At 46.6% G+C, this 57,671-nt stretch carries 55 protein-coding genes and 1 riboswitch (1 of these 56 only partly in view); of the genes, 31 read left to right on the top strand and 24 right to left on the bottom strand.

Going from position 1 to position 57,671, the window contains the following annotated elements; translation table 11 throughout:
* Positions 1-132 precede the first annotated feature (132 nt).
* The gene (gene pepF, locus ACESLK_RS00845) at positions 133-1,932 is read left to right on the top strand and encodes an oligoendopeptidase F (protein WP_372660751.1); all 1,800 of its coding nucleotides are present in this window, start codon (positions 133-135) and stop codon (positions 1,930-1,932) included.
* On the opposite strand, the gene ACESLK_RS00840 is transcribed toward pepF, so the two are convergent.
* From ACESLK_RS00840 to ACESLK_RS00825, 4 genes are all read right to left on the bottom strand, one after another.
* The gene (locus ACESLK_RS00840; RefSeq protein WP_372660748.1) at positions 1,929-3,725 is read right to left on the bottom strand and encodes an ABC transporter ATP-binding protein; all 1,797 of its coding nucleotides are present in this window, start codon (positions 3,723-3,725) and stop codon (positions 1,929-1,931) included. The genes pepF and ACESLK_RS00840 overlap by 4 nt on opposite strands.
* The gene (locus tag ACESLK_RS00835) at positions 3,722-4,999 is read right to left on the bottom strand and encodes an ABC transporter ATP-binding protein (RefSeq protein WP_372660745.1); all 1,278 of its coding nucleotides are present in this window, start codon (positions 4,997-4,999) and stop codon (positions 3,722-3,724) included. Before ACESLK_RS00835 ends, ACESLK_RS00840 begins: the two co-directional genes overlap by 4 nt.
* Positions 4,989-5,468 carry an ABC transporter transmembrane domain-containing protein gene (locus tag ACESLK_RS00830; protein ID WP_372660742.1) on the bottom strand — a complete coding sequence of 160 codons (480 nt, stop codon included), beginning with the start codon at positions 5,466-5,468 and terminating at the stop codon, positions 4,989-4,991. Before ACESLK_RS00830 ends, ACESLK_RS00835 begins: the two co-directional genes overlap by 11 nt.
* 253 nt (positions 5,469-5,721) lie before the next feature.
* Positions 5,722-6,774: a ParB/RepB/Spo0J family partition protein gene (locus tag ACESLK_RS00825; RefSeq protein ID WP_372660740.1), complete on the bottom strand. Its 1,053-nt coding sequence runs from the start codon at positions 6,772-6,774 to the stop codon at positions 5,722-5,724.
* 205 nt (positions 6,775-6,979) lie between these two features.
* Between ACESLK_RS00825 and ACESLK_RS00820 the strand changes: the two genes are divergently transcribed.
* The 7 genes from ACESLK_RS00820 (at position 6,980) to ACESLK_RS00790 (ending at position 14,282) form a co-directional block, all read left to right on the top strand.
* Complete coding sequence (locus ACESLK_RS00820) at positions 6,980-7,864, top strand: NAD(P)/FAD-dependent oxidoreductase (protein WP_372660737.1); 885 nt, start codon at positions 6,980-6,982, stop codon at positions 7,862-7,864.
* 5 nt (positions 7,865-7,869) lie between these two features.
* Positions 7,870-8,097, top strand: a complete 228-nt coding sequence (locus tag ACESLK_RS00815) for an XRE family transcriptional regulator (protein ID WP_372660734.1) — start codon at positions 7,870-7,872, stop codon at positions 8,095-8,097.
* A gap of 344 nt (positions 8,098-8,441) precedes the next feature.
* The gene (locus ACESLK_RS00810; RefSeq protein ID WP_372660731.1) at positions 8,442-10,070 is read left to right on the top strand and encodes an ABC transporter substrate-binding protein; all 1,629 of its coding nucleotides are present in this window, start codon (positions 8,442-8,444) and stop codon (positions 10,068-10,070) included.
* A gap of 126 nt (positions 10,071-10,196) precedes the next feature.
* Complete coding sequence (locus ACESLK_RS00805; RefSeq protein ID WP_372660728.1) at positions 10,197-11,204, top strand: iron-siderophore ABC transporter substrate-binding protein; 1,008 nt, start codon at positions 10,197-10,199, stop codon at positions 11,202-11,204.
* A gap of 148 nt (positions 11,205-11,352) precedes the next feature.
* A complete protein-coding gene (locus tag ACESLK_RS00800) occupies positions 11,353-12,408 on the top strand; it encodes a FecCD family ABC transporter permease (protein ID WP_372660724.1) in 1,056 nt (351 codons plus the stop codon).
* Positions 12,408-13,442: a FecCD family ABC transporter permease gene (locus tag ACESLK_RS00795; RefSeq protein ID WP_372660721.1), complete on the top strand. Its 1,035-nt coding sequence runs from the start codon at positions 12,408-12,410 to the stop codon at positions 13,440-13,442. Before ACESLK_RS00800 ends, ACESLK_RS00795 begins: the two co-directional genes overlap by 1 nt.
* Positions 13,443-13,466: 24 nt before the next feature.
* Complete coding sequence (locus ACESLK_RS00790) at positions 13,467-14,282, top strand: IucA/IucC family C-terminal-domain containing protein (protein WP_372660718.1); 816 nt, start codon at positions 13,467-13,469, stop codon at positions 14,280-14,282.
* Here the strand turns inward: ACESLK_RS00790 and ACESLK_RS00785 are convergent.
* From ACESLK_RS00785 to ACESLK_RS00770, 4 genes are all read right to left on the bottom strand, one after another.
* The gene (locus ACESLK_RS00785; RefSeq protein WP_372660715.1) at positions 14,279-15,661 is read right to left on the bottom strand and encodes an MFS transporter; all 1,383 of its coding nucleotides are present in this window, start codon (positions 15,659-15,661) and stop codon (positions 14,279-14,281) included. The two genes, ACESLK_RS00790 and ACESLK_RS00785, sit on opposite strands and share 4 nt — an antisense overlap.
* A 53-nt stretch (positions 15,662-15,714) precedes the next feature.
* Entirely contained in the window at positions 15,715-16,185 is a 471-nt protein-coding gene (locus ACESLK_RS00780) for a MarR family winged helix-turn-helix transcriptional regulator (RefSeq protein WP_372660712.1), read from the bottom strand.
* A gap of 148 nt (positions 16,186-16,333) precedes the next feature.
* The gene (locus tag ACESLK_RS00775) at positions 16,334-16,819 is read right to left on the bottom strand and encodes a CBO0543 family protein (RefSeq protein WP_372660709.1); all 486 of its coding nucleotides are present in this window, start codon (positions 16,817-16,819) and stop codon (positions 16,334-16,336) included.
* Positions 16,816-17,307 carry a CBO0543 family protein gene (locus ACESLK_RS00770; RefSeq protein ID WP_372660707.1) on the bottom strand — a complete coding sequence of 164 codons (492 nt, stop codon included), beginning with the start codon at positions 17,305-17,307 and terminating at the stop codon, positions 16,816-16,818. The genes ACESLK_RS00775 and ACESLK_RS00770 overlap by 4 nt, the downstream gene beginning before the upstream one ends.
* Before the next feature lie 139 nt (positions 17,308-17,446).
* On the opposite strand from ACESLK_RS00770, the gene ACESLK_RS00765 reads away from it, so the two are divergent.
* Positions 17,447-18,682, top strand: a complete 1,236-nt coding sequence (locus ACESLK_RS00765; RefSeq protein WP_372660704.1) for a winged helix-turn-helix domain-containing protein — start codon at positions 17,447-17,449, stop codon at positions 18,680-18,682.
* A gap of 63 nt (positions 18,683-18,745) precedes the next feature.
* Positions 18,746-19,288 carry a hypothetical protein gene (locus ACESLK_RS00760; RefSeq protein WP_372660701.1) on the top strand — a complete coding sequence of 181 codons (543 nt, stop codon included), beginning with the start codon at positions 18,746-18,748 and terminating at the stop codon, positions 19,286-19,288.
* Between the two features lie 337 nt (positions 19,289-19,625).
* On the opposite strand, the gene ACESLK_RS00755 is transcribed toward ACESLK_RS00760, so the two are convergent.
* A complete protein-coding gene (locus ACESLK_RS00755; protein WP_372660698.1) occupies positions 19,626-21,002 on the bottom strand; it encodes an MFS transporter in 1,377 nt (458 codons plus the stop codon).
* 113 nt (positions 21,003-21,115) lie between these two features.
* Between ACESLK_RS00755 and ACESLK_RS00750 the strand changes: the two genes are divergently transcribed.
* The 3 genes from ACESLK_RS00750 to ACESLK_RS00740 all read left to right on the top strand — a co-directional run bounded on the left by ACESLK_RS00750 (position 21,116) and on the right by ACESLK_RS00740 (position 23,784).
* The gene (locus ACESLK_RS00750; protein WP_372660695.1) at positions 21,116-21,454 is read left to right on the top strand and encodes an ArsR/SmtB family transcription factor; all 339 of its coding nucleotides are present in this window, start codon (positions 21,116-21,118) and stop codon (positions 21,452-21,454) included.
* 197 nt (positions 21,455-21,651) lie between these two features.
* Complete coding sequence (locus ACESLK_RS00745; protein ID WP_372660692.1) at positions 21,652-22,770, top strand: stalk domain-containing protein; 1,119 nt, start codon at positions 21,652-21,654, stop codon at positions 22,768-22,770.
* A gap of 54 nt (positions 22,771-22,824) precedes the next feature.
* Positions 22,825-23,784: a copper amine oxidase N-terminal domain-containing protein gene (locus ACESLK_RS00740; RefSeq protein WP_372660689.1), complete on the top strand. Its 960-nt coding sequence runs from the start codon at positions 22,825-22,827 to the stop codon at positions 23,782-23,784.
* Between the two features lie 437 nt (positions 23,785-24,221).
* Here the strand turns inward: ACESLK_RS00740 and thiD are convergent, their stop codons facing one another.
* Genes thiD through tenA form a run of 10 tightly spaced genes read right to left on the bottom strand, consistent with a single transcriptional unit; the run spans position 24,222 to position 32,620 of the window.
* Positions 24,222-25,028, bottom strand: a complete 807-nt coding sequence (gene thiD, locus ACESLK_RS00735; protein ID WP_372660686.1) for a bifunctional hydroxymethylpyrimidine kinase/phosphomethylpyrimidine kinase — start codon at positions 25,026-25,028, stop codon at positions 24,222-24,224.
* Complete coding sequence (thiO, locus tag ACESLK_RS00730) at positions 25,025-26,149, bottom strand: glycine oxidase ThiO (RefSeq protein ID WP_372660682.1); 1,125 nt, start codon at positions 26,147-26,149, stop codon at positions 25,025-25,027. Before thiO ends, thiD begins: the two co-directional genes overlap by 4 nt.
* A gap of 28 nt (positions 26,150-26,177) precedes the next feature.
* On the bottom strand, positions 26,178-26,957 hold the full coding sequence (locus ACESLK_RS00725) for a thiazole synthase (RefSeq protein WP_372660678.1): 780 nt from the start codon (positions 26,955-26,957) through the stop codon (positions 26,178-26,180).
* A gap of 5 nt (positions 26,958-26,962) precedes the next feature.
* The gene (gene thiS, locus ACESLK_RS00720; protein ID WP_372660675.1) at positions 26,963-27,160 is read right to left on the bottom strand and encodes a sulfur carrier protein ThiS; all 198 of its coding nucleotides are present in this window, start codon (positions 27,158-27,160) and stop codon (positions 26,963-26,965) included.
* Positions 27,161-27,167: 7 nt separating this feature from the next.
* Positions 27,168-27,791 (bottom strand): thiamine phosphate synthase, encoded by a 624-nt coding sequence (gene thiE, locus ACESLK_RS00715; protein WP_372660672.1) that lies wholly within the window; start codon positions 27,789-27,791, stop codon positions 27,168-27,170.
* Positions 27,792-27,822: 31 nt separating this feature from the next.
* Positions 27,823-28,842, bottom strand: a complete 1,020-nt coding sequence (locus ACESLK_RS00710; protein ID WP_372660669.1) for a ThiF family adenylyltransferase — start codon at positions 28,840-28,842, stop codon at positions 27,823-27,825.
* Positions 28,843-28,858: 16 nt separating this feature from the next.
* Positions 28,859-29,635, bottom strand: a complete 777-nt coding sequence (locus ACESLK_RS00705; RefSeq protein WP_372660666.1) for an energy-coupling factor transporter transmembrane component T family protein — start codon at positions 29,633-29,635, stop codon at positions 28,859-28,861.
* Positions 29,610-31,349 carry an ABC transporter ATP-binding protein gene (locus ACESLK_RS00700; RefSeq protein WP_372660663.1) on the bottom strand — a complete coding sequence of 580 codons (1,740 nt, stop codon included), beginning with the start codon at positions 31,347-31,349 and terminating at the stop codon, positions 29,610-29,612. Before ACESLK_RS00700 ends, ACESLK_RS00705 begins: the two co-directional genes overlap by 26 nt.
* A complete protein-coding gene (locus ACESLK_RS00695) occupies positions 31,330-31,932 on the bottom strand; it encodes an ECF transporter S component (RefSeq protein WP_372660660.1) in 603 nt (200 codons plus the stop codon). The genes ACESLK_RS00700 and ACESLK_RS00695 overlap by 20 nt, the downstream gene beginning before the upstream one ends.
* Positions 31,922-32,620, bottom strand: coding sequence for a thiaminase II (tenA, locus tag ACESLK_RS00690; RefSeq protein ID WP_372660657.1), 699 nt, complete (start codon positions 32,618-32,620; stop codon positions 31,922-31,924). Before tenA ends, ACESLK_RS00695 begins: the two co-directional genes overlap by 11 nt.
* Before the next feature lie 100 nt (positions 32,621-32,720).
* Positions 32,721-32,826: riboswitch (TPP riboswitch) on the bottom strand.
* A 137-nt stretch (positions 32,827-32,963) separates the two neighbouring features.
* Between tenA and ACESLK_RS00685 the strand changes: the two genes are divergently transcribed.
* The 7 genes from ACESLK_RS00685 to ACESLK_RS00655 all read left to right on the top strand — a co-directional run bounded on the left by ACESLK_RS00685 (position 32,964) and on the right by ACESLK_RS00655 (position 41,908).
* Positions 32,964-34,763 carry a sensor histidine kinase gene (locus ACESLK_RS00685; RefSeq protein WP_372660655.1) on the top strand — a complete coding sequence of 600 codons (1,800 nt, stop codon included), beginning with the start codon at positions 32,964-32,966 and terminating at the stop codon, positions 34,761-34,763.
* A gap of 27 nt (positions 34,764-34,790) precedes the next feature.
* Positions 34,791-36,290, top strand: coding sequence for a response regulator (locus tag ACESLK_RS00680; protein ID WP_372660651.1), 1,500 nt, complete (start codon positions 34,791-34,793; stop codon positions 36,288-36,290).
* A gap of 123 nt (positions 36,291-36,413) precedes the next feature.
* The gene (locus ACESLK_RS00675) at positions 36,414-37,712 is read left to right on the top strand and encodes an ABC transporter substrate-binding protein (protein ID WP_372660648.1); all 1,299 of its coding nucleotides are present in this window, start codon (positions 36,414-36,416) and stop codon (positions 37,710-37,712) included.
* A 62-nt stretch (positions 37,713-37,774) separates the two neighbouring features.
* A complete protein-coding gene (locus tag ACESLK_RS00670; RefSeq protein ID WP_372660645.1) occupies positions 37,775-38,659 on the top strand; it encodes a carbohydrate ABC transporter permease in 885 nt (294 codons plus the stop codon).
* A complete protein-coding gene (locus ACESLK_RS00665; protein ID WP_372660642.1) occupies positions 38,656-39,480 on the top strand; it encodes a carbohydrate ABC transporter permease in 825 nt (274 codons plus the stop codon). The genes ACESLK_RS00670 and ACESLK_RS00665 overlap by 4 nt, the downstream gene beginning before the upstream one ends.
* Positions 39,481-39,595: 115 nt before the next feature.
* Positions 39,596-40,999 (top strand): threonine synthase, encoded by a 1,404-nt coding sequence (thrC, locus tag ACESLK_RS00660; protein WP_372660638.1) that lies wholly within the window; start codon positions 39,596-39,598, stop codon positions 40,997-40,999.
* Between the two features lie 30 nt (positions 41,000-41,029).
* The gene (locus ACESLK_RS00655; RefSeq protein ID WP_372660635.1) at positions 41,030-41,908 is read left to right on the top strand and encodes an ROK family protein; all 879 of its coding nucleotides are present in this window, start codon (positions 41,030-41,032) and stop codon (positions 41,906-41,908) included.
* A 448-nt stretch (positions 41,909-42,356) separates the two neighbouring features.
* Here ACESLK_RS00655 and ACESLK_RS00650 read toward each other — a convergent pair whose 3' ends face one another.
* Entirely contained in the window at positions 42,357-43,184 is an 828-nt protein-coding gene (locus ACESLK_RS00650) for a sugar phosphate isomerase/epimerase family protein (protein ID WP_372660631.1), read from the bottom strand.
* 277 nt (positions 43,185-43,461) lie between these two features.
* Between ACESLK_RS00650 and ACESLK_RS00645 the strand changes: the two genes are divergently transcribed.
* Positions 43,462-43,938 carry a C40 family peptidase gene (locus ACESLK_RS00645; protein ID WP_372660628.1) on the top strand — a complete coding sequence of 159 codons (477 nt, stop codon included), beginning with the start codon at positions 43,462-43,464 and terminating at the stop codon, positions 43,936-43,938.
* Between the two features lie 398 nt (positions 43,939-44,336).
* On the top strand, positions 44,337-45,689 hold the full coding sequence (locus ACESLK_RS00640) for a glycosyltransferase family 2 protein (RefSeq protein ID WP_372660625.1): 1,353 nt from the start codon (positions 44,337-44,339) through the stop codon (positions 45,687-45,689).
* Positions 45,690-45,712: 23 nt separating this feature from the next.
* Here ACESLK_RS00640 and ACESLK_RS00635 read toward each other — a convergent pair whose 3' ends face one another.
* Both ACESLK_RS00635 and ACESLK_RS00630 read right to left on the bottom strand, forming a co-directional pair.
* A complete protein-coding gene (locus ACESLK_RS00635; RefSeq protein ID WP_372660622.1) occupies positions 45,713-45,916 on the bottom strand; it encodes a hypothetical protein in 204 nt (67 codons plus the stop codon).
* A gap of 59 nt (positions 45,917-45,975) precedes the next feature.
* Complete coding sequence (locus ACESLK_RS00630; RefSeq protein WP_372660619.1) at positions 45,976-46,425, bottom strand: hypothetical protein; 450 nt, start codon at positions 46,423-46,425, stop codon at positions 45,976-45,978.
* 239 nt (positions 46,426-46,664) lie between these two features.
* Here ACESLK_RS00630 and ACESLK_RS00625 point away from each other — a divergent pair, with 239 nt between their 5' ends.
* From ACESLK_RS00625 to ACESLK_RS00595, 7 genes are all read left to right on the top strand, one after another.
* Positions 46,665-47,687 (top strand): glycosyltransferase family 4 protein, encoded by a 1,023-nt coding sequence (locus tag ACESLK_RS00625; protein WP_372660616.1) that lies wholly within the window; start codon positions 46,665-46,667, stop codon positions 47,685-47,687.
* A gap of 30 nt (positions 47,688-47,717) precedes the next feature.
* Positions 47,718-48,677, top strand: coding sequence for a GDP-mannose 4,6-dehydratase (locus ACESLK_RS00620; RefSeq protein WP_372660613.1), 960 nt, complete (start codon positions 47,718-47,720; stop codon positions 48,675-48,677).
* A 20-nt stretch (positions 48,678-48,697) separates the two neighbouring features.
* Positions 48,698-49,762, top strand: coding sequence for a mannose-1-phosphate guanylyltransferase (locus ACESLK_RS00615; protein ID WP_372660610.1), 1,065 nt, complete (start codon positions 48,698-48,700; stop codon positions 49,760-49,762).
* Positions 49,763-49,795: 33 nt separating this feature from the next.
* Positions 49,796-50,926, top strand: a complete 1,131-nt coding sequence (locus tag ACESLK_RS00610) for a glycosyltransferase (protein ID WP_372660607.1) — start codon at positions 49,796-49,798, stop codon at positions 50,924-50,926.
* A gap of 30 nt (positions 50,927-50,956) precedes the next feature.
* Positions 50,957-52,090: a glycosyltransferase gene (locus tag ACESLK_RS00605; RefSeq protein WP_372660604.1), complete on the top strand. Its 1,134-nt coding sequence runs from the start codon at positions 50,957-50,959 to the stop codon at positions 52,088-52,090.
* A 3-nt stretch (positions 52,091-52,093) separates the two neighbouring features.
* A complete protein-coding gene (locus tag ACESLK_RS00600; protein ID WP_372660601.1) occupies positions 52,094-53,425 on the top strand; it encodes a glycosyltransferase family 4 protein in 1,332 nt (443 codons plus the stop codon).
* 113 nt (positions 53,426-53,538) lie between these two features.
* Positions 53,539-54,231 (top strand): O-methyltransferase, encoded by a 693-nt coding sequence (locus ACESLK_RS00595; RefSeq protein ID WP_372660598.1) that lies wholly within the window; start codon positions 53,539-53,541, stop codon positions 54,229-54,231.
* Positions 54,232-54,241: 10 nt separating this feature from the next.
* On the opposite strand, the gene ACESLK_RS00590 is transcribed toward ACESLK_RS00595, so the two are convergent.
* Entirely contained in the window at positions 54,242-54,391 is a 150-nt protein-coding gene (locus tag ACESLK_RS00590; protein WP_372660595.1) for a hypothetical protein, read from the bottom strand.
* Positions 54,392-54,435: 44 nt separating this feature from the next.
* Between ACESLK_RS00590 and ACESLK_RS00585 the strand changes: the two genes are divergently transcribed.
* Entirely contained in the window at positions 54,436-55,482 is a 1,047-nt protein-coding gene (locus ACESLK_RS00585) for a hypothetical protein (RefSeq protein WP_372660592.1), read from the top strand.
* A 221-nt stretch (positions 55,483-55,703) separates the two neighbouring features.
* Here ACESLK_RS00585 and ACESLK_RS00580 read toward each other — a convergent pair whose 3' ends face one another.
* Complete coding sequence (locus ACESLK_RS00580; protein ID WP_372660589.1) at positions 55,704-56,468, bottom strand: sulfotransferase family 2 domain-containing protein; 765 nt, start codon at positions 56,466-56,468, stop codon at positions 55,704-55,706.
* Positions 56,469-56,761: 293 nt separating this feature from the next.
* On the opposite strand from ACESLK_RS00580, the gene ACESLK_RS00575 reads away from it, so the two are divergent.
* Positions 56,762-57,671, top strand: partial view of a hypothetical protein gene (locus ACESLK_RS00575; protein ID WP_372660585.1) — the 5' portion only. The gene runs 122 nt beyond the window's last position; 910 of the gene's 1,032 nt are visible here — the first part of the coding sequence; its start codon is at positions 56,762-56,764; the stop codon falls past the right edge of the window.

Below are 57,671 nucleotides of genomic sequence, written 5' to 3'. Positions count from 1 at the left end.
TGGGTGCAAGATGGTACTTACATTGAGATGGATAGCTTTCGATTGTCTAGGAAGCAGATGGTTATATTAGCGAAATCGATGATTTGAATAGGTGCTTGAACTAACAGACTCAATATCGGGAGATGAGGAATCATGAAACTAAGAGTACTTAGAAATGAAGTGTCGATCGAGCTCACATGGGATCTTTCCGAACTATTCGCTAGCATCGAGGCTTGGGAGGCGGAGCTGAAAGCTCTTCAAGAGCTTGCCATCCATATACAGCAATATAAGGGGAATTTACAGGATGGAGTGAGCCATTTGGCGGACTGCCTGGAGACACAAGAAGTATTGCTAGAGCGAACTATGCGAATGGCTACATACGCAAGGCTGCGTTTCACCGAAGACACAAGTAACCCACAAAACCAAGCGAACTCTACTCGCTCAGGGGACGCTACTGCTGGAATAGGGGCTGCGCTTTCGTTTATACGTTCAGAAATTCTAGCTTTGCCTGAAGGGATGATTGAGAGATACATAAAAGAGGAGCCTCGTCTTGAGCCATTCCGCAAAAGCCTGGACGATCTGCTCGAGACGAAGCCACACCAACTGAGTGCTGAGACGGAGGCCGTCTTGGCGTCCCTTAGTGAAGTACTGGGAGCACCGTACAATATTTATCAACGCAGCAAGTTGTCGGACATGTCCTTCTCCTCCGTTAAAGACGAACAAGGCGTGACTCATCCCGTCTCGTTCGCTCTTTTCGAGACGGACTTTGAATTCTCTGCGAATACCACGCTGCGCCGGGCTTCCTATGAATCGTTCACCTGGACGCTCGAGCAATATCAGAATACATTCGCAGCCATTTACTCAACCGAAGTGAAAAAACAAACCGTGACAGCTCAATTGCGTGGATATGCGTCTGTAACGGATATGCTTTTACAGCCTCAGCAGGTGACGAAGGAGATGTACCATACGATTCTCGATGTCATCCGCATGGAGCTTGCTCCTCACATGCAGCGCTTGATGAAGCTGAAAAAAAGGGTGCTCGGCTTGGATCGGTTACTGTTTTGCGACCTGAAGGCTCCTTTTGAACCGGAATTCAATCCTTCTGTTACCACCCAAGAAGCCGGTTCGACAATCTTGGAAGCTCTGAGTGTCATGGGACCAGAATATATGGAACTGATGGAAAAAGCCTTGTCTCAAAGATGGATTGACTACGCAGATAATGTCGGTAAATCGACCGGTGCATTCTGTGCTTCACCTTACGGGGCTCATCCGTACATTTTGATCACATGGACCGGAAATATGAGGAGCGCCTTCACCTTGGCGCACGAGCTTGGACACGCTGGTCACCTGATGCTCGCGGCACGAAATCAACGGTATACGAATTTCCGGCCGTCAACCTACTTCATCGAAGCACCATCCACGATGAACGAACTGCTGTTAGCGGAGCACCTCTTGAAGCAGTCCAGCGATCCAAGGATGAAGCGATGGGTTATTCTGCAACTGTTAAGTACTTATTATCATAATTTCGTGACACATTTGCTCGAAGGCGACATGCAACGAAGAGTATATGCGGCTGGAGAAGCGGGCGAGGCTCTGACAGCGAAGAAGCTGTCTTCTTTAAAAGGGAATGTGCTCTCCGAGTTCTGGGGTGATGCGGTAGAACTCGATCCGGGTGCTAATTTGACTTGGATGCGTCAGCCGCATTACTACATGGGGCTTTATCCATATACTTACGCAGCAGGCTTGACGGCTTCGACGGCAGTTGTACAATTAATGAAGGATGAAGGGCAGTCTGTTATCGATCGTTGGCTAGAAGTTCTTAAGGCTGGGGGTACATTACGGCCGCTCGACCTGATGGAGCATGCTGGGGTCAACATGACGGATGCAAAGCCGATCCGCAGCGCTGTTGCGTACGTCGGGTCATTGGTAGACGAATTGGAGCGTTTGTTCTAAAGAGGACGAATGGAATATCTATATGCTTCTTGCGAAACCTTGGACTCTTCTCCTTGCCACAGAAGCTGCATCTCTAAGCTAGTAGCCAGAAGTTCCGATAGGGTTCCTTCTGAATCAACTCGTCCGTCCTTCAAAACAATGATATGGTCAGCACGTAATAGGGCGGCCTTACGATGAGAGACAGCAATGCAGGTGACGTCGCGTTCCTTAAATAACCGTTCCCATAGTAGGTGTTCCGTTTCTACATCCAGTGCGCTGGACAAGTCATCAAAGATAACCAGGTCAGACTCGGTCATCATCATTCTTGCAGTTGCAGCGCGTTGAATTTGTCCGCCCGACAGCATTACACCTCGTGGACCAACTAATGTATCGAGCCCATGCTCGAGATCATGAATGTCTTTTTCCATCACTGCCAATCGTATGACGCGGTCAAGCGAATCCGGAGTAGCGTGGTGGCCTTGAGTAATATTTTCTCGGAGCGGATCACTAAATAGACGTGGTACTTGCGGTGTATAAGCTGATCTCGGCGGCAACAGGAATGTAGAAGGATTATCTACCTCATTCCCGTTCCAAGTAATTGTTCCATTTGTTTTGGGCAACAGCCCCAAAAGTGTACGTACCAGGGTAGATTTCCCAGACCCGATTCTCCCTGTGATGACCAGGAACTTCCCACGTTCCAACCGGAAACTGACGCTTTCTACACCATTCTCCGAATTCGGATAAGAATAGGTAAGGTCATTAACTTCCAAGCATTGCAGTTGTTCTATTTTGATCTTATGAGAATCCTCAACAGCTGGCGGGGATCCATCAAGGTGGATTTCACTGAATTCCACCAACCTCTCTTCTTCCGTGGGCCGAAACAAAATGCTCATCCGGTCGAGCGATACTTTCAGTCGCTTGTGTTGGAAGACCATATAACCGAACAGCGAGACACTAAAAGAGAATGTAGTTAAGTACGTCGTAAAGAGTGCAAAGTCGCCTACAGTAAATCGGCCTGCCTGCATCTCAGCGGCACACATCAGTAAAATGGCACCCGTACAGATGCTTAACACATGATGATTCAACGACTGCATCCACTGTTTGAACAGGTTATCTTTAAGGGCTGCATGTCTGCGATTTTCGTTGAGCTTTAGGAACCGACTTAAGACATTGTCCTCTGCTTTTCCGAGCTTTACGGCTTGAACGGCACCAAAGGTTTCCGCGATAAATCCAGTGATGCGTCCGGTGGCTTCGCGATTAAGTTGGCCATAGCGTCTTGCCCTATTTCCGGATAGATTGTTTAACGTGCTGACTACCACCAGTGGTAAAATAGCAACTAAAGTGATTTGCCAATTTATTCTTGCCATAATCACGATGGAAATGACGGCATACGCTAACCGTCCCCAGAAGTCTACCCATGATTCGATGTACTCATCGACTTCATGTACGTCATCCCGGAAGCGACTAATGGCTTCGCCTGGAGATGCAGGAAGGTTATGTCCCGGCCAACGCATAATGCCAGCAAGCAAGTTGGTACGTAATAACGCCTGTATGGTGTAGCTGAACGTCACCCATTTGTAAAAGGCGATGAAAAATAAACTTACTCGGGTAAACCTCACAAGGGCTACTGCCACCAGAGGTACCGCCAACCATTGGTAGTTGTGAGATTGGCTGGTTGCTCGATCGAAGAACCACTGCATACTGAGCCCAACGAGGACAGGCATAGAGTGAAAGAGGGTCCATAAAAATCCATTTAGTATATAAAGTGATAATCGGAATTGTAGTAGACGCTGCATAAAATGGCTTACCGTCATGCCAGTTCCTCCAATCTACTCTTTCGCAGGAGCTCCGCATAGTGTGAGGAGTGATCCTGTGCCAGAGTCTCTCGATCACCAAACTCTAGGATACTTCCAGATCCAAGAACCATTATTTTGTCTACTTTCTCAAGCGTGGACAATCGGTGAGCAATGACAACCTCCGTACAACGTTCCAGTAGTTGGTCGACGGCTGCTTGTAAAGTGGCTTCGGTAGCCGCATCGAGTTTTGAAGAGGGTTCATCCAAGATGACGAGACTAGGTTGTGTTAAAAAAACTCGAGTGAGCGCAAATAACTGTGCCTCGCCCGCAGACAAGGAGGCTCCCCCAGCAGACAAATGAGTATCTAGCCCCTGAGGAAGGGCATCGATCCATTGTCGCATTCCTAGTTTCTCGGTAATATCAAAAATCTTCTGATCTGACACACCAACGTTAAATAGCGTTAGGTTGTCTCGGAGCGTTCCGTCAAACAGCTGAACGTCCTGAGTGACCATACCAACTCGGCGATAAAGCGCTTCTAACTTCAAGCTTCGAATATCTAGACCACCTACCCGAATGACACCGCTGTCGATGTTATATAACCTCAGTAATAATCGGCTGATGCTGGACTTCCCGCTACCTGTACGCCCCACAATGCCAAGACGTTCTCCAGGTTTCAATGTAAAGTTGATGTCGCGAAGGACGGGCTTATCTTGGTTATAACTGAAGTTCACATGTTCAAATTGCACTCCGAGAGCACCTTTCGGAAGTATTTCATCCGCCCCATCCTGAATCTCGCTACGCAAGGATAGAAGTTCATGGGAGCGCTGCATACCGGACTTGGCTCTCTGAAACTCTTGGATTTGGTTGCCAAGCTGTTCGATCGGGTCGTTCAACATTTGCGTATATTGAAAGAAGAGAAAGAGTGTGCCTAAGGTGATCTGATCGATCAGATACAGGTGAACACTCATCAGTAAGACCACCGTTACGGCAATTGTGAATAAAATCACAGTAGCATTCCACGGGATCACTCGAAGCATCCATGCTCTTCTTCCGCTAAGGAATACGGTGCGCATAGCACGGTGAAATCGATTCATGACATACGGTACACTACCGTTGGCCTGTACATCTTCTATACCAGCAATTCGTTCTTCAATGAGACCGAACAACGAAGCGCTTGCTTGACGCTCTTCCTTTGAAGCGGTCACTCCTAGGTCACGAATGGAAATCATTAAGAAGATAGAGATCATGGTAAAAAGCGTCATTACGAGAGCTATCTGCCAATTATAAAACAAACATAACACTAAGAATTCCAGCAAGGAGAATAAAGCTGCCTACAATTTGCGCAATAAACATGGCGAAGAAGTTTGACATATTATTGACGTCACCATCAATGCGTTCTACCATTTCACCTGAAGTTTTCTGATTGTGAAATCGCATATCCAACCGCAGGCAATGCTTGAGTAAATCAGCCCGGAGCTGATTGGTAGCTTTCCAGGACACATCATTTCCAAGATAACTTATTACGACCGATATAAGCTGATTGCAAACCGCAATGACAAGGTACAGGCCGGCCAAACCGGTTAAACTCTTCAGTGCTCCTTTAGCGGATGCGGTGTCAATAAATTGCTGGATGATTTGTGGATGGATGAGTTGGATGGCTGTCGATGTCAAAAGAAGTACTAGGAGGAATAACATGCGCCCCTTGACGGGACGAAGATACCTAAGCAACCATGATATCGATATTGAGTTTTTTTGTGACATATAATAACTCCTTTAGAATAAGAAGCCGATAACCTCGGGTACCAAGAGACCTGGAGAAGAAAATAAAAACTCCAGGCCCTCCGCCTGGAGTAATGTGTGCAAATAAATATCGTATGCACTTACACAAAGGTCAGCCTATGGAATACAAGCCTATGAAATTGCGTGGAATAATCTGCTGTAGGCGTTGCATCGATGGGGACCTCCTTCGTTTGATGATGAATAGGACAAACATAGCATCCGATTGGAGAAATTGTCAATTATTTGCAAGACCCTTAACTGCTCTCCAATCCGCCAGATGCTTCTCGAGATCGTCGATGAGCGTGTCGATGCCATTTAGAAGCTGATCCTTGTCCGCTAAAGGAAGGCTCCCCACTGATTGCAAAGCTTCGGGTGACAGGGGTTGATGAGCAGGAAGAGCTTCAAGTATTCTCAGCAGCTTGCTTTGGATGGTTTCAATTGTTCCTAGGTTTTCGTTGCTTCCTGCACTAGGTTCCAATACCGGCTCACTTATACTATTCTCCTCGACATCACTGCTTTTCTCAGGCTTATCCTTCTTCACTGCTTGCTTCGGCTCAGCGGCAGCCTTCGCCCGCTCTTTCTTGTTATGCTCGAATACAGACCAAGTTTCAAGCAGCTCATGTCCGGATTTATAGAGAAGCTTGCTCTTCGTTCCGTCCGAAATTCCGCTATCCTTGAACAAACGGGCGATCCTCTTCACGTCACTGACGGGCATCTCGTCTCTAGCCATAATCAAAGCTAAGGAATCTCGATGCTCCATCGGCAAGTCCTTCAGGGGCAATAACTGATCTTCAGTCAGCTTGTCTTTCCGAATATCCGTGCCGCTTACGATCAGCTTCTTGACGGCATTGCTGAACTTAAGCAACTCGCATTTGTTTTTTATATAGGATTCCGGCTTACCCAGCTTACTGGATAAGTATTTGGTTGAGCTGCTGAATTTGGGATCGGTCAGCAGCTTATTGAAAGCTTCCGCTTCCTCGATCGGGGAGAAGCCTTCGCGTGTTAAATTCTCCGCAATTTGCTCGAGGTAAATCTCCATCTCGTCCGTAACCGTCGATACGATGCATGGAATCGTTGGACGACCAAGCGTTTTGCAGGCTTTGTATCGGCGGTTTCCGTAAATGATCTTGTATCTGCCGCCATTGGCCGTTCTTACTTTGATGGGGGACAACAAGCCAAGCTCGGAGATGCTTTCTATTAACTCTTGCAGCGATTCTTCACCGAATTGATATCGGGGTTGATCTGTATCTTCATCTATAAGATGTGTTTGAATTTCAATAATATCCATATGAGTTCTCCTATCTTTCAATTAGGCGATCGTATCAAGTGATAGCAGGATCATATGTATTATATATCAGGGGTCGACTCGTGGGAATGTTTGTTGAAATCCGAAAATCGGGGTTTAGGTTTGTTTAAGCATCGCACATCTAAGAAACAATGGTGAAAAATAGGTTGAACTATAGTAAGGAGGAGTTTCTATTTCATATGATTGTGTGATTGTCGGCGGGGGTATCGCTGGTCTGCAGGCCGCCATTCAGTTAGGACGGTATCGACATAAAATTATGGTTATCGACGCTGACGAAGGACGTTCTAACTTGTGCAGAAGTTATAACAACATAATCGGCTGGCCGGACGGTATTGGTGGACCTATCTTGCGGTCTGCAGGAAAAGAACACGCCCAGAGGCTGGGAGTCCAGTTTCTGCGGGGGACGGTAGTGAAGGCAGTAAGAGAATCGGACGGCTTCATATTGACGACGTCCGAGGAGGAAGAAATCAGAGGGAGAAGGCTGCTGCTGGCAACGGGAGTAAAGGATCGGCTTCCGGATTTCCCGGAGCTTATTCCTTGTATGGGTTTAAGCGTTTATGTTTGTCCGGATTGCGATGGTTACGAGGTGTCGGACAAGCGGACATTAGTCATAGGCAGCGGCAATGTCGGGGGTCAGATGGCGCTGACCCTCAGTCATTGGACAGCGGATCTTATCTATGTGAATCATGAACAAGCTGCCTTGGACAATAAGGTTCGACACCGTTTAGAAGAGAAAGGAATCGTTTATTTTGACCAGCCGATTAGCTCAGTTCTTACGGAAGGGTCGCAGTTCCGCGGTGTAGTCCTAAAGGACGGCGATACTCTCTTAGTGGAGAAGTGTTTCATCGCTTTCGGGGGTAACGAGGTCCACTCGAGCCTTGCCGAACAGCTGGACGTTAGACGAATGGATAACAATCACATTCCCGTCGATCCCCGCACCAAAATGACCAATGCCCAGCATGTATGGGCAGCCGGAGATGTGTCCACGTTCTCGGAGATGGTGACGATTGCGATGGGTGAAGGAAGCCAAGCGGCCGTCTGGATTCATAAAAGCTTAATAGGAGAGGATTAGATGCTATGAAATTTGAACTTGGCCGCTGTCTGCTCAATGAACGATTGCATGAATCAGGGATTACATTAGAAGAGCTCGCCGGAGCTTTGCTTTATAAACAGGAGAAGCTATTAGACTTTATGGATAATAAGAGAATCATGCCTCTTAAGACAGCGATCTCTATTGCCGAAACCATCGGATGCGACGTAAATAGTCTTTATGAGTTGATCCCGATAATCACCGACCCGCTGTGATCACTCATAATCGGAGCCTTAATGACGATATCCCTTCGATTCAGAGATCGACATTTTCGATTTATTCTTCAACTGCTGAGCGAAGGGGATATTGTCATAAAGGGGTTCGAGAAGATAGGATCTGCGGCGAAGAAATTTTACTTGCCATTACAAGAAAAGGGAAAGTCTGAATCTTGTTTACACGGGGAGCTTTACTTTTCTTCCTATCTGTTTAAGAAGCTTTCAACAGCTATGAATTGTTGAAGGCTTCTTTTTATGGTGTCCTTGCATTATAATAATAGAAAATCATTGATAATCATTATCAATCAAACTGAAAGTTACTGTGAAAGGACAGCAACATGGTCATGAATCAGGAGAAAACTAATCGGATTCCGTTCCGTGATTTACATTTTACAATGATTGGAATTTGTTATAGAACAATAGCTTGCGGGCAATTTAATGAACAACAGATGGACGCCCATACTTTGCTCTTGATTACAAAGGGACAAGGAATGTTGCAATTAAACGGCACGCCTATCCGGCTGCTCAGAGGAAAGAGTCTGGTGCTCCTTCCCGAAACTTCAATAGAGATTCGTCATGATGGTGAGGAACACCTTTGCTTCTACGTGCTGACCTTTGAGATATTCCAGACGGGAGAATGTGGAGGAATTATCAAAACTGCATTATGTGAGACGCTAGGACTCCTTAATTGTAAAGGAATAACAGGGACATCCTTGTATCGACTTGAGGACTCTATGAAAGAGATTCTCCAGCATGTCAACGAACTTGATGAACGGGAGCAATTTGTCAACCAATTTCGATTTCAGACACTGATGTACTATATGATGGAGCGGAATCTTTATCAAACCACAAATTCGGATACGAAATCTGCTGTGGAGCAGACGATTCAGCACATGCATCATCACTATCATGAAGTCATAAACGTCGATCAGTTGGCGCAAATGGCGAATATGAGTCGTCGATGGTATACCTTTTTATTTAAGGAAATGACGGGGAAAAGTCCGACTGATTATCTGACTGGACTCCGAATCGGTCGGGCAAAGGAGATGCTGCACATCGCCGGAAGCAGTCTTTACGACATTGCGCGTCATGTCGGCTTCCAGGATGAGCATTATTTGAGTCGGCGCTTTAAGCAGACCGTCGGTCAGTCTCCCCGACAGTATGTTCGGAATCGGCGTCATTTGGGTACTTCTATCACTTACCCGGAACTTCTGTATTCGCTTGGCGTTACACCGATTGCCGCCCCCAATAAGCATGATGATTTTCCTTCCTATCTAAAGGAACCGTTTAAGGACGTCCTAAGGTTGGACGATATGAGCACGCCAAATTTCGAGATGATCCGATCTGCCAGACCGGACTTTATTCTTGCTCCTGCATGGAAGGATAAACAGAATTACGAAGCGCTTTCCCGTATCGCTCCAACTGTCCTGTTGCCGGAAAGGGAGGATTGGCGAGATGAATTACGGGATATGGGGGAAGTGCTGGGGAAGAAGAGTCAGGCCGAACAGGTCATCCAAGCTTATGATTTAAAATTGGCCTTCGCCAAAGAAAGACTACGCGCAATTGTCGGAGGCGAGTCTGTTATATATATGAGAATTACAAGAGGAGAATCTGTTCTTTTCGGGGAACATTCAACCAGAGGGAAATTAATCCATCAGGAATTGGGGCTGAAGCCCGCCAAAGCCTTACAGAAATCAAAGTCGGGAATCGCTCTCACCACAGAAAACCTATCTCTATTAAACGCCGATCATATTTTTCTTCATCTTGATCAACAGGAGAACAGTGCGCGGGAACGCTACGAGGAATGGTTAAAGAGCGCACAATGGAACGAGTTGACTGTAGTTAAGAGAAAACAAGTGTACCTAGTAGGGAACAAAGAGTGGTATAACTTTTCTTTCTCGCCTGTAGCGACCAATTATGCCATAGACGATATTATCCGTAGATTGGAAAGGCGGAAGGGTATTTCTCGTTAAGCCTGTAACAGACTTCCCAATACTCCAAAGAATTGTTCCCATTCCTCCATATGGTGTACCCGTTTGTTCCGCTACAATGAGAATGAGAATTATTATTGATTAGAGGGATATGGGGGCAAAAAAAGAATGAAACCAACCAGCAAGATGATAGCAGTAATTGTTGCCGTTTTATTATTGTTGACGAGCACCGCTTGTGGAACGACCAACAATAAGCCGGATCCATCGGCAGGTGCAACGGTAAATCCTGAGAATACACCTTCAAGCGCGAAGGCTTCTACTGAGGAAGTACAGCGTATTGTAAAGAGTATCAAGGGGGATATCACGATACCGACTGAGCCCAAAAAAGTAATCGGCACTACGGTAACTTACCCGGAGTTCTTATACGCACTTGGTGTAACGCCGATTGCCGCTGAGAATTATCATGAACAATTTCCTTCTTATTTTAATGAGACATTTAAAGATGTTATCAGGATGGGAAACGTGGATACGGCTAATTTCGAAGCGATGCTGGCCACTGAGCCGGATTTGATCATCGCGCCTGCATGGCGGGATGAGAAAAGTTACGACCAGCTTGCGAAGATTGCTCCGACCGTCCTGCTGCCGGATCGGGACGATTGGCGCGATGAGCTCAGAGATATGGGTGAAGCGCTTGGCAGACTTGACCAGGCTGAGCAGGTTATTCAGGATTATGATCGTAAAACGATGGAGGCCAAGGAGAATCTTAACGCGCTTGTTGGAGACGAGACGGTTATCTATATGAGAATAACGCCAAAAGGATCCTATGTTCTCGGAAAACAGTCAAGCAGAGGGAAAATTATTCACCAGGAATTAGGCTTAAAGCCGGTTGACGCTTATCCGAAGGACGAGGGGAGCGTAATGCTCTCTCTGGAAATGCTCCCGGAATACAACCCGGATCATATCATTCTCCAGGTGGATAGCGGCGATGAGGCTGCACAGGCGAGAACAACCTATGAGGATATGCTCAAGAGTTCTATTTGGAAAAATCTAGATTCAGTCAAGAACAATCACGTTTATCTTGTCGGAGACAACGAATGGTTTAACTTTGGTTTTTCACCCGTGGCCAACACTTATGCCATTGATGAGATCGTTAACGTATTTGAAGAGAACAATTGACAGGTGCGAGGTTGATCAATCTCCTGCAATGAAGCTTCTTAGAGACAAAGCACTTCACCTGAATAAGGGGAGGTGCTTTTCTTGAGTACAACTATTCGATATAATGATAACGATTATCATTTACATACTTATCAAAAGGAGAGCAGACATGACGGCAATATCAGACACGACAAGTGCTGCGGTTCATTCGCGGGAACCGAAACTCCGGTCGCGGCCGCTCATTGCGTCTTTTATTCTATTCGGAGGACTATTCGCATTGATCCTCGGAATCGGACTATCCGTTTCCTTCGGCGCGGCGGATATAGCGTTTACCATGGTATGGGAGGCGGTATTCCGCTTCAATCCGGATTTGACCCATCACCAGATCATTCAGGAGCTGCGCCTGCCGCGTGTGCTTGGCGGCGCCATGGTCGGCGCGAGCTTTGCCGTTGCAGGAGCGCTGATGCAGGGAATGACCCGCAATCCTATGGCAGATTCCGGACTGCTCGGACTCAACGCCGGGGCAGGCTTCGTGCTGGCGCTGTGCTTTGCCTTTTTCCCCGGGCTCCCATTTAATTATCTGATCCTATACTCCTTCCTCGGTGCCGCTCTAGGTGCAGGACTTGTGTTCGGTATCAGTTCGTTGGCCAAAGGAGGTTTGACGCCTGTTCGTCTTGTCCTCGCCGGAGCTGCCGTGAGCGCACTTCTCGCGGCGCTCAGTGAAGGTGTTGCGCTCTATTTCCGAATCGGACAGGATCTGGCGTTCTGGTATGCGGGAGGTGTGGCGGGTACAAAATGGTTTCAGCTCAAAATTATTTTTCCGTGGGTTGGGGGCGCCATCGCTGCAGCGATGATACTATCCCGATCGATTACAATTCTCGGCCTCGGGGAGGAGATTGCGGCCGGACTCGGCCAACGTACGCGCCTGGTCAAGCTGGCGGGAACGGTTATTGTTCTTATTCTGGCCGGATCTGCCGTTTCAGTAGTTGGTGCGGTCGGCTTTGTCGGTCTGATTATTCCGCATCTGACGCGATTTCTGGTCGGGGTTGATTATCGCTGGATCATTCCTTGTTCGGCTGTGCTTGGAAGCCTGCTCGTCGTGTTCGCAGATCTCGCGGCGAGAATGATCAATCCGCCGTTTGAAACGCCGATCGGGGCGCTAATTGCCTTGCTTGGGGTTCCGTTCTTCCTCTATTTGGTGCGCAAAGATAGGAGGGAGCTGTAATGGAATCGGTACAAGTTATATCTGCCCACCGCAGTAGAAGGAATCGGGGCATTGTGGTGATGACCGTGATCGGCGTCTTGATTATCGTTGCTTTCATCTTCAGCATGAATATCGGTTACATTCGCATGTCGCCGCTCGAGGTGACGAAGACGCTGTTCGGAATGGGAACGGAGAAACAATCGCTCATTCTATTCGATTTCCGGCTGCCGCGTATTGTCATTTCCGTGCTTGTCGGCGCAGGATTGGCCGTGTCGGGTTGTATCTTGCAAGGGGTTTCCCGCAATGCGCTTGCCGATCCAGGCATTCTGGGCATTAACGCTGGAGCCGGGTTGATGGTTATGCTATTTATCTCCTTCTATCCGACAACAACGGCGGCACCGGTGTTTTTGCTTCCGGTACTCGCCTTGGTCGGTGCGGGACTTACTGCCCTACTGATTTACACGCTTGCTTATAAACGCCATGAAGGAATCTCCCCGACGAGGTTGGTGCTAACCGGGATCGCAGTGGCTGCAGGCATCAGTGCGGCGATGATTGTGTTGACGCTGCGGCTCGATCCGGACAAGTATCAGTTTGTGGCCACATGGCTGGCGGGAAGCATTTGGGGCACGAACTGGAAGTTTGTGCTCGCTCTTCTGCCTTGGATTTCCGTGCTTCTACCTTTTGTCTTCTACAAGGCGCGTGTGATGAACGTGCTCAACCTTGGCGATCAGACGGCTGCCGGACTTGGCGCGCCGGTAGAGAAGGAGCGTCTCATACTGCTGGCCGCGGCGGTTGGTCTCGCGGGATCTTCCGTAGCGGTTAGCGGCGGCATCGGCTTCGTCGGCCTGATCGGTCCGCATCTAGCGAGGCGGCTCGTCGGTCCGAAGCATCAACTGCTGATACCGACATCTGCTTTGGCTGGCGGTTTGCTGATGATCGTGGCCGACACGATCGGCCGCTGGATTTTGCAGCCGTCGGAGATTCCGACCGGCATTGTCGTCGCCGTAATCGGCGCACCGTATTTCCTCTATCTGTTGGCAAGATCGAAAACATAGGTCAAGTAGAATAGGCGGTGCTTTATGCAGGCATTGGATTTGTCGGAACTGGAAGAACGGTTTGATATCCGTTCGGAGGATCGGAATGGTGTAATCGTTTCGATCCCCGCCGAGCAATTAGTAGTTAGAGAACATGCGGATCGGCTGCTGCAAGCTTATGCTCCGCTCATCCGGGCAAGGGGAGTTGAAGTTGCGGCGACGTACTTTAGCGGATGGTATGGTTCCATATGCATCGCCATGCAGTATATGGTGTCCCACTATGATCATGTGCTGGATCTTTCGCTCGCCAATGTAACCGTTCAATTGTACCCTAATGATCGGTATTATCACTTCTCGTTCAAAATCGGGGAGCCTCATATAAAGAGGTTGGATGGATATGAACGGGAGGAATGGCGAAACTCGGTTCTCGAAACCTTGTACAGAGATAATGTTAGACCGGTTATTGAATCATTGGCTCGCTCCGCGAGCATTAATGCCGGTCAACTGTGGGGACAAATCGTAACCGAAATGTACCGCCAGGTTGATTCTTGGCTTATCGATGCTTCAGACAATTCTCTTAAACGGCGAATAAGCAACGATTTCCGCTTCCTGACCCATGGCTTGGATGCAGATGTGTTCGGTCGCAAGAAAAACCCTTTTAATATGAAGCTCCGCACCGTGGAAAATCTATTCAAACCGGGATGTCAAACCTATATCAAAGCGGCTTGCTGTCTCGCTTACCGAACGGATGATCCGGAGGACAACGGACATAAATATTGTTATACTTGTCCGCGGCTAAGCATACAAGAACGGGAAGAGTACAAAGCGCTGATATTGGAGCGACAAGCTTTCCTTTCTTAATTTGGCGAATTTCTCAGCTTTTTTAAAGCAGACCCAAACTGCATGTAATATAGTAACCCAGCAGCCACAGCCGTGAAGGCAAGAACGAAGAAAATATTGCTGTAAATAAAGGTTGCGCTGATGGAAGGAACAGGGTTAAAGTGAAATCCAGGTGAACTGAAGTCCAGTATCTTACCAATTAAGCTTGTCGCAGTTGCGGCTGAAATGAAATTGAACATGGAGAAAAATCCCATTCCCACTCCAGTCTGTTCCTTCGATAACGTGCGCGAGATTGTATTAATAACAGCAATTTGCATAAATATTTGGCCGACGTTGCCGAAAATTAATAACAGCATTATGATGAATGGCGATACACCCACAAATGTAGATAACAGCACATAGCAAATAAATATGAAGAGGGTTGCCGTATAGACAAGGAACGGATTCCCTTTTTCATCAGCTAACTTCCCGCCTTTACGTCCCATCAATGCAGCCGCTATAGCCGCGGGAAACATGACAAGGCCAATGGTTACAGGTGAAAGATGGTTCACATCAGCCAGAAGCAACGGTGTTAAAAATGGAATTCCAAAAGCTAGAGACGTCGCCAAAAATGCAATAACCAGCCCAAGAGAATAACTTTTGTTTTTAAATAGACCAGGCTGTATGAACGGTTCTACGGCGGAACGAATACGTAATATAAATGAAATCATCAGTACAACACCCGCGGAAAGCAATAACCCGTTTCCCTGTGTGATAGCCAAAAGCAGTAGAGTAACCGTTCCGGCCAGCAAGAAACCGCCAATAAAGTCAATTTTTCCGGTTTGTCCTCTTTCATCATCCAGATATTTTCGAAAGAACGGCAGGGTGAGCAAGGGAAGTAAGGACAGACAGAAAAGGAAGCGCCAGCCAGTTAAACCCGTGATCAGGCCTGATACAATCGGTCCGAGTGCAGTTCCGAGTGCCAAACCGGTCGCTACCATGCCAAGAGCCCTCCCTCTTCTCTCCTGGGAAAAATACCGAACTGGAATAATCATTGCGGTAGCAGGAATAACAGACGCTCCGGAAGCTTGTAAAACACGACCGAGAATAACCATCCAATATTCAGTAGCAGCCAATCCGACAATAGAACCCAATGCAAAAAAGATCAAGCCGAATGTCAATAAATCCTTTAACCGGTACTTATCCGCTAATTTTCCAAAGATCAACGAACCGATGGCGTAAACAATCATATAGCTCGAAAGAATCCAGCTTACTTGGGATGGAGAAAGGTCGAATTCTATACTGATGACAGGCATCACAACATTAAATATCGTAGCATTCATGACCGAAAAAATTAGCGTAAAAACTAATACAAGAAGCAGCTTTTCTCCATTATTCTTACTGGTTGTTGTTTTTTTCATGGTTTCTCATGTTCCTTTCTAATAAACTATTGTTGTCGTTGTATATATCTGGACTAATCTCGCGATTTACTTTCATCCGGAACGTCTTCGTTGATGTAATGAACAGCGTTAGCGGTTGATTTTTTCAACAATAAAATTAATATGGATTTTTCTTCTTGAGCCATATTTTGCGTCAATAGATCTGTCCATTTATGCAGTGTGTTTTTAATTTCATTTCTGATTTCGATGGCCTTCTCAGTTAAGTAAACAAGGTTTTTTCTGCGATCCTTTTCACAAGGTATACGCTTTACATAGCCAACATCCTCAAGTATCTGAATCGCTCGTGCAGCCGTTGCTTTATCCACAAATAACTTTTGGGAAAGCTCATTTTGTGAAACCCCGTCTTTCTGGTACAGCAGCATTAAAAAATGTAATTGCCCCGGGCCAATAGCGTGTTTACGCAAATTTCGAGAAATAAACATTTGAAAGTACCGATCAAGCGTACTTATCCATTTCCCGACAGACTCATCTCGCGACTCTAACATAATTTCATCATCCTTAAAGGTTTTAGGTAGCGACCACTTTGGTTGTTATAGCAACTAAAGTGATTATATGCCATAATGGTTGCTATCGCAACCATTAGTTCGAAACGAAGAAAATTGAAGTCTTCCTTATCTAGCCGTATGAGAAGTATTAGGCATCTGGGGATACATTTTTGACATTTATACTAAAAAACCACTTGCAGAATGTGCGCGACATAAAGAAAGTAATAAACAACGTTATCCATGTCCAGTACCATGACCAATGTATGTAATTGATCAGATCTGTATTTTTTTCGATAAGAACTTCTACAACGGTAATGACGGTACAATACGAGCTGTAGTAAAACAGTTTGAATAACAAGCTTCTGTTTTCCGGATATCGCGCATTAAAGAGCCCGCAAATGATGGGGTAAGCCAAATACTCGAAAGTGAAGCTGGACCTGTTCACCGTAGCAAAACAACGAACCGGATACTCGATCCATCCAAGCTCAACCACAATAAGACCGACCATCCATGTAAGCATTTGTTTAAACAAATAGGCTACGAGAGCCAATCGAATTTTTTGCCTCGGAACGAAGAAAAACAGGGAGAACGCTGTTATCCATACGGCAACTAGTATCGTCCATTCTACTTTCATCGCGCTGTTCTCCGATCTTGAGTAAATACTCCCGGCTTAAAAAACCACTTACAAAAAACGTTGACGACTAAGAAGATCAAGAAGAAGTTAATCCAGGTCCAATACCAGGAATATTTGGTGTAATGAATAAGATCCGTGTAATTTGCAATCACATTATCAACGAGGGTAAGAAAGGAAATGCAGCCGGCTAAATAGACAAAGCGCAGCAGTTTCCCCGATTTGGGTTCGTAAATATAATAAAAGGCGCACATCAAGGGATACATGATATACTCCGATGTGAATAGAACATCGCTTGCTTTCGGGAATTCCCGAACGGGAAACGTGAGTAAACCATATTTAACTTGGATCATGGTGTTCACCCATGTAATCGATTGACACGGGAAGAAGGACATAAACGCTTCCCTCCGCTTATGCCTTGGAATAAACAAAACGACGGCTATAAAGCCCAGGACCCAAATGATAATGAGTACCAGAAGCTCTAATGTCATACCGATGCTCTTCTCCTTTCCAATTGCTGCCTTATTCTCCCCAAAACATGAAAAATCCAAACAAAAGAGCGCGACGTTCCTATTTTGGAGATCCTGAAAAGTCTGGTTTGGAAGCACTTAAGTTATGGGAGGTGTCATGATGAAACCGTTACAAACGACGAAACGAGCGCTCCGGAGGTTTTTGTTGGAGACGCAGCTTTTACTTCATCCGCCGGAGAAATGCGCGAGCTCTGCGAAGGCGATGCGCCAGCGCGTGCTGGACGTGATCCGGCAGTTGGAATGCGTTCAAATCGACCCGGTGTCTGCCGTACGTCCGAATCAGCATCTGACGTTGGCGGCAAGAATTGCCAGTTACGAGCCGGGGATTCTGAATGAGCTGCTGCGCAAAAACGAAATTTTTGAATATATGGCGAACGCGGCATGTATCATTCCGATGGAGCATTATCCTATTTTCGAACCGACCCGCCAGCGACTGAAGCAGCAAGTGCAGTCCCATATCGACAAGATTTGGCCCATCACCGAACAAGTGCTGCAAAAGCTGGAAAGCGAAGGCCCGCTGCCTGCAAAGTCGTTCGAATCCAATGAACGGGTACACGGGTATTGGGATAATGTAAACGCTAAGACGAAGGCAACGTCTCATGCGCTGAATTTATTGACGGACGCCGCGCAAATTAGAATAGTCGGAAGAGAAGGTAACCAACGCCTTTTTGATGTCTCCAGTCGTAGCGTCCCCGTCGAGCTGCGGCAACAAGCGGAGCAAATCGACACAGTTGAAGCGCTTGAAGCGATGATGCAAAAATATTTTCGGGCGTACCGGGTATTTGAACCGAGCGACCCCCGTCTTGGCTGGCAGCGATTAAGCGCAAAAGAACGACGGGAAGCGATTGATCTGCACGTGAAATCTGGAGAAGTTGCGCCGGTCGAAGTCACAGGACTAGACAAGCATTATTACATATTAGCTTCGGATATGGATCGGCTTTCCGTACACGATGATGAGGACAGGGCTCGCGCAATCGAGAATGAAGCGGAGTTACCTATTCACTTTCTCCCGCCTTTGGACAACTTACTGTGGAGCCGTAAACGGTTGACGGACTTGTTCGATTTTGATTATCGATGGGAGATCTATACTCCTGCTGTGAAGCGTAAGTATGGTTATTATGCGATGCCAATTTTAGCCGGCGACCGTTTGATCGGCAGAATGGACCCGCGTCTGGATAGAAAACGGGGCCACTTGACGGTACAATTACTGCAAATCGATCCTGAAATCGACTTCACTGAACTTCTTCGCGAAAGGGTGCAGAGAAAGCTTGAATCATTTGCTCATCTACACGGGGCGCATACTGTATCGATCGAGCAAAGTTCGTTCGGATATTGAAGAAAGTAAAGTGTAATTTTATACAAATCCGTCTCGTCTGTTAATAAAAAGGGCGGTGGTGTAATGAAAGTAGTATTATTGGCGGCATTACTCTTTCTCCTCCTTATTCCTCAAGATGTAATGGCACTTAGTTGCGCGGAGCTGTCCTCGATCGAAGAGGCATACGAGAAGTATGATGCAGTCGTTATTGGTAAAGTAGAGGATGTAACTCGAAACAAAGAAAATAATCAAATCAAGCTGAAAGTGATTAAGAGTTTTAAGAGTATTGACGATACTAGCATACTGGTGGGGGAGAACATCACTTGGGGTTCGCTTTGGGGTCCAAGCGAAACGGGTCAAGAATACCTCTTTTTCCTGCGGCATAAGGACAACGGCTGGGAAAATCCATTATGTTCTCCCACAATGAAGATTGCTGACGCATCAGATCAACTAAAGTATCTCCGGGATAAAGAGATTCCGTTAAACAACGATACCATTGTTGAGCCATTATCAGGTGACAGTGGTTTGGGAGATATACCGTCCAATAATTGGATAGTCACCATCATTGTAGGTTTTGTTGGAATCATGGGGTATGGATTATTCCGTTTGGCTAAGCGTGGTAAATGATAACACAACAAATTTATGATAGATTTTAGAGAGACAATGAAACTTTCTTTTTTGAGATTCTACTAATTGGTTTTTTAAAAGTTTGGAAGATGCATTTCATACATTTGTTTTTGCCTAAAACCGAGATATTCGCCAATCAAACAGATGCACATTTTACAGGTTGACGGTTCTAAAAACAGTTTTTGGCGATTTATCATGTACAATTTATATTTGTCCTGCAAAACAAGGTCATGTTCTTATCATGGACAATCAAATGAAATAACCATAATTGTGTAAATTTTAAGGAGGGAGATTGCAACCATTCGGTTAGCGATCTCCCTCCTTAATTATTAATGCATTACGAGGTCCGGAGTTTACGCGGAGCAGACCGGAGGTAAACAAATGCGCAACCGATCGATAGGATGACGACTATTGCCATTCCCCAGTAAATGTTGCTGTAAGCATTCGCTAGAGGTAGTTCCTTCTGCCAGACGAGAGCGCTCGCCGTCGTTGCGACCCCGAAAGCACCGCTGAAAAATTGAAGGAGTTGGAACAGTCCGAGTCCGGATCCAATCTGCGAGGGGGGCAGTATTCTAGACATTTCGTTAGAGATGCTGCTTGCCAAGAAGGTAAAACCTGTACTCATTAACATGTAGATGAACATGATCGCAAGGTAGGAGGTCCCACCGAATAAAGCGAACAGGATGACGGATGCCAGAACGAGCAGCGGAATATACCGGATGATCGAGCTGTTTCCTTGCGCATCGATGATACGTCCTACACGATGGGATAAGATCATGGCTAACAGCGATCCTGGGAAAATCACCAGACCGGCTTGGATGGCGCTAAGGCTATATTTGTTAACTAGGATCTGCGGCATTAAGAATAGCGTAGCGAAGCTGCAAAGATACGCTGCGATACCGACTGCTCCTAATGTGAGGTAAGACCGATTAAGGAAGAGCGCCGGGAGCACGAAAGGTTCTTTAGCCGTTCGAATGCGGACAACGAATAGGGCAAGCGCGATAAGTCCGGACACAAGCGTGATCCAGGTATGATTAGTCAAGAATAGAAGAAGTCCCGTCGTTCCGATGCCAATGAAGAGTGCTCCAAGCGCGTCGAATGAACCTTTCCGCGAGTTCTCCTTTGGAATGAGTAATGTATATAAGGGCACTAAAAACAAAGTTACCGCAGTTACAACGAACAAGAGATGCCACCCAAGATATTCAACGATCGCTCCGCCAACGACAGGTCCTAAACCAAGACCCAACGTTACCGCAGACATGATTGTAGCCATAGCTTTGCCCCTTCGCTCAATCGGAACGTATCGGGAAATGAGGACCAGGGACAAAGCCGGGATCGAACCCGCTCCGGTCGCCTGAAGAATGCGAACGATTAGCAGCATAATAAAACTGTTGCTAAACAATCCTGCGATTGCCGCGATACTAAGCGACAGAATTCCGATGATGAAGAGCCTGCGGATCGGAACGAAATCGGATAAGCGGCTGTAAGTGATGGTTGAGATCGCGAATACAATGGAATAACCCGTTACGATCCAAGAGGTCGAAGACGGAGACAATTGAAAAGCGACCGCAACGTCCGGCAATGCCAAATTAAACATCATCGTATTCATGATGACAAGTACTATTGTTATTCCAAGCAGGAGAGTAACCACTCCTTCTTTCATGGCCTTCAGCTCTGTCACCTTGTTAGGTTCCTGCTTATTCTGGTTTGCCATTGTAGTCCCTCGCTTTATATTCTAATATTCGATCGTTATCGAACAATAGAAATATAGCATGCGTTATGTTAAAATGCAATCATGAGTTTGAAACATTTAAGGAGGCGCTATCCGTGAAAATTCTACATCACCCAGACCGAGCAGAACTTCATTTGTCCTCCGTACTCTATGCTTTAAGTGATCCCGTTCGTTTATTCATGGTTTCCGAAATCCGCAAAGCGGGAGAGCGAACCTGCGGGGATATCGAAGTACCTGTCGTAAAATCCACAATCTCTCACCATGTCCGCACGCTTAGGGAAGCCGGTGTCTTGAACGTTCGCGTCCAAGGAACCCAACGGTTACTATCCCTGCGTGCGGAAGATCTGGAATTCCGGTTTCCCGGATTGCTTGCTTCCGTATTGGACGCTTATGAAAACTCAGACGAGAAGATGCATTTTCTTAATTTAGAATAATTTTATTTATAAATGCTGGAGATCGCGAGTGTGCATCGCGGTTTATTTTTTGCTTTTAAATGACAAAAAATACTCAAGAGTAAATTTGATCCGGCAACGAATCGAAGGAGAAAACTCATCGTATGCAACAATTCTTCAACAATTAGCGTTGTAATGACGACACAAAAAAAGAAGAAAACGAAAGGTAGGATATCATCATGAAAAAAACGGCACTATCCCTTATGCTAGCAGGTTTCGCACTTAGTTCTGCCCTTCCGGCTTATGCCGCTACAAACGCAGGTTCATCCCAAGGAGACTTGCAGGTGCAATTCACTTCCGGACTTAAATCTTATGTAGATTCAACGGGAAAGCATTCGCTTCAATCCGCGCCTTATATAACGAGCGGCACCCTTATGGCACCGCTTAAAGCATTAACCAATGGTCTTGGAGCAGGGCTGAAGTGGAACGCGTCAAAGAAACAGCTTGAGGTAACGAAGTCTGGTGTTGTCATCATCGTGAAACCGGGATCGGATCAAGCGACCCTCTCGTCGGGTAAAGCGTCCAAGCTGGCTGCCCGAGTCGTTATTCTGGACAACCATGCATTCGTACCCGCAGCAAGCTTGTCCCGGCTTCTAGGGGTTCAAGTCTTATGGAATAACTCGGTTAAGCGGCTAACCTTAAAGAAAACGAGTGTAGACAATGGAGTCAAACCGATTCACTTCTCCTATGATCTGAACACGGATGCCCAAGGGTGGACTGCCGGGTTCGCGGACTTACCCGTTGATTATGACAAGGAAATTTATAATCTAGATGGAAAAAGAGCTCTTCTTCCCGTGAACGGCAACAAAACGGATTATGGCTTCATGCTTAGCGGCCATAACCGCAGCGATGACTTGTTTATGTTCATGACGAAAAAAATCGAAGGTTTGCAACCCAATACGAAATACGATGCCCGATTGCTCTTCGACATGTATACGAATGAAGCCGGAGGCCAGATGGGCATCGGCGGGGCACCGGCAGAATCCATATTCTTGAAAGCCGGCATTACAAGCCAAGCGCCAAAAGCGGTAGTCACTGGCGAAACGAATAATGCCCACTATGCCTTCAATTTAGACAAAGGCAATCAGAGTACCGAAGGAGCGGATCTAAAGCTTCTAGGCACCATCGCGAAACCGGACGACAAGGAAGGTTATCAGAAGGTGAAATTTAATTACGCAGCGGATATAACCACGAATGCCAAAGGTGAGCTATACCTTACGATCGGTACAGATTCAGGGTTCGAGGGTCTTACTGCGCTGTATTTTGACAACATCCAATTCAATGTGACCAGGAAATAATCATTAGAAATTTTATTACAGTCTATACCTAAACAGGGAAAAGGAGTGTGTGTTATGAAGAAGGTTTTATTTGCCTTGATCGCGACAATGATCGGGATGGTATCCATTAGTTCGATGTCTTACGCTGCTGCACCTATCGAAATTTTTATAAATGATAAGCGAATAAGCACCGATACCGCACCCATTTGGGAAAAAGGTTCTATCCTTGTTCCTGTTCGTGCTGTGGTTGAGGCGTTAGATGCTTCCGTTGTCTGGGATCCCGAGAAGAATACCGTTACCATCCGTAAATGGTCTGAAGTGATCGTACTTACCGTCGGTAAGAAAACTGCATCGTTTCAAGGAAGGCCTAGATGGTATAGCGAATATTGTTGCGAGATCGATCTAAGTACACCTGTAAAAAGAATAAAAAACCGTGTGTATATCCCTATCCGGTTTTTGTCGCAACATCTTGGTTACCAAGTCGATTGGAAAAACAATATGGTTATCATTAGGTCTCCTCTAAGCGCAAATGATCGAACGACTCTATACGAGGGTGATCTTCAGGCCGCTCGAGAGCTTATGATTAAAATGTCGTACTCAAGCATGCATACTGCACAATCGCCTTTAGAGGTTATAGGCAATCATGAAGGTTTCTTTATGACTTATCTTTTTCCAGAGGGAGAAGCACTGCGCTTTTATTTGATTAGGAAAGATATCATTTCCTATGTCGAGCTCAAGGATGATTTCCTGGTTGCGTCTTGGCAGGCATATTCGAAGGATGGGGACGGGATAAAATCTATACTGGAGGGTAAATTTGGAGAGCAACGAGGAACGGCGCCGATATTTGAAAAAGTCTTTCTATACTATAGTACCGGAGGGTGGGGCGATAGTGATAGTCAGTCGAGCGGTCGGGTCGATCTCGAAGGCAACCTGACTATAACGGGGCACAAACACTGGGCTGGAGGCTTCCTAACTACAGATGAGGGCATTGTATCATTGAAGCTGCCTGAAGAAATTCGGAGCGAATTGCCGTGATAAAATTTGCTTGGTATGTTTCTGGTAAAGAAGAGAAATGGGCGGAGATCGAGGCATCGGTTTGTGAACATTGCTTATGTAATCTCAAATGCTAAAAAGTGCCCCAGAAACGTCCCACCATTGTTGTAAAATAAGGTTGTCGATTAACAGTTCATAACTTCGGAAATCTGCGGGAGACCACAAAATGTATGCGAAAAATCATACAAAATGAGCGTTATACACATCGAATCAGTCGATTCTATACGAAATTTCATACAAAAAAATTGATTTGAGCCGGGATTCTGTAAATGTATGCGAAAAATCATATACATTCTCTGCATGTGTACGTTCACGTTAAATCTCGAGACCATCATCGGTGGTCTTATTGAAATGGCAGTCAAGAACTTTATTATCAAGTTCTGACTGCCATTTTATTTTGAATGGGATTAGTCTAATCCTTAATGGTTTAGAGAGTACCGGTATGCACTGTGTTTCGTAGGACCGATACCGCTTCCGATATCTAACGAATGACGGATGGCGGCGGTAATGAATTTCTTTGCCGTTTGAACCGCATTTAGGACAGAACGTCCTTTAGCAAGCTCGGCAGTGATCGCCGACGCGAGAGTACAGCCCGTGCCATGCGTATGCTTCGTTTGAATTCGTTCCGATATAAGGGGGATAGCTTCCGTACCGTCGTATAGCAGATCAATCGCTTGCCCATCGGAGAGATGACCGCCCTTAAGCAATACATATTGCGGTCCGAGCTTAAGCAGCTTCTCCGCTGCAGCTTGCATTTCCTGAGTGGACTGAATATCCGGAATTCCAAGAATGGCGCAAGCTTCAGGAATATTCGGGGTGATTATGGCGGCCATCGGAAGCAGTGTTTGCTTTAAGGCATCCATGGCCTCCTGCTGCAGCAACGCTGTACCGCCTTTGGCGTACATGACGGGATCCACTACTAGATTACACGCTTGATATTGCCGAAGCTTCCTTGCAACGAGCTCGATAATTTCCGCAGAGAATAACATGCCGGTTTTGATGGCATCCGGCCTGAGATCGGAGAGAACGGAGTCGATTTGAGCTTCAATCGCTTCACTGGTTTGCGGAAATACGCCTTGTACCCCTAGGGTGTTCTGTGCTGTAAGAACAGTAATTACACTCATGCCATAGACATCGAGTTCCTGGAATGTTTTGAGGTCGGCTTGAATGCCCGCGCCTCCGCCGGAATCCGAGCCCGCTATCGTTAAAGCCTTGAATATGGTCATATCCGCAAGCTCCTTTCAAACCGTTCTGGCGAGAATGCTTCTATAGATGTGGCTGCTTGAATGCCGTCGATCCCGTCCGCAACTAGCATAGCTGTCACGGGACTAAGTAAAATGCCGTTCCGATAGTGTCCAACCGCTATCGTGACGCGGCTTGACTTGCTTATGGGCCCGATGAGCGGGAAACCATCCTGTGTGGACGGACGCAAGCCAGCCCAGCGATGAAACGGTTCGAGGTCATTTAAGAATGGAAATACCCTGTGGTTCCAGCGCTTTAGCCGATCAATTCCTTTGGCAGTTACGGATGTATCGAAGCCTGCAACATCCTCTGATGCGCCGCATACCAATGTGCCGTTTTCTTTCCCTACTAAATAGCCCTGACTGGAAAATACCATATGTTTAACTGGATGTTTTGAAGATTCATAAGCGCAAATCTGTCCGCGAATAGGGTATACGGGAATATTCATATCAAACGTCTGTGCTAGCTCCTGAGCCCAGGCTCCTGAACAAACAACCAAGTAATCTCCATTGAAATAATGCCGACCTGCCGATCGAACGAGCACCTCGTGCTTCCATTCAACAATTTCGATCTGCTCTAGCCGGTCTTGTATATTAACGCCTATTAATCGACAGGCTTGCTCCAACGCGCTTACATAATGAGGAGCGTAGACATGGCTTTCTTCCGGGGTATACAAGGCAGCCAGAACGTCTCGTGACAGCAAAGGCTCAAGCCGAAACAGCTCATCTCCGGTCATTACACTCCCCGAGGAACCGAATTGACGTTGCCATAAGAGCCTTCCTTCCAACGCGAGGAGATCGGCCGAATGGTAAGCTAAATAAAGACTTCCCGAAGGGGTATACTCAAATGTCTGCTTAGATATTTGCTTAATAGTTTGCTGCCACTGAGGATACAAGCGCAGGCTGTCGAGGCACAGTCGAAAAAAATCATCGGGGCCTTCAAGATTCTCGGAATAGGGCGCCAGCATTCCGGCGGCCGCACCCGAAGCTTGACCGCCGCAGGAAGCGGGTTCTAACAAGGTCACCCGATGACCGCGACTCTGCAGCTCGAAGGCGCAGGACAACCCGATTACGCCGCCGCCCAATATCACGATGCTCTTTCCCATAAGATCTCCTTTACTTAAATCGCATTCGTCACTTGGAAATATAGGCTTCCAATCCACTGCTGGCCGATGCATATCGTTTCTTCGTTATGCGTCCGGACAAGTAGGAGAGACGACCCGCTTCAATCGCCAATCTCATCGCATGTGCCATCATCACCGGATCTTGTGCTTTCGCTACAGGGGTATTCATTAACACGCCTGCTACGCCCAGCTCCATCGCTTGTACAACGTCGCTCGCACACCCAAGACCCGCGTCAACGATGATCGGAACGCCGGCTTCCTCTACGATTAAGCCTAAGTTATAAGGATTGAGAATCCCGAGCCCTGTACCGATGGGAGCGGCTCCCGGCATCACTGCGGCTGCTCCTGCTTCTTCTAAGCGTTTGCAAATAATAGGATCGTCCGAGGTGTAAGGGAGGACAATAAATCCTTCCTTGACCAAAATTTCCGTTGCTTTCAGCGTTTCAATGGAATCGGGAAGCAGGGTACGTTCATTCGCGCTAATCTCGACCTTAATCCAATTACTTAGACCGGAAGCGCGTGCTAACCGGGCAATTCTTACCGCTTCCTCTGCCGTTTGAGCGCCTGACGTATTCGGAAGATAGATGTAATCCTCGTTGTCTAAGTGCTGAAGAATGGAGTCGTCCTCCGTCGCTTCCAAGTTCACGCGCCTGATTGCGAAGGTGAGCACTTCTGCGCCTGAGGCTTTGATGGCGTTCATCTGAATATAGGGATTAGGGAAGAGGCCGGTACCGATAAAAAAACGCGATGACAAGGTTTTTCCGCCAATCTGTAAGGGATCTAGATTCATTTGATTCAGCCTCCTCCTACAAAATGGACCAGCTCGATTCTCATCCCTGGCCGCATAACCGTTTCCGTCCACTGGTCGTTCCTTAGAATAAGACCGTCCACTTCCGCGACAATGGGTTTACCTAACAGCTCGTAATGAGCAATTAACTCATGGAGCGTACGGACATCTAATTGTTTACTTACGCCGTTGACAATGAGCTCCACTTCACACTCACCCTCTTCGTTCCAATTTGCTAATGAATGCCTCGCACGTTCCCTTTACATCTGCGCTGCCTACAATTTCGCTGATCGCGCAAATCCGTGTTGCTCCCGCATCCAGAACCTCATCCACATTGTGCAGCTTAATGCCGCCAATGGCTACGAAGGGAATGCTTATCGCTTGCGCGACCTCGCGAACGTAGGAGACGGTAACGGGGTCCACGACGTCGACCTTGCTTCTCGTTGCATAGACGGGGCCAACGCCGATATAATCCGCGCCGTTCTGCTGTGCAAGAAACGCTTCGGAAAGAGCGTGGGTGGAAATTCCGATAATTTTATCGCCAACGATCTTCCTCGCTTCGAGCAGTGAAACATCGTCCTGACCTAGATGAATGCCGTCCGCGTCCACTTCCATAGCGATATCGATATGGTCATTTACAATGAAGGCAACGCCATGTTTGAGAGTTAATTCTCTAAGCGCCTTAGCCTTATGCAGCAACTCAGGCCTGCTGCTCGTCTTGTCGCGAAGTTGAATGATGTCTACTCCGCCTAATATGGCTTCTTCCATCACCTCCAGCAACTCCCGACCCGGGTGGAATTGCTCGCCTGTGATGGCGTATAAACGAAAGCTTTTCATCCTATCCTCACACTCCTCATATGGCAGGAACTTATAATCCGATGTAACGCGCATACAGCGTTTTAGCCCGGACAATATCATCGGTGCCTTGCACCAGCACACGCCCATCGGGGAAAAGGACCAGCCGTTCTCCTTCTGGCAGCTCCGCTCTCAGCAAGAAGGGAAAGGCGCTCACCTTTGTGATCGGCTCAAGTCGTAAGCGCCATTTCTCAAGGTCAAGCTTGCTGCTTCCCGTAATCTGAATCGTGTCCCGCCCGCACAACGAGGTGAAAGGATCCTGCTCTTCCGGATGGAGAGCGGGGTACTCCTTGAGCTGGCAGCAGGGGCAATTCTCGGCAGGTACGCCGAATTTCATCTCAAAGGAGTGATTATGCCAGATATCGAAGGTAATCAAGCTATTTCTTCTTTGTTCATGAGCATCGACAAGATACTTCAACGCTTCGACCGCTTGATAGGAGGCGACGATATCAACGATAGGTGCAATGACACCAATCGTATCGCAGGTTTGACCTCCGCTGTCCCCGGATTGGATGAAGCAGCGCAGGCAGGGCGTAACCCCCGGAACGTAAATCGCGCTCATCCCGCGAGAGCTTACCGCTCCTCCATAAGTAAAGGGTATGTCCAGCTTGTAGCAGGCGTCGTTAAGCAGGAATCTCGTCTGAAAGTTGTCCGTGCCATCTAAGACTAGATCAATACCCTCTAGCAAGCTTTCTATATTATGAACGGTGACATCGGCAACGATGGCCTCCAACTGGACATCGGAATTGATCTTGCTTAGCTTCTTCTTCGCAGCAATGACCTTGGGATACATATGCTTAACGTCGTCTTCATCGTATAACATCTGCCGTTGCAGATTGCTTTTCTCCACATAGTCCCGGTCCGCGAAACGCACTAGCCCGACTCCAGCCCGAACCATGTGATTAGCCAGCACCGTACCCAGAGCGCCCATTCCGACGATTAATACGGCTTTGTCCATGAGCATCCGTTGTCCTGCTTCTCCGATCGGCGCAAATAACATCTGTCTTGAATATCGCTCGAATTGCTCCTTCATCCGCAGCCTTCCTTTCCTACATCCATAGCTGTCTAACACCTAACAAGGCTGCAGCCCCGCAGAGGATTCCCATTCCGAAAAGAAGATCCTTGCGCGTCCAGGCAATTTTTCGATAATAGCTCCGTTGCCTGCTCCCGTCGAAGCCTTTGGATTCCATGGCGATGGCGACGCGTTCCGCTTTGCGGATGGCTCCGGCGAGCAGAGGAATCGCATATCGCTTCATCTGCTCCCAGCGCCCGCGAAGCCCGCGGGATTCCCCTAAACCTCGAATGAGATGCGCGGAGCGAATTTGGTTGAGATCTTGCCGAAAATGCGGAATCATCCGGTAAGCGGCCATCATTCCGTAGCCGAATCTCGGCGGGAGCTTGCAATGCTGTACGAGCCCGAGCATGAGCTTGGTCGGTTCGGTAGTAAACACAAACAAGACCGACCACAATCCGAACACGAGGGATCTCAAGCCTAACGCTAGGCCAGTAACGACATTCTCCGATGCAATGGGCAGGGAACCGATATGGAAAAGCACCTCTTGCCCGCGTACATTCGGGAAGAGGACGCTAATCCAGATAAAGCTTAACGCAAAGAAGGAAAGCGGCAGCAGAAGCCATCCAATTGTTTTCCATGGGATGCCCCCAAGACGATTAATCGCATAAATCGTTAATGCCATAATAATGAGAGGAGTCCACGGATCGAACACCCGGACTAATCCAACGACTACACAAATTAAGCTGATTAGCTTTAATGTAGGATTGACGTGCTGTAAAAAGCCATCATGCTTCTGCCATTGATCCAGCACACTGCTTCGCCTCCATAAATGCTCGGGTCCGCTGTTCAAGCACATCCGTCAGCGGCCGCTTAATTGCCGCTTGCCGCATCAGATGATCGTTGCTGAACAACGCAGTGGGTTTTCCGTCATAGATGAGATGGCCTTCGTTAAGGAGTAAAACCCGAGAAGCATATTGCTTAACCAGCTCCATATCATGGGTGATCATCAGAACGGTGGTGCCTTCTTGATTCAAATCCCGGAGCAAATCCATTAACGCGACCGTATTCACGTAATCTTGGCCAAAGGTAGGCTCATCTAGAATGAGCAGCTCTTGTTCGCTGGTCAGCATCGTGGCTACGGACAGACGCCTTTTCTGGCCTTGACTGAGGCTGAACGGATTATGATTTCTTTGCTCGGTTAACCGGAACCGCTGCAGGAGGTCGTCAAGCCGAGACTGTATGCTCTCTTTGGAATGTCCGGAGAGCTGCAAGCCGTAAGATAATTCCTCTATGACCGTATCGCGGATGAATTGGTGCTCGGGATTCTGGAACACAAGTCCGACTTTCTGCATCAGCTGACGACTGCTCAGCTTATCCAGGGAAGTACCGTGGAGCAATATGCGTCCTTGCTTCGGTGTAAGTAATTTGACAAGCAGTTGTACGAGCGTGCTCTTGCCGGTTCCGTTAGGCCCCAGCAGCGCGACAAAATCACCGTGGGGGATCGTGCAGCTTAGATTATGAAGCACGTCTCGAGATCCATAAGCATAGGAAACGTTTTGGAGCTCAAGTAAGGGAGGTTCAGGTTCGGCTTGGGACGTTATCGCGGGTTCAGAGCAGCGCTCCTCATCGGATGCTGATTGTTGCCCGTCTTGCTGAAGCTTAGGGATCGTTAGGCCTTGCTTGAGCAGCCCTGCGTCCCACTCCGCCAGGGTTAGCGGCAAAGTTTCCCACACGATCCCGAACGATTCCAATTGCTTAGCAGCTATACATAGCCGAGGCACCCATATCCCTTGCTGCTGCAGCATATCGATCTGGCGGTAAAAAATTTGCCTTGGCGATCCATCTGCAATGACGCTGCCCTCATCACCTAACACGATAACCCGATCAATATAATCGATCAGGTCATCCAGCTTGTGCTCGATGAAAATTAACGTTTTACCCGATTGTTCCGCTAGCTGCGACAGCAAAGCGAACATCTCGTCTGTCGTTTCAGGATCGAGATTGGCCGTGGGTTCGTCGAGAATGAGAGTGTCTTGGTCCATGGCGAGCAAGCAGGCAAGCCCAAGCTTCTGCTTGAGCCCGCCCGACAGCTCTTGTTGTCCTGCATATCGACGACCATCAAGGCCTGTCAGCTTTAGGCTTTGCCCGATCCGGATATCCATCTCCGCTGCGGTTAGTCCGATATTCTCTAACCCGAAGGCAATTTCATCCTCGACTGTCGTCATGCAAAATTGAGTTTCCGTATCCTGAAATAAAATGCCGACCTTACGGGACATCATGCCGGGTCTCATTTCCTGCGAGGAGATTCCGTCTACAGTCATTTCACCGGAAAGCTCTGCTTCCACTGAACGTGGGATGATTCCGGTAATGGCGAGGGCTAATGTGCTCTTCCCGCCCCCGCTGGGCCCGAGGATAAGCACTCGTTCGCCTTGACCGATACGGAGATCAATCTCTTTGATCGCTGCCCGTTGCTGGAAAGGGTAACGTACGGTCAGCTGTTTGGCTTCAATCAACTGAATGTCCAAGTCGGCCGTCTCGATGCATTTTACCTAATGCAAAATTATTCAATACTCCGGTGCGGCTAAGCGCATCCGCAATGCTTTTACTTCCCCAGCCGCCAAGCCATGCACCGCTAATCAGCATCGTCGATAACATAAGCAGGGTAATGATGGAGCTGTATTGGCTGTAACCGTACATGACATAAATCGTGAAGAAGTTAGCGACCATTCCGCAAACGCCCGCGAGCATCAGCACAGACAAGCGATAGCTCCGCCAGAGGAACAGGGCCAAAGCAATCTCTACCCCCAAGCCCTGGGTGAAGCCGAGTATGAGAACGGTACCCGCGCTGACCGAGCCGACCATAATTTCCGTACCAGCTGCGATCATCTCCGCGATCAGGGCGACGCCCGGTTTGCGAATGATATAAGCGCACACAATAGGGGCCATAACCCACAAACCCGTAATTAATCCCCAGCCGACCGGACCCAGCAAGCCTTTAACAAACTGCCCGAAAAAAATCCACAGTAAATAGAGAACGCCGAATGCCGCGGAGATCGAGGCCATGACAACAATTTCCCGCAAATTTAAAGCTTTACGCTTAGCGCCCAACGAGCTCACCTCCAACCACTGGTACAGGCCAGTTTTCTAACGTGTAGGACATGTCAAAGAACTTATACTCCAACTGACAGCTGATTAGAAAATGCTCCTTCATGCGTTCGAGCTCTTCCGGCGATGCGGATAGAGCCCATTCATCCAAGCGATCGCAGAGCTTCTGCATGCGAGGCGCAAGCGATGTATCGCCATAAAACATAATCCATTCATAGAAAGGATGATCCAAACCGGGCTTCGCTTCCTTGATGATTCTTGCTGCGGATTCCATGTATGTCCATGGGCAAGGAAGCAATACGGCGAATATTTCGCCTAACGTCCCCTGGGCCGCAACGGATAACATATGGCGCGTATAATGTTGGGCCGTCGGTGCAAGCGGATAACCTTGAAGCTCCTCGTAAGTCACCCCGGCGACTCGGCAGAAATTGTGATGAGGGTGAATCTCGCTGTTGAGAATAAAACCGATTTTGTCATTAAACATGGCGATATCCTGACGATCTGAGCACTTGGATATCCCTAAGCCATAGACACGCATGTAGGCATTCAAATATTCGAAATCCTGTTTAACGTAATGAACCAATTGCTCCTTGCCTAAATTGCCTTTGGCAATGCCTTGCACGAACGGATGCTCATAGATGGCTTCGAAGATAGGATCAGCCTCTTGTCGCAGCTTCTGACTGAAACGCATAAAAAATTCCTCCTAGTGTTTTTTTTGAATAGAAATACGCATAAAAAAGCCGCTCCACAATGGAGCGGCTATATCATCTAACGGCAATTGCCGTATACGAAAAGGTCCGACTCCACTTTCCTACGCTGGTATGATCCAGATCAGGTTCAAGGGTCCGAGGATCGCTTTCCTCGTCTCAGCCTATTTCGGCTCCCCTAGTGGGTTTCTTATTCAATTTAATATTAAGTTACGGGTAATAATCGATTTTGTCAATCCTTTCTATTGCAATAACTGGCTATTAAAATTATAAAAGAGTAGGAAGAGTGGGATTAAAGATCCATTATGCGAGGAGGAAACGGATAGGGTGATCAAGTACATGTTTCACCAGCTTTGGAAAAGATCCATCATCCGAACCATGCTGTTTTCCTACTTGGGCATCAACCTGTTGCTTCTGTTCCTGCTTGGCATCGTATCGATCCGGGATTCGACTCAGACGATGACCGGCGAGGTTACGGCGTCCAGCTACAAAGTAATGGAACAGGCTGCACGCGGCTTTAACTTCAGTCTGGAAGAAGCCAAGCGGCCTCTTGTCCAGTTCGCGGGCAACCATTCCGTCGTCTCGCTTATGCTGCTGGGCAGCAAGGTCAGCGTGGAGGATCGCATTCAGCATGAACGTAATATCGGAGTTCTGGCGGCCGGTGTCACGTCCTTCCAGTCTTTGATTAGCGATGTCCTGATTCTAGGGCATAACGGGTATTTAAATAACCTTGACGGTCGGAAAACGCTTCTTTGGGATTACCCCTTTATCGACCAGTCCTGGTTCAAGAAAGCAGTTTCCGAGAGCCCGAACAAAGGCTTCATTACCTTAAATCTTCACAAGCAGGATTATTACGTAAGCAACAACATATCCAGGTTCAACCAATTTACGTTCTCGATCGCTTTGCCGGTAAGAGGATATAATCAGCAGACCATCGGTGCGGTAGTCGCGAATTTGGATCTTAGCAAGATCAACGGTATGTTCGAGCTGACATCCGATCGGAACGACGAGAATATTTTCATGATTGATCAGGATCGCACCGTGTTCGTTCATCAAGATAAAACCATCATCGGCTACAAAATGGACTTTGACGGTATTGAGCGAATATTCGGGAGTGATTCGGGCAGCTTCGTGACTAGCATAGAAGGAAGGGAAAGGCTTGTTATTTTTCATCCGACTGCGGTCGAGGGCTTAAGGCTCGTCTCTACGATTCCAATGTCGGAAATCCGCGAGCAATCCGACTCTTTGAGGGCAAATTTGGCGAATATATTATACTTGTGCCTCATTCTGAATACGCTTCTATCGGTTATCATCACCTTGCGCATATCCAGACCCTTCAGCCGTTTATTAATGTCCATTGATAATATGGGGGACAAAAGCCTCTACGTGGTTCCCAAAAACTATAAATATCATGAGTTGAATTTGATTGGGGATAGGTTTAAAGAGCTTGTCGTGAGGATCGAACAGCTGGTGAAACAGAACTATGTCTCCCAAATCGCGTTGCAGGACGTTCAGCTTAAGACGCTGCAGTCGCAGATCCATCCGCACTTTCTGTTCAACACGCTGCAGCTGGTGCAAACGGAAATCGTCTGCGGGAACACGGAGGATTCCAATCAGCTATTACTATCACTAAGCAGCCTGCTCCGTTATTCCATGAAAGGCTCCAAGGAGTTGGTGGAGCTTGGACGAGAGCTGCAGAACGTGAAGGATTATCTGTTCATCGTGAACAAGAAGTTCGCCAGTCGCATCGCGATTGAATATTTCGTTCCCGATCCGCAAGTGCTGCGATTCAAAACCATAAAGTTAATGCTGCAGCCGATTGTCGAGAATGCCATTGTTCACGGCTTTGGGGAGAATCCTAAATTGGCGCGCATCGAATTTCATATTTTACCCGTCAAGAAAGGGATTCTGATTGCGATTAAGGATAATGGAGCGGGCATGAGTAAAGAGAGGCGGGAGTGGCTGGTCAGGGAAATGGGTGCTTCGGTAGTTCCGCTCGATAATATAGGCCTTTGCAACGTGGAACAAAGAATCAAGCTGAAGTTCGGTCAAGAGTATGGAATTCGAATTCGGTCCCATGAAGGAGCCGGTACGAGCGTGTATATCGTGCTTCCGAGATGGAATTAGAGCGGGTACAGGGAGATGAGGTTCTGAATGAAGCTGCTCATAGCGGACGATCAAATGTCCTTGCATACCTATTTGGATAAAGTCATAGAGTGGCGCGCATTGGGGATTACCCAAGTTAAACATGCCTATAACGGTAAGGAAGCAGCTGATATAGCTATGGAATTCATGCCTGATTTGCTGATTATCGATATTCGGATGCCGGAGTTAAACGGGATCGATGCATTGAGACTAATTCAGTCGCTGCCGCGCAAACCTAAAACCGTCATCCTGAGCGCCTTTGACGAATTCGAATATGCCCGGGATGCGTTGCGTCTCAGCGTGGCCTATTACTTGCTTAAGCCTGTAGACGCAGAACAGCTCATCGGAACGCTGCGCGAGCTTATTCGAGAGATTCAGTCCGAGCTGCAAGCGGCGGTGGAGAGGAAACTGGAAAAAGCAGGGTATAAGAGCGATTATTCAGACATTTGCTTAGATGTGATAGGGGCAGCTTTCGAGACCATCGGCATCACCCATTACGCAGTGTCGAGCGTACGGGGAAATCTTCCTGCCGGAATCGCGAAGGAACTGTTCTCCTGGGCAAGTGACAGTGTAATTCCCTATTCATTCTTACTTAAAGAGGGCAGCGGAGAATACATTTTTCTACTTGGTTTTAAGGAAGAGCTGCTGCAGGAACAATGGCTTGAATGGTGCGAGCTCAGGATTATCCATTGGAGAGTAAGTCATCCGGAATGGGAAGCTGCGATGGGAATAAGCAAAGTCGGAACTAAGCTGGAAGCACTCCCGTTGCGGGTAACAGAAAGCATCCAGTGTTCTAAGCTGTCGTTCTATGTTTCGGATGCGGTTATCGGGTTTAGGGAAGCTCCAATCTCGGGAGATACGGACTTGTGGATGTTTCATGAAATGGAAAAGGCATTTGAAGGTAAGGCCAGGGGAGGATATCAGTCCGAAGCCATAGAAGGCAGCATAAAAGATTTATTCGACCAAATGCGCAGTAGGAGGCCAGAGCCCGAATTCGTGTACGGGGTTTGCCACCGGCTGTTGTTCATTTTGACACACGCGTTTAATAGAGAAATGCAGCAAACGCCTAACGTTCCAAGTATTTTAGAGCTTAAGCAGTTTAGAAGGTTCGATAATTTGCGTCGTTACGTATATGGAAAAGTTGACCTATTCCTGTTGGACACCTTTGGGAATTCCGGCAAGCAGTTCGAGGTCATGCGGAGGATCAAGAGTTATATTGAAGCTCATTGCGAAATGGATTTGTCTCTGCAGACGGTGGCGGATCATTTTTCCATTGATAAATACCGGTTAAGCCGAGAGTTCAAACAGGAGGCGGGCGAGAACTATTGGCAATTCGTTACCCGGATCCGAATGGAGCAAGCCGCGGCATTCCTCAAGGAGACGAATTGGAAAAACAGCAAAATCGCGGAACGAACGGGGTATATGGACGAAAGCCATTTCAGCCGTGCCTTCAAAAAGCATTACGGCTTATCCCCTAAAGACTTTAGGGGGAAACAAGAAGAAGGGTAGATTAATCTCATTCGCAACGATTGACAACCTTTTGCGCAACAATATGAATTCCTGCTCCTCTTTAGAACGACTATAATCGCATATGTAAGTGCTTACAATAATGAATGACTAGGGGGAATCGGGATGAAGAGATGGGTTGGGATAAGCAGCACCATTCTATTATGCTTGTCAGTTTTGCTAAGTGCCTGTGGAGGCGGGAATAACGCGGAATCGTCTGGAAGCGCTAACAGCGGGGAAGCAAGCAAAGAGAATACGGATAAGAAAGTGAAGCTAAGCATCCTGTCTTGGAACAATGAGAAAGAAATGACTCCCGTACTGGATCAATTTAAGAAGAAATATCCGCACATTTCGTTCGATTTCCAGAATGCACCTCCGGTTAAAGACTATATCGCCAAGCTGCAAACGATGCTCTTATCCGATACGGCAACCGACATCTTCATCATCGCGGCGGAGAACCGCAATGAGATCATCGACGGCGGTTATGCCCTCGATCTAACCGATCAGCCGTTCATGTCAGCCATGGTAGACGGGAACAAACCGATGCTGAGTAAAGAGGGAAGAACGTACGCATTCACGCAGACCGGCTGGGCCGGAGGTATATACTACAATAAGGAGCTGTTCGAAAAAGCGGGAATAACGAAGAACCCCACGACTTGGGATGAATTTATTCAAATGTGCTTGAAGCTGAAGGAAGCCGGAATTATCCCGCTTTACGATAATATGCAGGATGTCACAACGATCCATTCCACTTTGTTCGCTAACCTGCAGTTGTCGAAGGATAAGGATATTGATGCCAAGATCTTCTCTGGAGAGACAACCTTCTCGGATACCTGGACTGAAGTGTTCAAGATCTGGAAGAAGGATTTAATCGACAACAAAATTCTTACGCCGGATATGATTGGCCTTACCGGCGATCAGATCGTTAATGAATTCGCGCTTGGGAATGTCGCTATGTTCCTGGGCGGACCATGGAATATCGGAACGCTGGAACAAACAAATCCGGACCTGAAGTTCGATATGATGGCAGTACCGGGGCCGGATCCGGCAGGCGGGAATTACTTTGCGGGAGCACCCGGAGTCGGGTTTGCCATCAATAGCAAAACCAAATACAAGGATGAAGCACTGCTATTCCTACAATTCCTAACTTCAACTGAAGGCTTGAAAGCCTTCGAAGAAGGAACGGGAGCCATTATGACAGCGCATGGATATGAGGGCAAAGTTCATCCGGCTTTGAACAGCGCTTATAATGATGGGCTGATGCAAGGGAAAATCTATTTGCCGATGGTTTCTTGGCCGAGACATCAAGAAGCGCTAAGAAGTCAGTTTGTCATATCGATACAAGATTTAGTCGTTGGCAAGGTGACACCAGAACAAGTAACGGAAGCGCTGGATAAGAAATTGAAGGAAATGGAAAATAAATAAAATCAGGGTACTTAAAGGGTATGGGAATCACCCCTGCCCTTTGCTATCCGAAGGAGGTAAATGTGGTCAGGCTATTGCGCCAGCTGCAGTTCCAAATCTTTCTGCTTCCTATCCTGATCGTTTATACGCTGTTCAGCATTTACCCGCTTTTTAAATCCCTATTGCTTAGCTTTACTAATTTTGACGGCTATACGAAAGCTTTTGATTTTGTCGGTATCAAAAACTACAAGCTCATTTTCAGTGATGACGCAATCGTGTCGGGAATGTCCTATACGCTGATGTTCGCCATATTCAGCACGCTGCTGATTACGGTTCTTGCCATTCCGCTTGCTATGATCTTGGACCAGAAGTTCTATACAAGCAAGCTGCACCGGGCAATCTTCTTCTTCCCCTCCATTCCGAGCGGACTATTGCTCGCGTACATTTGGGGGTTCATATTAGCTCCTATTTCCTCTGGCGTTCTGAACAAAGTGCTTAAGGAGCTGTTTAATCTTGGTCCGCAGCCCTGGCTGTCTGATCCGCTGTTAGCCAAGCTTTCTACAATTGCCGTCGCGGCATGGGCGTCCGCCGGATGGCATGCGGTGCTCTATCTGGCGTTCCTTCAATCGATTTCCAGGGATTATTATGAAGCCGCCGCGATTGACGGTGCAAATCGCTGGCAGCAAATCCGTTATATCACACTGCCTTTATTGTCGCCCGCGATGACCATTAGCGTGATGCTGCTTCTTACCGGGGGCTTGAAGGTGTTCGAAATTCCGTTTGCATTAACCCGGGGCGGTCCCGGATTCGAGACGCATACGATTACACAGGTTATCGTTCTCAGGGGGATTACCGAAACCCAGTATGGTCTCGCCTCCGCGATGTCCATAGTCTTCTTCCTGATCGTCCTGCTAATCGCCTATTTCCAGGTGACCTTGATGCAGAAGAGGGAGGAACGCAACCGATGACGAACGCTCCCAGAAGGATTTGGATCCTTGACTTGCTAATGCTTCCCATCGGAGTTATCGTTTTCTTCCCGTTCTATTTGATCATTATTAATACGTTCAAGAGCCTGAAGGAAACGGCGCTAAATCCGATAAGTCTTCCCAAGGAATGGATATTCACTAACTATGTCCAGGTTTTCGAGGAAACGCCGCTTCTTCGCAGCATGGGCAACAGTACGACCATTACGGTGGCATCGGTAATTCTCATGGTGTTGATTGGCGCGATGGCAGCTTATCCGGTCGTCTTTAATGACAATCGGTTGAACCGCGGGGTCACGGTTTACTTACTCGCGGGTTTCATGATTCCTTTTCAGACCACGTTAATCCCGTTGTTTCAGCTAATGACCGACTTGAACCTCATTGATAAAATGTATGGTTTAGTTATTCTCTATCTGGGCGGGGCTGTCTTCGTCTTCTTCCTTATGATGGGTTATATGAAGACGATTCCGAAGGAGCTTACAGAGGCTGCCATTATTGATGGGTGCAGCGTTTGGGGCATTTTCTGGCGCATTATATTGCCGCTCCTGAAGCCTATAACCGTAACAAGCATTATTTACCAAACGATGTGGATATGGAATGATTTTCTGGCACCGATGCTATTTCTTAACTCCCAGAGCAAAGCCACGCTAGTCATACAAATTTATAAGGCCAAAGGTGAGTACTCCGTGAATTGGCCGATGTTCATGACGTTAACGGTCATCTCGCTCGTGCCGATCTTTATCTTCTTTCTCGTGATGCAGAAACAGATCGTTAAAGGTATCGTAGGCGGAGCCATAAAAGGCTAGGAAAAATCGAAACGACAGCAACTTAACCATCTCGAATTTTCGGGGTGGTTTTTTTCGTCGATTTCATTCACAATATACGAAAGATCATTAGTTGAATTTGTGAGGAGAATAAACGATGAAGTACATCAGCACGAGAGGGAAAGTAGCGCCTATCGGTTTTATTGATATGTTCCTGATGGGACTTGGCGAAGATGGCGGTCTTATCGTTCCCGAGACTATTCCTACGGTATCCAAGCAACAGCTTGAGGAGTGGGCTAAGCTTTCTTATGAAGATTTGATGTTCGAGATTTTCTCGTTATTCACGAACAACGAAATTCCGGAGCAGGACCTGAAGACTCTTATTAAGGATAGCTATGCAAGCTTTACAAGTCCGAATGTGCTGCCCCTTACGACCTTAAATGATTCGCTCTATGTCCTGGAGCTCTTCCACGGACCGACATTCGCATTCAAGGATGTTGCCTTGCAGTTCATGGGTAACCTGTATGCCTATGTCGCTAAGAAGTATAATACGGTCATTAACATACTGGGCGCGACTTCCGGAGACACTGGCGCATCGGCTATTAGCAGCGTTCGCGGCAAGGAAGGCATTCAAATCTGCATCCTTCATCCGAATGGCAAGGTCAGCCGCGTGCAAGAGCTTCAGATGACGACGGTTCAAGATGATAATGTGCTGAACCTTTCCGTGAACGGAACTTTCGACGATTGTCAGCAGGTCATTAAGGAGCTTTTCGCGGATATTCCATTCAAGACCAAATATCATCTCCGTGCCATTAACTCCATTAACTTTGTACGTATTCTCGCTCAATCGGTGTATTATTTCTACGCCTATCTGCAGTTGCCTAAGGAAGTCAGGGCGAATGGAGTCAGTTTCAGCATCCCTACGGGGAACTTCGGTAATATTTTCTCAGGCTACTTAGCTAAGAAGATGGGATTGCCGATCAAGCAGCTGATATTAGCAACGAATGAGAACAACATTCTGGAAAGGTTTATCCGAGAAGGCGTCTATAAGCCGGATGAATTCCGCAGCACGCACAGTCCTTCCATGGATATTCAGATCGCTAGTAATTTCGAACGCTACCTGTATTATATGAGCGGGGAAAATGCGCAGGCCGTGTCTGCTCGTATGGAGCAGTTCAAAGCGGATGGCCAGCTTACGTTCAAGGGAGCGGAGCTTGAGAAGATTCAACTGGATCTGACTGCTTATAGCGTTAATAATGCCGAGTGCTTAAGTACAATTCAGGCTTATCAAGAACGTTATGGTTATTTGCTTGATCCTCATTCCGCTTGCGGGATTGCCGCTTACGAGGAAGCGGGCCGCAAGGAGGATGGCGTATTTGTCTCGCTGGCGACTGCGCATCCTGCGAAGTTCGATGAAGCGATTCGTCTGATCGGAATTAAGCAGGAGTTCCCGGAACGGATTCAAGAGCTCTTCGACAAACCGCAGCGCCAGGTCGTGACTGACTATGAGAAAGCGGATATCGTGGCTCAGCTTGAAGGGTTTTATCGGATAGAACAATAGAAAAGTTCATTAGTGCAGGGGGAAAAGACATTGTTAATAGGTGCTGTTGAAGCGGGCGGAACAAAATTTGTTTGCGGGATAGGGAATGAATCCGGTGAGATTCTGGAGCGCGTTAGTTTTCCGACGGAGCATCCGGTGAAGACGTTGGCGCAGGTTAAAGAATACTTCAAGAACAAGCAGGTGGAAGCCATCGGGATCGGGTCCTTCGGTCCGATTAACATTGATCGTTCCAGTGCGCATTATGGATACGTAACGACAACTCCGAAGCCGGGTTGGGCAAATTATCCGTTCCTTCCGGAACTTGCGAAGGTGTTGGATGTCCCTTTCGGTTGGGATACAGACGTCAATGCCGCTGCTCTAGGTGAAGCAACTTGGGGTGCCGCGCGGGGCTTAAGCAGTTGCCTCTACTACACCATCGGTACCGGAGTGGGAGTAGGCGTCTATTCGGAAGGCAAGCTGGTGCACGGCTTGGTGCATCCCGAAGGCGGCCACATTCTGACTCGGCGCCATCTGGAGGATACCTACTCGGGGAAATGTCCTTATCACGGCGATTGCTTGGAAGGAATGGCCGCGGGTCCGGCCATTGAAGACCGGTGGAAAATCAAAGCGAGTGAATTGCCAACGGATCATAAGGCTTGGGAGTTCGAGGCCTTCTACATCGGACAAGCGGTGGCATCCGCGATTCTGCTGCTCTCACCGCAGAAGATCATTCTGGGCGGCGGTGTAATGCACCAGATGCATCTCTTCCCGCTCATCCGTGAGCAAGTGAAGAACAATCTCAAAGGGTATGTAAGCGCTGCTGAAGTCACAGACAACATTGAAAGCTATATCGTTCCTCCAGGACTTGGGGATAACGCTGGACTCAGCGGATCGATTGCGCTTGGACTGCAGGCTTATCAGAACGCATAAATGAAAGACAGAGACCTTCAATCGAAAGGTCTCTGTCTTTTTTTTTTTTTCTACGGCTGACAAATTCACATACAAAAAATCGACAGCATACTTTACCTGCTTATTTCGTCGATTAACTGTACATAACTTGGGAATTCTGTGGGAGACCACAAAATGTATGCGAAAAATCATACATAATGAGCGGCTTACACACTGAATCAGTCGATTTTACACGAAAAATCATACATAAAACGCGATTTTAGACAAGAACCTGTAATTGTATTCGAAAAATCACATACATTCTCTGCATGTGTCTTGTTCATGCCAAAAACTGTCCACAATAAATCGACAGCCACTGTTAGATTAAAAGAGCCTTCAAATATCGATCTATTTGAGAGTTAGTTAATTGGTCTTCCACAGTTTTTTTGGATGATATGAAAGCATTTCTAGTTCTTAATAGTAGATGAAGCTATATAGTGTTCTCCACGATACGTTTGACTCTCTCTAGACCTTCCCACATATCGCCTGGACCGTCGTAGATTAAGACGTAAGCTCCGCTGAATCCGACTGATTTCACAGCATCCAGGCAGAGCAGAAGCTCTGCTTCGTCGGGTAATCCGTAAGCATCATAGTGTGGTTTAACATGAACGGATACGCTGCAAGGGATAGTCATTGCAATTTCCTCGTACTTGGCCGGTCCTTTATAATTGCCAAAGTCCGTAATCATGCCAACAGCAGAGCCGGCTTGTCGCAGCAGCTCTACGGAGCTGTCTCCCGTGGAAGTCAGCGCCTTGAAGTTCTCCGTGACCACACGTACACCTTGCGAAGCGGCATACAAAGCCAATCCCGCCAAAGCTTCCGCGGATTGCCTGATTGCAGGGTTGTCACCGGGCAATGCTTCGCCTGCGATGATCCGTATTTGTTTGGCTCCACATACGGACGCAATATCTATCCATTGGCTGATGAAGTCAATGTCAGCAGCTCTTCTTGCCGCATCCGAGGAAGTTAAGTCCCCGTAATCGAGCAACAGCGTATCGAATGAAACGCCGGCATTCGAGAAAGCACGCCGCATTTGTTCAAGGTAAGCTTCATCCGTAGACGGGAAGTGAAAATGACAAACCTCCACGGCTTTATACCCTCTTCGTGCTGCTTCTGAGGGCAGCTCTAGCAGCGTCAGCAACTCCGGTTGCTGCTGCTCATGAGTAACAAGTGTGTTTGTTTCGGCGTTCCATTGCGTCCAGCGAAGAGGACCGAGTATTCGGTGTAAGCTCCACGTGCTAAGGGATAAGTATGACATCGTAGTTCCCGCCTTTCTCGTCCGAATGAGAATCTAACTGAAGCCTATCATATGCTCGGAGCTCGGGTAAGCGCGTATTTGGCTCTTTTAATCACTCAATCTTGCTCTAAAGCGGAACATTAACGTTTTCTCACCTTTTTCTAAGAAAGCATACCAATGCACCGTGGGGACTGGGTTTCTTCTCACCTTGGTAAATATCGGCAATAAATCCTGTGTTATATTAATTCCTAACATCAAGGTTTATCCCAGCCAAGATAGTTTGGAGGAAATACGATTTATGAACGGGAAATACATAGGCAAATTTATGATGATTTGTATAATGATTGTAATAGGTTGGCTCGGATCGATCCTCGTTTCGCCTTCGAAGGTAAGTGCCGCAACGGCAGAGTCACTGGAGCTCATTTCTTATGGAAAACAGTACATCGGCGTGAATTATAAATATGGTGCAGCTAGCGGGATCGATTACGCATTCGATTGCTCGTCTTACACCCAATATGTTTTTAAGCAAATGGGAATTGAACTGCCACGCACTTCGGTAAGCCAGTCTTACATAGGCGAAAAGGTAAGCAAAGGCTACCTAAGCATTGGCGACCTCGTTTTCTTCAGAGCAAGCGGGGGCGGGATTGGCCACGTGGCTATTTATGCAGGGGATGGGAAGATCCTACACGCTAGCAGTAGTAAAGGCGTTGCATTATCAAGCATGGAATCAGGCTATTGGAAAAAAACTTATGTAACGGCTAGACGGGTATTGTAGAAGGTTAGAATAAGAACAGCCGAGGGAGTAACGGGACCAATTCCGTTATTCCTTCGGTTTTTTTAACATGTAGGGGTTAGGGTTGCCCTACTTCGATATTAGTTTTATTTCTACCTCTAATTGCTTCAAAAAACGGATAATAGTGAATTTAATGGTAAAAGTACCTGTAATATGATCGGTTTTAGCCGATATAGGTTGCTGGCGTCGAATTAGAAGTAGATTTACCGCTATATCTCCAAATACAGAAAATGCAATAAGATTAGTGGCAGATATACACCTAAGCACATTACATTCTCCGATACATCGCAAAGAGACCGAGAACCATTATACGGAGAGCTACATAGGATACAAATATCTATTGACACGGTCCTTGCCCATTGTTTGTTGAGAGGTGCTGCATGGTTGTTTTTATTCTAGATTTGGAGCAGAATCCCTTGGCGCTTCGTCAAACGGAGATAAGTGTCCAAAACGCACTTCCCGGCTTCAGGAGCATTCCGGTAGACGGCAATTTTGCGGCGATAATGAACCGCGTTATTGAAGCGTCCTCCGAGCCGTTTTTCATCACCTTATACGCGGGTGAGCAGCTGGTACAGGGATTTCATTCTGAATTGCAGGATTGGTTGCATGATCTCCCAGACGAATGTGCCGGAATATGCCTTCAACCCGCCGAGCCAATGTCCAATGTATTCCCATTATCTTCATTCACACCGCGAGGGCCAGTAGTCTGGAGAAGAGGAGCGGTTACGGGAAAAACCGGGGAATCTGGTGAAATGAGTGAAGTCAACGTAAAGGCATGCGCATCCGGAAGTTTTCTGACAAGCGTCAACCTCCCGTTCGAGCAATATGTACTGCTGGAAATGATGTACCGGCTCTCTTCTGCATGGACTTGGAGCGAATTTCGTACGCAGTCATGGAAGGGCGGCTTTTCTAACAGCCCTGGCTGGAGGAAATCCAAAGAAGAATGGTCCTGTATTCGCCCAATAATATCTTCTATTCCGCGTACAGTTTCAATGACGGCCATTCCAATTATTACTGTTGTCGTCTGTACATTCGATAACGCCGAATATTTGCCATGGTCGATACGCAGCATGCTTATTCAATCGTTCACAGATTGGGAACTGATCGTAATCGACGACGGATCTCAGGATGATACAGGGGAGAAGCTTCAGCCATTTGCAATTGACCCCCGTGTCATCCTGATCCGAAACGAAGAAAATCGCGGAAAAGCCTTCTGTTTAAACAAAGCGTTGTCTTTGGCAAGGGGAAGATGGTTGTTGGAGCTTGATGCGGATGACTGGCTGACTCCCGACTGTCTGGGAGTCATTGCGGAACAAGCTTCGTCATCGGATGACACCGGAGCATTCTATGCGCATCATTACGAATGGATTGAACGATCGAACAAACAACTGCTTTTTAAACGGATAGAATTGCCCATGCCCGAGGTAACCCCTGAACGATTATTGAGTTCCGCGTCTCCGCTCGCTCCAAGATGCTATCAGATTCGGATCTTGAAGAAGCTCAGAGGGTGGTGGGAGCACGATCCGTTTCAAGGAAGGTTATATGAAGACGTTCAGATGTTAATCCGAATTTCCAGCCGGCATACAGTAAAGCACATTCGGAAGGCGCTGTATCATCGCAGAATTCGAAATGCAAGCATCACGCGACGAAATCAGGGGAATTACGAGCGCTGGGCGGGATGGATGAAACGAGAGTTATTGCAGGCAGAGAATATAGAAGTTAATTACGATTAATGATTCTTTACGGCTGCAGTTGCCTAAGCTGAGAGAATACGAACAAATTCAGTATTTTCAATCACTACGTTTACTCGTACGGCAGACGGGGTATAGATAGTTTGGCTGGTCTGCACCGTGAACGTCCCTGGCGTTACGGCAACAAGCTGGCCGGAAAGGAATTGTGTTGTCTGGAAAACCTCTACGGTTCGACCGATAAAAGTCGCAAGTATATCGGCAAAATCCATTAAAACTCACCTCGCTTAGATCTTAGGGTACGCTCAAATATCAACCTCTCTAAACCTCTCTAAATAAACGAATTGATACTTTCAAATCGAACCAGCACGATCGCGCCCGAGGCCTCTAGTATTTGCGCGAAGTCTTCACCCACCGCAGTTAAGGTTCCGGTTATGGTTCCAGCATCCGTGTTGATCGTAATAACCGTGCCGATTCGGGCCTGAAGCAGGCTCCGCAGGGCATCTTCCTCTTCAGTTAATTCTCTGACTTCTGCCTGAAGGACATTCACGTCATTGCGCAGGGCGTTGGTAACCCCTTGGAGACCGATCAAAACTTCACCCAGCGCGTTTAATCTTCTTTGAAGAAACCTTGAGATTCGAGCAACCTGCCGGCGGAGCCGCTTAAACCGTTCGAGAAGGGATATTCCCCTTCTCTTTTTGCGTTTCTTAGGGATTTTTATCTTAAACTTCTTCGGGGGGCAGGAATCGGTTTTATCCTCGACTTTTAATGTCACAATCATAGCACTCTCCTTTGTCAAAAGTTGATGTACCATATGTCCACTAATAGACAGGGGAAACTCGTCTATCCCAAAGATGATGAAAAAACCCAGACATGCCCCAATAGGCAAGCCGATGATTTATCCGGTTCGGGACAAACGCCGTTTCCGAAGTACCCGATTGCCATATGAATAACTAATGCCTTTGATTATTTCCAGCATAAGGGTTTGATGGCGAAGAAAGGGGGTGCCCCGTTAGGGAGATGGATATTGTATATGTCCTGGAATCCACCGTTTTGGCCGGAGGCGTTAAAAATGTATTCGAGCAGGCGGACCGTCTGGCAGATCTGGGTTACCGCACGCAATTGTTTGCTCTGGGAGGACAACCGGAATGGTTCCCGCTTAGAACGATGATCAGGCAGTTTCCCAATTATTCGATTATGTCGAATGAGTTAAAAGAAATGGATGCAATAAAAGTCGCAACGTGGTGGAAGACCGCCCAGGTGGTATGGAACTGTTGCGATCCGAAGCAGGGCGGGTGCGGGATTCCTTTCTACCTTGTGCAGGATATCGAAGAAAGCTATTATACCCACTGGCCGGCAATGGGCGATCAAGTCCGCCAAACCTATAACATACCGATGCCGATTTTAACGATAGCAGAATGGACGACTAACCAGTTGTTGGAACATTATCGAAGAGACGCGATCCCTATCTCCATCGCGATCGATCAGGAAGTGTTCAAACCCTGCCGCTCTGACGGTTATGATCCTTACCGAATTGTTGCCTGCAGCCGGAAAAGCCAGCCTTTGAAAGGATACGACATAACCGTTCAGGCGGTTAAGGCTGTTTATCGCGAGCTCCCCCAAATTGCATTCGATACGTACGGGCTTGAGGATCCCGGCATTTACGGAATCCCGGGGCATCATTTATTTCGTCCCGATGATCGAACGATCGCGCAGCTTTATTCGAATTGCGGTGTATTTGTCCAAACTTCATATCATGAAGGTTTCGGACTCCCTATTCTTGAAGCGATGGCCTGCGGTACTCCGGTGGTCGTAACCAGAGCGGAAGGGAATGAAGAATTTTGCCATCATGAGAAGAACTGCGTCATGGTGGAAAAAGGGGACGTAGAAGGGGTTGCTCAAGGGATTGTCCGGGTGTTGACCGATCGCGAGTTCGCGGCGTCCATTTCCGCACAGGGAAGGGAAACCGCGCGGACGTACGATTGGGCGAAGGTCCTTCATCGTTTGGATCATATTTTCGGTCCATATGCCGGTAAGCGTTGAGCCATTATTAATCCGAGGAGGAACAATCCCTTGAAAGCATTAATTACTGGAGTTACCGGATTTGCGGGCAGCCACCTGGGAGAATACCTTTTGTCGCGCGGGGATATGGAAGTGTATGGGAGTTATCGTTTGAGAAGCCGCATGGACCATATCAAGCATCTTTTGCCGCATATCAGACTCGTAGAATGTGAACTGAAAGATCCTCATTCCGTCAATGAGATGATCCGGGAAATTCGGCCCGATTACATCTTTCACCTTGCCGCCCAAAGCTTTGTTCCTACCTCATGGAATTCACCCACGGATACCATGACTAATAATACCGTTGGCCAGATCAACATACTTGAGGCTGCGCGAAAATTCGATATCGACTGCAAAATACAAATTGCCTGCTCCAGCGAGGAGTACGGAATGGTCTACCCGGAAGAAACACCGATTAAGGAAACGAACCCGCTCAGGCCGCTCAGCCCATATGCCGTAAGCAAAGTAGCCCAAGATTATCTAGGGTACCAATATTATCACAGCTATGGATTAAAGGTCATAAGGACTCGAACCTTTAATCATACCGGGCCGCGGAGAGGGGAAAGTTTCGTGACATCGAATTTTGCCAAGCAGATCGCAGAGATCGAGCTCGGAACCAAGCCCTCTATCATTTATGTTGGAAACCTGCAGGCCAAGAGAGATTTCACCGATGTCCGCGATGTCGTGAAAGCTTATTGGGCCGCGCTTGAGAAAGGGGATCCCGGCGAAGTTTACAATATCTCATCCGGGGAAGCCTGTACCATTCACCAAATGCTGCAGACTCTATTGTCGTTTTCGAATGTGAAGATTGAGCTTAAAGTGGATCCCGAACGTCTGCGTCCCTCCGATGTGGAGATCCTTCTTGGGGACTGTACCAAATTCCGGGATAAAACGGGATGGAAACCTGAAATCGCCTTCGAACAAACATTGGAGGATCTTCTAAATTATTGGAGAGAGCAATTGAGAAATTGAATGGTCAGGAGGTGATCCCATTGCATTGTATTGTGATCTTGGCAGGCGGCAACGGCAAACGGTTATGGCCTAAAAGCCGCTTGGGTCGCCCCAAGCAATTCCTTTCCATTACCCATCGCCAATCGATGCTGCAATCGACGGTAAGTCGGTTTGCGAAATTCGTTCCCCTTCAGGATATCCATGTCGTAACGATACAGAAGTATGAACACATCGTGCTGGATCAACTTCCCTTCCTTTCCATATCCAATGTTATTGTTGAGCCCGAAGGTAAAGATACGGCGGCCTCTATCGGGCTTTCCGCCATACGCCAGCTTAATCGGGGCCGCGATCCCGTGATGGTAACGTCTCCGGCAGATGCTTATGTTCGAAACGATGAAGAGTTCGAAAAATGCATTGCCATCGCATCCGAAAAAGCGGCGAAACAAGATCATATCGTGACCATCGGAATTTCTCCCAACAAGCCGGAAACGGGTTTCGGATATATACAGGTGATCCCTGAAACGAATGAACTCTGTTATAAAGTGGAGAAGTTCATTGAAAAACCGGCAACCGAGTTGGCACGAAAGTTACTGACTACAGGCTTTCATTACTGGAACAGCGGGATTTTCGTCTGGAAGGCATCAACCATCCTTGGGATGATCGAAAAGCATTTACCGATGCTTTATACCGCTCTGATCCGAATGGAACGATCTTTCGGGCAAGAATCCGAACACCAGGTGATCGCGCAGGAATATAAGAGTATACCGCAACAATCGGTGGATTACGGAATTATCGAAAAAGCGGACAATGTGTATATGGTCCCGGCAACGTTCGGTTGGAACGACGTGGGTAATTGGGCATCTCTAGGAGAAATCGGGAAAGAGAAAGATGAAAACGGCAATACGGTTCTTGGAACCGGCGTGGGGATCGATACGCATCATTGCATTATCGACGGCAGGGAAATTCCGATCGCTGCGATCGGTTTGGAAAACATAATTATCGTCTCGACGAAAGATGCGATATTGGTATGCAAAAAAGGGCGTGAGCATGAAATCAAAGATATTTATGAACTTCTTCTGGATCGGGGAATGAACCATCTGCTTTAAGGCTGCAATTGCAAGTCGAGGGAGAGGGATGAAATGAAGCAACTCTCGTTTTTCTGTCCCTTATTCGATGCTTCGGGTTATGCGGAAGCGGCACGTTCGATTATCCTCGCCCTATTAGAAAGAGGTTATGAAATTCGCGTTATTCCTAAAGATGGGAACCAATTGGATGCAGGATTACCGGCCCTACAAAAACAAAAATTGTTGAAGCTATGTGGGGCCTCCGTTTTCCCTGATGGGCCGATTATTCATATATGCGCGGCTCAATTTTTCCTTCCCGTATGGGGCAGAATCAATATCGGGATGACCATGCTCGAATGTGAATGTTTGCCGCAGAATTGGGTAACCAGGTGCAATCTGATGGATCAAGTTTGGGTTCCGTCCACATTTAACTTGAAAACTTTCTGCAAAAGCGGCGTCCGTGAGGAAAAAATAAGAGTTGTCCCGATCGGAGTGGATGTAAATCGTTTCCACCCTGCTGTTGAACCCATGCCTTTAACAGGGTCTCAAAGCCGGGTTGTTTTCGTTGCCAACTTCGAGTGGATTCCCCGTAAAGGTTACGACCTGCTGCTGCGGGCTTATCTAGAGGAGTTTACAGCCTTAGACCAGGTAATGCTGGTTATCAGAACCTATGACGGAAACTGTTTTGATCCCGAGGGAACCAAAATGCACCACACGTGGAACGAGATGATTCAGAATAGGAATATCGAAAATCCTCCGTTCTTGCAACTGATCACGCACGGTTTGTCGTATGAACAAATTCCGTCGTTCTACACGGCGGGGGATTGCTATATTATACCGACCCGAGGAGAAGGTTGGAATTTGCCGGCTCTGGAAAGCATGGCATCCGGAATTCCGGTCATTACGACCAACTGGTCTGCACACCTCGATTTCGTAAACCGTGAGAACGGCTATTTAATTGAAGTGGAACATCTCGCACCTGTTCCGAGATTCGGGATTCCGAGCGACGCAATCTACAACGATTCCCGATGGGCCGTTCCCTCTTTGTCCCACATACGCAAATGGATGCGATACGCGGTTGAACATCCGGAGGATATCAGAGAAAAGGGGAAGCTGGCGAGACAACAAGTAGTGAGGAATTGGAGTACCGTCAAAATGGCAGATCGAATCGATTCCTTACTAAATGCAATAAGGTGTAATGGTTGATTATAATGACTGTTCCTCGGAGGTGGAAGCATGCAGGTTGTTTTTAGAAATACCTTTTATGAGCCTACAGGTTTTGGAAATAGTGCACGTCAGATAGCCTATAAAATGGAGGATGCCGGAATTGATGTAAAAATCGAAGCGTTGGGTAAAGTTTATCATTGCCTGGACGACGCTGAGCTTCAAAGATTACATGCCATGGAGAATAAACCTCTTCAAGAGGAACAGGTTTTGCTGACACTCGAAATCAATCGTCATCCTCACGAAAGGAGCCGATTTAAGAAAGCATTAAGCTGCACGATGTGGGAGACATCAAAGGCCCCGGAGGAAATGATTCATGGTATCAATCAATTCGACGGCCTGATCATTCCGAACGAATTCAATAGACAGTCTTTCTTAAATGGCGGGGCGAGAATTCCCCTATTTATTGCACCTTATGGTGTTGATTCCGACCTATACAGGCCAGAAGGTCCTCGTGATAGGCTTGGGGAAAGCGAGAATCTCTTTATCTTCTTATCCGTCTTTGGATGGTCCGAGCGTAAGGCGCCGCACATCTTATTGAATGCGTATTTGGAAGAATTTCATACGGATGAACCGGTTTTATTAATGATCAAAACCTTTGGGAACGATGTCGATAATTTTCCGCTTGAATGGTACGAAGAGGCTACTCAGGACATAACGAGCCGCAGTGATTTACCTCGGGTTCGTCTCATTACAAAGACAATGGCTCCTCGCCAGATGGCGGCATTCTACCGTGGTGCTGATTGCTTTGTAATGCCTACTCGGGGAGAGGGGGTTGGACTTCCCATTCTTGAAAGCATGGCTTGTCAGAAGCCGGTTATAGCTACAGGCTGGAGCAGTCATGTCGAATTTCTGAATCCAAGTAACGGATATTTAATTCCTTATAGACTGCTTCCTGCGAAGCCTTTGCATTATACAGAATTGTATAAGTCCGATCAAATTTGGGCTGACGCGGATGCGGGTTCGCTGCAGTTGTTAATGAGAAGAGTATATTCCCAGCGCCAGGAAGCATGGATTAAAGCCATTCATGCACGAGAAACAGCAAGGAAATGGAACTGGGATCGTACAGCTCAAGCGTTTATTGAGGCGATTGAGCTAACGGTGGGCGTCAAAGTAACGACTCGCGATTTGGAAAGAAGGCGATAGTGAATGAGAATTGGAATAGATATGAATTTTGCTCAGAATGCTTCTGTTTTCGAGGGGATTGGCAATTATACCTTCTCTCATATCACTCATTTGCTTGACCATCCAGATGTGCAATTATTTTATTTTCAACCTAATTACAACGAACTGAGCAGTGAAGATTTCAAAGCGGAGCTCTCCCGGTTTATCATTCAGAACGATATAGATGTTTTTCATTTTCCAAGTCCTATGGAAATGCCATTTCCTGAAATCATCCTTTATGATCAACTGCCTCAGTTTCGATTTACCGCCGTCGTTTACGATATTATTCCAGCAGTATTTCCTAAAGTTTATTTGCAGAACCCGGTAGATCAGCATCGATACTTTCTTCAATTAGCGATGCTTCACAAGCTAGATCATTTGTTCTCGATTTCAGATTATACCCGAAAGGATCATATCAGGTTTGGGTTTTCAGAAGAAAAAATGACTACGATTGGTATCGGCTGTGAAGATTTTTTCGTTTTAAAGGAAGGTGGAAACCGGCCTATCCCGCTTCTTCCGGAAAATAAGCCGTATATCCTTGCTTTTTCGCCGGCCGATTTTCGTAAAAATGCGAAGAGTTTGATTCAAGCCTTTGCACAAATGGTTAAACGCGTTAAAGACAATGATGTGCAACTTGTATTCGTTAATCATATCCCTGAACATATTCGGGAGCAAATGCACAGTATTACAGCTGATTGCGGATTGAGTGATCGTATTCATTATATAGGGCGTGTTTCGAAATCACAGTTACTTCAGATTTATAACCGGGCGATCGGTGTCGCTTTCCCAACGTTATACGAAGGAGCAGGCTTACCGGTTCTTGAGGCTATGCAATGTGCCGTTCCCGTACTTACTTCCACGACCACCTCGATGCCTGAGATGGTCGGAGACGCTGCCATACTTGTAGATCCTCACGATGTAAGCAGTATCTCTAAAGGACTTGAAGCCCTATGTTTCGATGTTGTATTGCGTGAGCGGCTCAAAAGACGCGCTTCTATTCACGTCGAACAGTTTAAGTGGAATGTAGTCGCAGATCGTACTCTCGCCGAATTTCGAAAATTGGCTGCCAGAGCTCCGCGTGTGAAGGAAGAAGAAGGGATGTTAAGTGAAAGTATGATAGAGGATATTGAAACTGAAGAAAAAACAAAAATGACTACCGAAAAAAATGAAACAATAATATATGATACTTTAAAACCTGTACGCAAAAATAATAATAAAAAAACAAAACGGCAAACCTCGAAAGTACGCTCGACGCGCAAAAGAAGAATGAGAATAAGAAAGAAAAGGAAACCGTCGCTTCAAAAAAAGACGTATTGACGACTTATTGCCATAGGTTAAGGTATAAACGTTAGCGGTTAAATGCGCATAAAATATTCATGTCCCGCTGATGATGCTATCGAATATGCAGTACTTAAAAAGGAGAAAAGTAAATGAACATAACTGACCTATTATTATCTCTCGATCCAACTCTCAAGCTCCATAGTGAGTCTGAATGGTCAGGTGGAGAGGAAGCAAAACTGTATTCCGCATTCAATTCTGGTGGTATTGAGTGTGAAACAGGTGAGTTTCTCTATGGGTTTGTCCGGCTTTTAAAGCCTGAATGGGTACTTGAGACAGGCACCCACTATGCAACAGGTGCCTCCTATATGGGCATGGCACTCAAAGACAATGGTAAGGGTAAACTTGATACCATTGAATTTTCGAGACCTATTCATGAACGGGCAGTTGAGCGAATACATCGAATGGGCTTACAAAATCAGGTAAATTTATATTGTAAAGATGTCAAAGATTTTGACCCAGGCGAGAAGAAATATAAGCTGATCTTGCTGGATACAGAGCCACAAACACGCTTTGCGGAGTTTATTAAATTCTACGACTACCTAGAAGAGGGTGGATTTATTTTTATCCATGACCTCCACAGGCATCTAGGACAAGAAGTAAGAGACAATCCAGACCATCCCAATCAACCCTATTGGCCGTGGGGGGAGATTCCAGGTGAAATATATGGTTTAGTTAAATACGAAAAAATAAGACCATTCCATTTTGCAACACCTCGTGGTCTCGCCGCGCTATATAAAACGCATCCGCGTGACTTTAAGTGGAGTAGAACAGGAGGACTGTAATATTAGAGATTCACTGAATGCCCTTGTGGTTTTTCACGCGAACCTGATAACGAGTGTGGAAAAGGCCACGAACCATTTCACCGTGGGTGTAGCCTTCATCATCACTCGTTTTTTCTTTGTTCAGTTCAAAGAGCGCCACAGCCAAGATCCCAAAGACCATGACTATAATTAAACGTTAACAAAAAAATTAAGGAGCGGGTAAATATGTTTTCAAGACCAATTGTTGTAACTGATTACCACCACGGTTCTCTTCTATATAGCTTCATTTTGTTGTTTGAAAAGCGATTCGGGGGAAGTGTTTTTCAACCTATTGGCTACGATTGGTATACCCATGGTTTCTGGAAAGTATTTGATCACCCGGATACTGTTGCACAGTACCTGGACACGAAAAGAGGAAACCCTCTTGAGAATAGCGACTCGGTATATTTATGCCCGGATACAGGTTTTACCTGCAAAGGTATTACCTTGAACGGTTTCTATCAAATGCCGGTTGATATTGTAATTGCTTCAATACCCGCTCATATTGAACCGTTTCATCGCCTTTGCCAAAGCCACCCCAATAAGCCAAAACTGATTTACCAAATTGGAAATGCTTGGTCTGTTGAAGCCGGACTTGGCCCAAATGTCATGGCAAGCTCAATAATAAAAAACGTACCGGAAAACATACACTATATTTCATACCACCAAGAATTTGACCTATCCGTTTTTTATCCCGACTTTTCCTTCCCAAGTCAAAATATTTATTCTTTTGTTAATTGTTTTACCGTAGCCGAAGGCTATGCCTCTGATTGGACGTGTTACGCTCCCGATTGGCAGTTATTTGAGACGGTTGAAAAAATGATGCCTGAATGGGCTTTTAAGAGCTTTGGCTCTGTATGTCGAGACGGTTGTGCGAGTACTCCTGAAGAATTAGCTGGGCGCATGAGAGAGGCCCGCTTTATCTGGCATACCAAATTTGGCGGGGATGGGTATGGCCATATTATCTATAACACTGCCGCCGTAGCACGGCCGATGATTGTTAAGATCGAATACTATCAAGATAAACTAGGGAAAGAGCTCATGATAGACGGGGTAACATGCGTTGCCATAGATGGATTAAGCCCTCAAGAGGTGGCAAATAAAATTCTCTACTATTCGGACGGACAGCGCTATGCAACTCTATGCAAAAATGTATACGAAAACTTTAAGGAGAAGGTCGATTTCGATCGGGAATCACAGGCCCTCCAACATTTTATACAAGGGTTGAAATAGGGCATACCAAATATGGAGGCGATGGATATGGCCATGTTATCTATAACACTGCGGATGTAGCACGGCTGATTATAAGTAACCTAACGCAGGTGAATTAAAGACAGGATTAGTTCACATTGAACTGATCCTGTCTTTTCCCATTTAAATCAATAAAATGCCATACACCTCATCTGAAGGTAAGCCGACAAAAATATTCTTCTGGCTCACCATACCGACCTGAGTTAACTGTTCCCCAAAAACGAATCCATCTCTTCTTTGGTTTTTAAATCTAAAGAATTAATCCTCTGAATCAAATATTCCTTGGCAAACTGATACAGTTGAATATCTAGCGAATTGCTTCTTTCAATAAATTCGATTAATTCTCTGGAAATTTGATCTCGTTTTTGGCGTTCAGGATTATCGTTGTGTTTGTGTCTGTGGAGATCAAGGCTGGTGATTTTATCCCATCCTAACTCTTTTTTCATTAGAAAAATGGATTCATTAAATAATTCCGTGATTCCAACCACTTTAAAGTCATTGGTGATACGTTTTGTTGCAAGTTTGAAGTCTGGAATACCACCGGTTATTAACAATGTTTGTTGATTGGGTTCATAAAATACATTTTTTGTCTCTACAAATTCTTTCAGGTCCTTGTTTCTAACAGAATCGTGGTCGGGAAACCAACGCTGTATATCATAGAAAAGTGAAAGAATGCGATCCACAGGTTCACGAAGCAATGTAATGTAGTGTAAAGGCCGCGGAAAATCACTATTAATTAACATTTTATGATTCTCACCACCCATATAAAGCCCCGTATAAAGCCCAAAGCCAAAATGGCCACAGATATATTTGGTACTTTCTTTCATCGCTTCTTCAATGATTTCTTCTGGACTGTTTAACCCCACGGGATTCGATTCATATTGTTGAACCAGAAAATTAACCCTCAAAGTAGACCCGGCCGTTTTCATTATGTGTGCAAAAACAACTAGTTCATTAGGATTTTGCATATTCATATTCCTCCCACAATAATTAAATGTTTGACTGATGGAATGATGAATACAAAATTTGCATCCATTCGTATCATAGAATTAATCATGATCTCTAAAATTCTATGTACATATTATGATTCATTCGCTTGTCTTGTTGACAATGTTTTAGGCCTAGTTTTTATCTTTCCTGTTAATATTTTTTAGACCTTGTTATAGATAGGTGTCCAAGCAAATCAAGTTATTCATTCATATCATTTATTAATGATAAAATCTCGTATACTGGCATCATCGTAAAGCCAGGGGTGGATGATATGTTTACAATACCAATTGTTTTTACAGACTTTCATCACGGTTCTCTTCTGTTAAGCCTCATATTATTTTTCGAAAAGCGACTTGGAGGCACTATAACGACACCAATCGGCGTTGAATGGTATACTCAAGGGTTTTGGAAAATAAGGGATCATCCTGATGTAATCCGAGAATTTCTTGAACCTGTTGGAAAAGGAGAATCATTGAAAGACAATCGCTCCATTTATATGTGTCAGGATCGCAGCGGTTTTACTTACAAAGGTGTCACATTGGATGGTTTTTATGAATTACCGGTTGATATTGTCATTGCTTCCCTGCCCGAACATGTTGAGCCGTTTTGGCGACTTTGCCAAACTCATCCAAGTAAACCGAAGCTTGTTTTCCAAATAGGTAACGATTGGCAGATGCAGCAGTGGATCGCGCCGAACGTGATGACAAGCGCAGTCATAAAAAGCATTCCTAAGCACATACATTCCATTCTTTATCACCAGGAATTTGATCTGTCTATGTTTCATCCGGACTTTTCTCTCCCCGGGAATTATATTCATTCCTTCGTTAACTGCTTTATTGATGAAGGCGGTTGCGCCCGCGATTATCAATTATTCCAAACAGTTGAAGCGTTAATGCCGAACTGGACGTTTAAGAGTTATGGCGTTGAATGTCGTAACGGTAATATTTCCGGACACCAGGTTATAGCAGAGCAAATGAGGAAAGCGCGTTTTATTTGGCATACCAAATATGGTGGCGACGGGTATGGTCATATTATTTATAATAGTGCGGCCATGGCACGACCCCTGATCGTAAAGGCGGAATATTATAATGAAAAGCTAGGAAAAGAGCTTATGGTAGACGGCGTAACATGCCTTTCCATTGACGGTTTATCCCCGCAAGAAATAGTAAATAAAATACTTT

The sequence above is a fragment of the Cohnella sp. genome (assembly GCF_041640265.1).
In the GTDB taxonomy this organism is placed as follows: Bacteria; Bacillota; Bacilli; order Paenibacillales; family Paenibacillaceae; genus Cohnella.
Note: the sequence above shows the minus strand (reverse complement) of the source record. Positions and strands in the feature narration are given on the sequence as shown.

Excerpts from the sequence above, each read along its gene's own strand:
- ACESLK_RS00755 (WP_372660698.1), bottom strand. The coding sequence starts at position 21,002 with ATGGCAAACCAGAATAAGCAGGAACCTAACAAGGTGACAGAGCTGAAG.
- ACESLK_RS00725 (WP_372660678.1), bottom strand. The coding sequence starts at position 26,957 with ATGAATCTAGATCCCTTACAGATTGGCGGAAAAACCTTGTCATCGCGT.
- ACESLK_RS00665 (WP_372660642.1), top strand. The coding sequence starts at position 38,656 with ATGACGAACGCTCCCAGAAGGATTTGGATCCTTGACTTGCTAATGCTT.
- ACESLK_RS00805 (WP_372660728.1), top strand. The coding sequence starts at position 10,197 with ATGAAACCAACCAGCAAGATGATAGCAGTAATTGTTGCCGTTTTATTA.
- ACESLK_RS00810 (WP_372660731.1), top strand. The coding sequence starts at position 8,442 with ATGAATCAGGAGAAAACTAATCGGATTCCGTTCCGTGATTTACATTTT.
- ACESLK_RS00740 (WP_372660689.1), top strand. The coding sequence starts at position 22,825 with ATGAAGAAGGTTTTATTTGCCTTGATCGCGACAATGATCGGGATGGTA.
- tenA (WP_372660657.1), bottom strand. The coding sequence starts at position 32,620 with ATGCGTTTCAGTCAGAAGCTGCGACAAGAGGCTGATCCTATCTTCGAA.
- ACESLK_RS00710 (WP_372660669.1), bottom strand. The coding sequence starts at position 28,842 with ATGAAGGAGCAATTCGAGCGATATTCAAGACAGATGTTATTTGCGCCG.
- ACESLK_RS00775 (WP_372660709.1), bottom strand. The coding sequence starts at position 16,819 with ATGAAAGTAGAATGGACGATACTAGTTGCCGTATGGATAACAGCGTTC.
- ACESLK_RS00600 (WP_372660601.1), top strand. The coding sequence starts at position 52,094 with ATGAGAATTGGAATAGATATGAATTTTGCTCAGAATGCTTCTGTTTTC.
- ACESLK_RS00635 (WP_372660622.1), bottom strand. The coding sequence starts at position 45,916 with ATGGATTTTGCCGATATACTTGCGACTTTTATCGGTCGAACCGTAGAG.
- ACESLK_RS00800 (WP_372660724.1), top strand. The coding sequence starts at position 11,353 with ATGACGGCAATATCAGACACGACAAGTGCTGCGGTTCATTCGCGGGAA.
- ACESLK_RS00590 (WP_372660595.1), bottom strand. The coding sequence starts at position 54,391 with ATGGTCTTTGGGATCTTGGCTGTGGCGCTCTTTGAACTGAACAAAGAA.
- ACESLK_RS00610 (WP_372660607.1), top strand. The coding sequence starts at position 49,796 with ATGAAGCAACTCTCGTTTTTCTGTCCCTTATTCGATGCTTCGGGTTAT.
- ACESLK_RS00815 (WP_372660734.1), top strand. The coding sequence starts at position 7,870 with ATGAAATTTGAACTTGGCCGCTGTCTGCTCAATGAACGATTGCATGAA.
- ACESLK_RS00795 (WP_372660721.1), top strand. The coding sequence starts at position 12,408 with ATGGAATCGGTACAAGTTATATCTGCCCACCGCAGTAGAAGGAATCGG.
- ACESLK_RS00630 (WP_372660619.1), bottom strand. The coding sequence starts at position 46,425 with ATGATTGTGACATTAAAAGTCGAGGATAAAACCGATTCCTGCCCCCCG.
- thiD (WP_372660686.1), bottom strand. The coding sequence starts at position 25,028 with ATGACCATATTCAAGGCTTTAACGATAGCGGGCTCGGATTCCGGCGGA.
- thrC (WP_372660638.1), top strand. The coding sequence starts at position 39,596 with ATGAAGTACATCAGCACGAGAGGGAAAGTAGCGCCTATCGGTTTTATT.
- ACESLK_RS00625 (WP_372660616.1), top strand. The coding sequence starts at position 46,665 with ATGGATATTGTATATGTCCTGGAATCCACCGTTTTGGCCGGAGGCGTT.
- ACESLK_RS00830 (WP_372660742.1), bottom strand. The coding sequence starts at position 5,468 with ATGTCACAAAAAAACTCAATATCGATATCATGGTTGCTTAGGTATCTT.
- pepF (WP_372660751.1), top strand. The coding sequence starts at position 133 with ATGAAACTAAGAGTACTTAGAAATGAAGTGTCGATCGAGCTCACATGG.
- ACESLK_RS00745 (WP_372660692.1), top strand. The coding sequence starts at position 21,652 with ATGAAAAAAACGGCACTATCCCTTATGCTAGCAGGTTTCGCACTTAGT.
- ACESLK_RS00765 (WP_372660704.1), top strand. The coding sequence starts at position 17,447 with ATGAAACCGTTACAAACGACGAAACGAGCGCTCCGGAGGTTTTTGTTG.
- ACESLK_RS00595 (WP_372660598.1), top strand. The coding sequence starts at position 53,539 with ATGAACATAACTGACCTATTATTATCTCTCGATCCAACTCTCAAGCTC.
- ACESLK_RS00585 (WP_372660592.1), top strand. The coding sequence starts at position 54,436 with ATGTTTTCAAGACCAATTGTTGTAACTGATTACCACCACGGTTCTCTT.
- thiO (WP_372660682.1), bottom strand. The coding sequence starts at position 26,149 with ATGGGAAAGAGCATCGTGATATTGGGCGGCGGCGTAATCGGGTTGTCC.
- ACESLK_RS00785 (WP_372660715.1), bottom strand. The coding sequence starts at position 15,661 with ATGAAAAAAACAACAACCAGTAAGAATAATGGAGAAAAGCTGCTTCTT.
- ACESLK_RS00640 (WP_372660625.1), top strand. The coding sequence starts at position 44,337 with ATGGTTGTTTTTATTCTAGATTTGGAGCAGAATCCCTTGGCGCTTCGT.
- ACESLK_RS00780 (WP_372660712.1), bottom strand. The coding sequence starts at position 16,185 with ATGTTAGAGTCGCGAGATGAGTCTGTCGGGAAATGGATAAGTACGCTT.
- ACESLK_RS00645 (WP_372660628.1), top strand. The coding sequence starts at position 43,462 with ATGAACGGGAAATACATAGGCAAATTTATGATGATTTGTATAATGATT.
- ACESLK_RS00770 (WP_372660707.1), bottom strand. The coding sequence starts at position 17,307 with ATGACATTAGAGCTTCTGGTACTCATTATCATTTGGGTCCTGGGCTTT.
- ACESLK_RS00825 (WP_372660740.1), bottom strand. The coding sequence starts at position 6,774 with ATGGATATTATTGAAATTCAAACACATCTTATAGATGAAGATACAGAT.
- ACESLK_RS00680 (WP_372660651.1), top strand. The coding sequence starts at position 34,791 with ATGAAGCTGCTCATAGCGGACGATCAAATGTCCTTGCATACCTATTTG.
- ACESLK_RS00840 (WP_372660748.1), bottom strand. The coding sequence starts at position 3,725 with ATGACGGTAAGCCATTTTATGCAGCGTCTACTACAATTCCGATTATCA.
- ACESLK_RS00650 (WP_372660631.1), bottom strand. The coding sequence starts at position 43,184 with ATGTCATACTTATCCCTTAGCACGTGGAGCTTACACCGAATACTCGGT.
- ACESLK_RS00675 (WP_372660648.1), top strand. The coding sequence starts at position 36,414 with ATGAAGAGATGGGTTGGGATAAGCAGCACCATTCTATTATGCTTGTCA.
- ACESLK_RS00760 (WP_372660701.1), top strand. The coding sequence starts at position 18,746 with ATGAAAGTAGTATTATTGGCGGCATTACTCTTTCTCCTCCTTATTCCT.
- ACESLK_RS00605 (WP_372660604.1), top strand. The coding sequence starts at position 50,957 with ATGCAGGTTGTTTTTAGAAATACCTTTTATGAGCCTACAGGTTTTGGA.
- ACESLK_RS00580 (WP_372660589.1), bottom strand. The coding sequence starts at position 56,468 with ATGCAAAATCCTAATGAACTAGTTGTTTTTGCACACATAATGAAAACG.
- ACESLK_RS00790 (WP_372660718.1), top strand. The coding sequence starts at position 13,467 with ATGCAGGCATTGGATTTGTCGGAACTGGAAGAACGGTTTGATATCCGT.
- thiE (WP_372660672.1), bottom strand. The coding sequence starts at position 27,791 with ATGAAAAGCTTTCGTTTATACGCCATCACAGGCGAGCAATTCCACCCG.